Here is a 56907-nt window from a genome sequence, read left to right as displayed (position 1 = left end):
GATCCAGGAGAAGCAGCGCGAGCTGGCCCAGGAGCGCAAGGAAGCCTCCGACAAGCTCAAGGATCTCGCGGCAACCCGCACCGAACTGGGCAAGAAGAAGAAGGAAGTCCAGTCCAAGCTCGCCGGGGCGCAGAAGCTTCTCAACAGCCTGACGGCGCAGGAGCGCGCGGCCATGAAGGCCGAGGAGGAGCGCGCCACCCGCGCCAGCGAGCGCACCGCGCTGAACAGCTCCACCGGCACCGCCCCGTCCGGCTCCAGCAAGCCCGCCTCCGGCCGCGCCGCCGCCGCGTTCGCCGCCGCCCAGACCAAGATCGGCTCGCCCTATGTCTGGGGTGCCACCGGTCCCTCCTCCTTCGACTGCTCGGGGCTGACCTCCTGGGCCTACGGGCAGGCCGGCGTCAAGATATCCCGCCAGTCGCAGGCGCAGGCCAACGACGGCACCCGCATCTACAGTGCCAGCCAACTCCAGGTCGGCGACCTGGTCATCTTCTACGGCGACCAGCACCACGTCGGCCTCTACGCGGGTAACGGCCAGGTGCTGCACGCCCCGCGTACCGGCACGGTCGTGCGCTACGAGTCGATCGGCAACATGCCGTTCCAGTTCGGCGTCCGCATCTGACGTCCCGTTCAACTTCCCGCGCCACCGCGCCCGATCGGGCGAATTCCAGCGACTCCCGCTGACCCCGCGCCCCGCCCATGACCTGCGTCAGTGGCGGGGCGTCGGATTGTGTACCCACCGGATGGCCTTTGGTCTCTGAGTGATCACCCGGCTACTGTCTGCCGCGTTTCCCCGCCGTGTGGCGGGGTGAGTCAGCGGAAGGGAGTGCGACCGGTCGTGGGGTCCCATCGCCGTCTTGCAGCCTCCGGCCCGGGCCGGGGTCGTGGCGCCACAGCAGCCGTTCTGTCCGCGGCGGCGGTTGCCGCGGCCTTCGGTGTCGTACCGGCGGACGCCGTGCCGCGCGACAATGCCCGGGCCACGGTGGACCGGCTGTACCGGGAGGCCGAGCGGGCCACCGAGGCGTACAACAAGGCCGAGGAACGGTCCGGTTCGCTGCGGCGTCAGGTCGGCCACGCGCAGGATCGCATCGCCCGGCAGCAGGGCCGCGTCAACGCCCTGCGGGACGCGCTCGGTGCGCTCGCCGGGGCCCAGTACCGTTCCGGGGGCCTGGACCCCACGCTCGCGCTGCTGTTCTCCGACAGCCCCGACGCCTACCTCGACCGGGCGGCCGCGCTCGACCGGATCGGCGTCCACCAGGCCCTACGGCTCAGGGAACTTCAGTCGGCCCTGCGTGAACTGGCCCAGGAGCGCACGGAGACGGCCGGGAAGCTCGCGGAGCTGGAGAAGAGCCGCAAGGCGGTCGCCCAGCACAAGAAGGCGGTTGAGCGGAAGCTCGCCGCGGCACGGCGGTTGCTCAACTCGATGCCGGTGACGCAGCGTGTCGCCTACGAGCGGGCGTCCCGCTCCGCCGGTGACGTGCCCGACCTGCGGGGCAGTGCCGTCGCGCCCGGTGGCCGTGCCGCTGCCGCCGTCTCCGCGGTCCGTACCGCGCTCGGTCGCCCGTATGTGTGGGGCGCCAACGGGCCGGGTGGGTTCGACTGCTCGGGCCTCATGCAGTGGGCGTACGCGCATGCCGGTATCGGGCTGCCGCGCACCTCGCAGCAGCAGCGTTACGCCGGACGCCAGGTGCCGCTCTCCGAGGCCCTGCCCGGTGACCTGGTCGTCTACCGCAACGATGCCAGCCATGTGGCGATGTACGTGGGTGGCGGCATGGTCATCCACGCGCCGCACCCGGGGGCCGCGGTGCGGTACGACCCGGTCGGGATGATGCCGGTCTCGTCGGTCACCAGGCCCTGAACCGGGGCCCGGTAGGGTGCCGAGCCGCCGCGTACCATCGGGACGTGGCTGGTCGTGGGCGGGTGCCGGGGGTCGTGGCGGGCTGTGTGCTGCTGCTCGCCGGACTCGTCGGCTGCGGCGGCCCGCCGGAGCCGGATACCCAGAAGGCCGCCGTGCAGCGGGTGCTCGACCTGCGGGCGGCGGCGGTCCTGGACGGTGACCGTTCCGCGTTCCGGGCGACCGGGGCACCGGCCTCGGACACCACCGGCCGACTCGCCGACGGCACCGACGAGTTCGACAACATCCGGGATGTGCCGCTGGCTGCCTGGTCCTACCACCTCACCGCCCTGCGTCGCACCGGCGACCGTGCCACCGCCGATGCCGAACTGCGCTACCGCATCAGGGGTTACGACCGGGTGCCCGTCACCGCCGCCCGCGCGCTGCGGCTGACCCGCGCCGGCGAACGCTGGTACGTCAGCTCCGACGAGCCCGCCCCCGGGGCCAACGAACAGTTGTGGGAGCAGGGCGCCGTCCGGGTCGTCCGCGGGGATCACAGTCTCGTCCTCGGGGTCGGGCAGTCGCGGGACCTGCTGCGGTCCCTCGCGCGCCTCGCGGACCGGGCGGTGCCCTCCGTCAGCAAGGCGTGGGGCAGCGATTGGCCGGGGCATGTCGTGGTCGTCGTACCCCGGACGCTGGAGGGGATGGCCGGCCTGCTCGGCGCGTCGGCGGCCGGGTACCGGGGGATCGCGGCGGTCACCACCGGCGAGGTGGGAGGGACGAGGAAGACGCCCGCGGACCGGATCGTCGTGAACCCGGACTCGTACGGCGCCCTCGGCGGCCTGGGTAAACAGGTCGTCCTGACGCACGAGACCACGCATGTCGCCACCCGCGCCCACACGACGGCGGCCACTCCCCTGTGGCTCTCCGAGGGGTACGCCGACTGGGTCGGCTACCGCGGCAGCGGTCGTACGCCCGCACAAGTGGCCCCGGAACTAGACCGTTTCGTCGCGCTGGGACACGTTCCGGCCGCGCTTCCCAAGGACGGGGACTTCGCCTTCGCCGGGGACGCGGGGAAGCTGGCGCGGGCGTACGAGGGCGGCTGGATGGCCTGCCGGATGATCGCGGACCGCTGGGGCGAGGTCCGGCTGAACGACTTCTACCGGGCGGTGGGCGACCACTCCGAGCGCGCGGGGGCGGTCGAGGACGCGCTGAAGAAGGTCCTCGGGACGACTCCGGAGGATTTCACACGGCAGTGGCGGGGCTATCTGACGGCGCAACTCGGCCAGGGCCGCTAGGGCCGCGACGGGGCAAACGTTGCCTGTCGTGGCACTGGTTCGGATCATGTTCGGGCGCGCTGGCCTGACCCGAGCGAAAGCCTGACGCGCCGCCTGTTCAGCCCTCCAGTCGCGCGATCGCCTCCTTCAGCCAGGTCTTCTCCGCCTCGCCCGTCGCCCGCGCGACGCGCAGCATGCCCTGTCGGAACAGGTCGCCGGCCGCCTCGGCCGGTACGGGTTCGCCGTCGCGGTAGAAGAAGCTCGCCGGTGTCTGCAGGAAGTCGAGCCGACGGCGCAGGACCGCGGCCTGCTCCGCCCGGTCCGGGAGGTGGCGCAGGAACGCGAGGACCGTGTTGAAGCGCACCTGGTCGGTGATCTCCGCCTGCTTGGGGTGCCGCAGCCGTTCCAGGAGATCCGCGTGGCCCTCCTCGGTGAGCGACAGGATGCGGCGCGGGGTGGCACCCGATCCCGGCTCGGTGCGCTGATCGAGCCTGCCCGCCCCCACCAGACGGCTGATCGCGGGGTACAGCGCGCCGTCGCTGACCGGGCGGACGTGGCCGGTCAGGGCCTTGATCCGCTCCTTCAGCTCGTAGCCGTGCAGTGGTCCCTCCGCGAGGAAGCCCAGGATCGACAGTTCCAGCACTGGCAGGCCTCCTTGTTGCGGACGTCGTGCCCGCATGGTACCTCTTTCCGAGTTACCTCGAATCGAGGTAACTCGATTCGAGGTATGGAGCCCCGTCGTGAACGCCCATCGCCGGCAGCTGATCGCGCTCGCTCACCCCGTCTACCTCTCACTGCTCGCCTCGGTGGCGGCCGGAGTCATCAACACGGTCTGGGTCTCCCGGCTCGGCGGCCCGGCCGTGGCCGCGGTCGCCGTCGCCACCAACACCGAGAACGTGTTGCTGGGCGTCGCCCTGGTCTTCGCCTCCGGCACGACCGTCCTGGTCGCCCGGGCCCGCGGCGCCGGTGACGCGGACGGCGTTCGGGCGGCCGTGCGCGGCGGCTGGGCGCTGTGCGCGGTGATCACGCCCGCCGTCGCGGTCGGCGGCTTCCTGCTGCGGGAGCCCCTGGCCCGGCTTGTCCTGGGTGGGGCAGGGCCCGCGCTGCCCCTGGCCGTCGGCTACTTCGCGATCTCGCTGCCCGGCATCGCGGTCTTCTTCGCCCAGCAACTCGTCGACGGCATCCTCAAGGGCACCGGTGACACCCGTACCCCGATGCGCCTGGCGCTGTTGGCCAACGGGCTGATCCTGGTCTGCGACCCGCTGCTGGTCCATGCGTATGGCGTCCGGGGCGCCGCCGTCTCGACGGTGCTGTGCCGCTGCGTCGCCCTGGTGGCGGGACTGCTCGCCCTGCGCCGCGGCGTCCCGCCGCGTACCGAGCCGGGTGTCCGGCCGGCGGAGGGCACCGGAGCCGCTCTGCGCCGCACTCTGGCCACCGGCCTGCCGATGTCCGCCGACTTCACCGTGCGACAGGCCGGAGCGCTGGTCCTGGTCGCGATCGTGGCCCGGCTCGGGGTGACGGCCGTGGCCGCGTACGCCATCGCCTACAAGGTGATGTACATCGCGACCATGGCCTTCTACGCGGTGCGGCAGGCCGCGTCCATCCACACCGCGCACACCCTGGGCGCGGGCAGTGACGAGCGGCGGGCCATCGGGCGCCAGGCCGTGCTCGTGTCGGGCACGGTGGGGCTGGCCGCGGCGGTGCTGCTCGGCACCTTCGCGCCGTGGATCATGCATGCCTTCGGCGCCGGGCCCGCGGTCGCGCACGCCGGGGTGCTCTTCCTGCGCTGCATCGGCCCCTACCTGCTGCTGATGTCCTGCTTCATCGCGCTCGGCGGGGTGTTCGAGGGCAGCGGAGGCGCGCCCCTGCTGCTGCGCGTGACGCTGCTCGGCACGGCGGTGCAACTGCCGCTCGCGTACGCGCTGTCAGGGCTCGGACTGGCCGGGATCTGTCTGGCGTTCGCGCTCTCCATGGCGCTGCAGTGCGGCGCTCTGCTCCTGCTCGCGCCGTCAGGACGGCGTCAGACTCTCCTGAGTGCGGGTGGCCTGAGGCGGCACGGTCGGGGTCGGCTGCGAGACGGTTCCGCGCCACAGCCTTCGGGCGGCGGTCAGCGCGGCGGCCACCAGCAGGCCGTTGCGCACGAAGAGGAGGGTGACCCCGAGTCCGTCACTGGCGATGACGTTCGCGAAGTACACCGGGAACTCCAGAACGGTGGCGAGGCAGGCGGCCACGACCAGTCCGGCGGGCAGTGCCATCAGGCTGCCGCGGAAACAAAGGCAGACCGCCGCGAGCCCGACCAGCCAGACCATGTACTGCGGGCTGATCACCCGGCTGGTGACCGTGAACATCAGCACGGCCACGAAGGCCGCGTCCGCGACCGCCTGCGGCGTCATGTGTCGGACGTTCAACCGCCACAGCAGCAGCCAGCCGAAGGCGATCACGCTCAGGAACAGGGCCGCCGAGCTGACCCAGCCGACGTAGGGGCCGAGGAACTCCACCGAGCCGTAGTTGAGCATCACCCGGCCCTCCCAGCCGAAGTGGCGGGCCACATGGAAGACCAGCGAGCCCAGTGACTCGACCTCCGTGCCACGGTCGCGCTGAAAGGTCAGGAAGGAGAAGGCGCCGGGCATCGTCAGCGCGAAGAGCAGGGCGAGTCCGCCCACCGTCGCCGCGGCGGAGAGCCAGGCCCTCCGCCGCGCCACACCCGCCAGCAGCAGCGCCGGCCACACCTTCAGCAACGCGCCGAAGCCCACCAGCGCCCCCATCACGCGGGGATGACGTGCTCCGGCCAGCAGTGCCGCGACCGCCACCGCCGTCACCATCACGTCGTAGCGTGCGTACACGATCGGGCCGAGCAACGCCACGCCGACCGTCCACACCCAGGCGCCGCGCAGCGTCCTGCCGGGACGCAGCCCCGCGAACTGGAGCAGACAGAAGACCGCCAGATCGGCGAGGAAGGCGAGGCCGTAGAAGGCCTGCGCGTAGTCCTGGAAGGGCAGTAGCGCGGGGGAGAGGATCGCGAGTGCCGCGGCGGGCGGGTACTGCCAGGTGACATCGTCGAGCGGGAAGGATCCGGTGCGCAGGGTCTCGTACCAGCCGTGGTAGATCACGGAGACGTCGCTGGTGACGTCCGGGCCGGGAAAGACCCACACCTTGAAGACGAACAACAGCAGGGTCAGTCTGGTCACGCCCCAGGTGGCGAGCAGCCAGACCGGAAATCGCCGTGTGCTCGAAATGTCCACCTGAGCCCCTGTTCCAGCACGTCTCGTGTGTTCTGTCGTGAGGGGCCATGATCCCCTGTCGGACTGTGCGAGGGCTACGAAGCGCGGCCGTGGGAAGCCATGAGTACGGTGGCACACCGCGTTCGGTACTGTCGACGGCAATGCACAAGACCCTGATCGTGACCAACGACTTTCCGCCGCGCCCTGGCGGCATCCAGGCGTTCCTGCACAACATGGCGCTGCGCCTGGACCCGGAACGACTGGTCGTGTACGCCTCCACGTGGAGACGGAGCCGGGAGGGCCAGGAGGCGACGGCCGCCTTCGACGCCGAGCAGCCCTTCACCGTCGTACGGGACCGTACGACGATGCTGCTGCCGACGCCCGGTGTGACCCGGCGTGCCGTGGGGCTGCTGCGGGAGCACGGCTGTTCGTCGGTGTGGTTCGGGGCGGCGGCGCCGCTCGGCCTGATGGCGCCGGCGCTACGGCGGGCGGGCGCCGAACGACTGGTGGCGACCACCCACGGCCATGAGGCGGGATGGGCTCAACTGCCCGCTGCGCGCGGCCTGTTGCGCAGGATCGGCGAGTCGACCGACACGATCACCTATCTGGGCGAGTACACCCGCTCGCGCATCGCCTCCGCGCTGACGCCGCAGGCGGCCGGGCGGATGGTGCAGCTGCCGCCGGGTGTCGACGAGAAGACGTTCCACCCGGACTCGGGCGGTGACGAGGTCCGTGCCCGCCTGGGGCTCACCGACCGTCCCGTGGTGGTCTGCGTGTCCCGCCTGGTCCCGCGCAAGGGCCAGGACACGCTGATCCGCGCGATGCCCCGGGTCCTGGGCAAGGAGCCGGACGCCGTCCTGCTGATCGTCGGGGGCGGGCCGTACGAGAAGGAGCTGCGCAGGCTCGCGCGCGAGACCGGGGTCGCCGACGCGGTCCACTTCACGGGCGCCGTCCCCTGGGCGGAGTTGCCCGCGCACTACGGGGCGGGTGACGTCTTCGCGATGCCCTGCCGCACCCGCCGGGGCGGACTGGATGTCGAGGGCCTCGGCATCGTGTACCTGGAGGCGTCCGCGACGGGCCTCCCGGTGGTCGCCGGTGACTCGGGTGGCGCGCCCGACGCGGTGCTCGACGGAGAGACCGGCTGGGTGGTCCGGGGCGGCTCTTTCGAGGACGCCGCGGACCGTATCGTCACCCTGCTCGGCGACCCCGAGCTGCGCCGCCGGATGGGGGAGCGGGGTCGGCAGTGGGTCGAGGAGAGATGGCGCTGGGACTTGCTCGCGGAGAAGCTGAAGGACCTTCTCTGAAGCCACGGCTGCCAGGAGCGGCTCAGTGGGGGAGTTGCTGCAAGGTCCAGCCGTTGCCGTCCAGGTCGGTGAAAGCCGCGTAGGAGACGGTCGGCTTGCCCGGTGCGCCCATGTCCTGCACCTCGGCGACCTCGACTCCGTTTCCGACCAACTCGGCCCGCGCGGCGTGGATGTCGTCAACGACGAGGTGCAGGCCCTGGACCGAGCCCGGGGGAGTGCTGACGATGCCGACGCCGATGGAGATCGAGCAGGCGGACCCCGGCGGAGTCAGCTGGACGACGCGGAACGCCTCGTTCGGGCTGAAGTCGAGGTCGACCTTGAAACCGAGCCGGTCGGTATAGAAGGCCTTGGCGCGGTCGACGTCGGCGACCGGGAGCGGGATCAGTTCAAGGCGGTAGTCCACGGCGGCGGTTCCCTTCGCGAGGCTTGGTGGTCAGTCTTCACCGAGACATCGAGTGGCGCAGGCCGGAATCGACAGTGGGGGCGAACGCTTCTCGGAACACCGCGAAGTTCCCTTGATCGGCGGAACGGTCCGCGACCGCGATGGACGGCGCGCTCGACGCGTGCCCGTCCTCGGCCTTCCACTCCTGCTCCGGGAACGTCAACCAAGGCTGATGCGCCGTCACCCCAACAGCTGCAGGCTCACTTTATTCGAGTCCCTGGGGCCTGTCCGGAGTTTCCCGCATGCGCCGCGACGAGACAGGGGGCTGTCCCTGTCGGGGCGCGGGACTGTGGACGGGCGTGAGACCACAGGCGGCGCGCTGCTGCTCGGTGACGCGGATCCGCCGAGGACACCGCGTCACGACAGCAGGCTGAACGGCCCGCTACTTCCGGTAGAGGGCTTCGATCTCCGCCGCGAAGTCCTTCGCCACCACACTGCGCTTGAGCTTCAGGGAGGGCGTGATGTGGCCCGACTCCTCGGTGAACTGGGCGGGGAGGATGCGGAACTTCCGCACCGACTCCGCCTTCGACACCGCGGCGTTGCCGTCGTCGACCGCCTCCTGGACCGCCGCGAGCAGATCCGGGTCCTCGCACAGCGACGCCGCGGTGGAGCCCGCCGGCTTGCCGTGCTCGGCCACCCAGCGGCCCAGGAACTCCTCGTCGAGGGTGATCAGCGCGCCCACGAAGGGCCGCTTGTCGCCGACCACCATGCACTCCTGGACCAGCGCGTGCGCCCGGATGCGGTCCTCGATCACGGCCGGGGCGACGTTCTTGCCGCCCGCGGTGACGATGATCTCCTTCTTGCGGCCGGTGATCCTCAGGTAGCCGTCCTCGTCGAGGGTGCCGACATCGCCCGTGTGGAACCAGCCGTCGGCCAGCGCCTCCGCGGTCGCGGCCTCGTTGTTCCAGTACTCCTTGAACACGTGCTCGCCGTGCAGCAGGACCTCACCGTCGTCCGCGATGCGGATCACGGAACCCGGCAGCGGCTGGCCGACCGTACCGATCTTCTGCCGGTCCCAGGGGTTGAACGCGGTGGCCGCACAGGACTCGGTCAGACCGTAGCCCTCCAGGACCGTGAAGCCGATGCCGCGGAAGAAGTGGCCCAGGCGCTCGCCCAGCGGGGCGCCGCCGGAGATGGCGTACTCGCCACGGCCGCCCAGCACCGCGCGCAGCTTGCCGTAGACGAGCTTGTCGAACACCTTGTGCTTGATCTTCAGGCCGAGGGACGGGCCGGACGGGGTGTCCAGCGCGCGGCTGTACGCGATCGCCGTGTCCGCCGCCCTGTCGAAGATCTTGCCCTTGCCGTCCGCCTGCGCCTTGGCGCGCGCCGCGTTGTAGACCTTCTCGAAGACGCGCGGCACACCGAGGATCAACGTCGGCCGGAACGAGGCGAGTTCGTCCGTGAGGTGCTTGATGTCCGGGACGCAGCCCAGCCTGATCGGCGCCATCATCGGCGCGACCTGCACCAGCCGCCCGAAGACGTGCGCGAGCGGGAGGAAGAGGAGGACGGAGCACTCGCCCGTACGGAAGAGGGGGCGCAGCCGCTCCACGACGTTGCCGCACTCGGCGAAGAAGTTGCGGTGGGTGAGCACACAGCCCTTGGGGCGCCCGGTGGTCCCGCTGGTGTACACGATGGTGGCCGGATCGTCGGCCTTCGCGAGCGAGCTGCGCTCCTCGACCGTCTCGTCGCTGACGTCCTGGCCGGCGCCTTCCAGCTCCTCCACGCCCCCGGCCTCGATCTGCCAGACGTGCTTGAGGGCGGGCAGCCGGTCGCGCACCGACTCGACGGTCGCCGCGTGCGTGTCCAGCTCCACGATGCAGGCGGTCGCGCCCGAGTCGCCGAGGATCCACTGCACCTGCTCGGGCGAACTGGTCTCGTACACCGGGACGGTGATCGCGCCTGCGCTCCAGATCGCGAAGTCGAGCAGCGTCCACTCGTAACGGGTCCGGGACATCAGGCCCACGCGGTCGCCCGGCTGCACACCGGAGGCGATGAGTCCCTTGGCGGCGGCCCGCACCTCGGTGAGGAAGGCGGTGGCGGTGACGTCCTGCCAGGCGCCGCCCACCTTACGGGCGATGACGGCGACGTCGGGGTGCTGCGCGGCGTTTCTGCGGACGATGTCGGCCAGGTTTCCGTCCGTGGGAACCTCGTACAAGGCCGGAAGGCTGAACTCGCGCAAGACTGCTGCTCCTCATAGGGCGCCGACGCCGTGACTCTGTGTGCTGCGACGGTGCGGTCCAAGGTTCGTACTCGTGCTCAGGGTTTCTCCGGAAGCCATTGGCCCTGCGCATGACTGGACTGCCCGGACGTTACCCCTCGGTAGGCCCCTTACGACAGGGGGTCCCGGCGAGATGTTCCGCGTGTCACATGTGTGGGCGTTCCTTCGCGCACAGTAGTCCACCCCCTTCCTGACGAGCCAGTACGCGCACGTCAGGCCGTCCCTGTTCACGGTCGCCGCACACCCCTACGCTTGATCGTTATGGCATCCACACCGGGCGGTGACCCGCGCAGGCGCGTTCATGTGGTCAGCGATGTACACGGCAATGTGCGGGACCTGGTCAGAGCGGGCGACGGGGCGGACGCCCTGATCTGCCTGGGTGACCTCGTCCTCTTCCTCGACTACGCCGACCACTCGCGCGGGATCTTCCCGGACCTGTTCGGGCGCGAGAACACCGCCCGTCTGGTGGAGTTGCGCACCGCCCGCCGCTTCGAGGAGGCGCGGGCGTTCGGTGCCGGGCTGTGGGCCGGTGCGGGCATGGACCGCGCCGCGGTGATCGAGGAGGCGGTCCGCCGGCAGTACGCCGAGTTGTTCGGCGCGTTCCCCACACCGACGTACGCCACCTACGGCAATGTCGACATGCCGGGGCTGTGGCCCGAGTACGCCGGACCCGGGACGAGGGTCCTCGACGGCGAGCGGGTGGAGATCGGCGGCTGGACGTTCGGCTTCGTCGGCGGGGGCCTGCGCATGCCCGTGCTCCCCCAAGCTCTCAACTTTGTTCGAGCAGGGGGGACCCGCATCCCGTACGAGATCAGCGACGAGGAGTACGCGGCGAAGATCGAGGCAGTGGGGGAGGTGGACGTGCTGTGCACACACATCCCGCCCGAGGTGCCGGAGCTGGTGTACGACACGGTGGCGCGCCGCTTCGAACGCGGCAGCCGGGCTCTGCTCGACGCGATCCGCCGTACCAAGCCGAGGTACTCCCTGTTCGGTCACGTCCACCAGCCGCTGGTGCGGCGGATGCGGATCGGCGCGACGGAGTGCGTGAACGTGGGGCACTTCGCGGGCAGCGGGAGGCCATGGGCGCTGGAGTGGTGAGCGGCCGGGGACCCCGGGGCGCCGGAGTGCGGAGCCGCCACGACCTCGGACCGACAGGCCGGTGACCGAACCGCAGGTGGGGTGGTAGCTGCGCGGTGCGTGCGCGGTAGCCTTCACGCTGCACACACGTGCGCACGTGCGCACGTGCGCACTCCCCTCCCTCACCGGACCGCATCTGGAGGAGCCACGGCGATGGCGGAACACACCAGCTCGAGCATCACGATCGAGGCGGCTCCGGCCGATGTCATGCGGGTGATCGCCGACTTCGCGCGCTACCCCGACTGGACGGGCGAGGTGAAGGAGGCGGAGGTACTCGCGACGGACGCGCAGGGCCGCGCCGAGCAGGTGCACCTGGTCATGGACGCGGGAGCGATCAAGGACGACCAGACGTTGGCGTACACGTGGACGGGCGACAGCGAGGTCTCGTGGACGCTCGTCAAGTCCCAGATGCTCCGTTCCCTGGACGGCTCCTACCTCCTGAAGCCGGCGGGCTCGGGCGCGACCGAGGTGACCTACCGGCTGACGGTCGACGTCAAGATCCCCATGCTCGGCATGATCAAGCGCAAGGCGGAGAAGGTCATCATCGACCGGGCGCTGGCAGGGCTGAAGAAGAGGGTGGAGTCGGGGGAGGAGTAGGGCCACGGGGCCACGTCCTCGTCAGCCCCACGGCACGGCGCGGGTACCGTTCACCGTCATGCGCACCATCCTGATCACCGGCCCCGGCGGCTCCGGCCGTACCACCGTCGCCGCGGCCACCGCGCTGCAGGCCGCCCGCCACGGCACCCGCACCGTCGTGCTCAGCGGCGACCGCACGGACACCCTCGGTGCCGTACTCGGCGTGTCCACCGGGGCCTCCCCGGTCGAGGCGGCCCCCGGTCTCACGGCCTGGCGGCCGGACGCCGCCGCCCGCTTCCGCGAGGACCTCGTCGCCTTCCAGGAGCGTGCTGTCGGCGTGCTCGACCTCCTCGGTGCCGTCCCGCTGGACGCCGAGGAGGTCACCCCCCTCCCCGGTGCCGACGAACTCGCCCTCCTGCGCGCCCTGCGCGACGCCGCGCTGTCGGAGTCGTACGACCTTCTCGTCGTCGACCTGCCACCCGCCCCCCAGGCGCTCGCCCTCCTTGCCCTTCCCGAGGAGCTCCGCCGCTACCTGCGCCGTCTGCTCCCGCCGGAGCGGCAGGCCGCCCGTGCCCTGCGCCCCGTCCTCGGGCGGCTCGCCGGCGTCCCGATGCCCGCCGACCGGCTGTACGAGACCGCCGCCCGCTGGGACCTCGACCTGGCCGCCGTGGAAGCCGTCCTCGCCGACCGTGCCACGACCGCATGGCTGGTCGCCGAGCCGGGTCCGGCCGGCACCGACACCGTCCGGGCCGCCGTCACCGGGCTCGCCCTGCGGGCTCTGCGCACCGAGACCCTCATCGCCAACCGAGTCCTGCCCGACGATGCCCACGACACCTGGCTCGCGGCCGTCGCCGCCCAACAGCGCAAGGCACTGGCGGAGTGGCAGGGCGCCCACGACGTTCACCGCATCCCGCACCTCGGCGGCGACCCGCGCGGGGCCGACGACCTCGCCCGGCTCGCGGCGCCCGCTGTCAACCCGGCGCCCGCCCCGGTCGAGTGGCCTGTCACGGACCTCCCCCACTCTCGGCTCCGCTCGAGCGGGGGGACCCCATCCCCCGAGGACGGTGTGCTCGTGTGGAACATCCCGCTGCCCGGCGCGATACGCGAGGAACTGGACCTGGTCCGGCGCGGGGACGAACTCGTCGTGACCGCGGGAGCCTTCCGCCGGATCGTCCCGCTCCCGTCGGCCCTGCGGCGCTGCACGGTGGCCGGCGCGGCCCTGCGCGGCGGCGAGCTGAGCGTCCGTTTCGCGCCGGATCCGCAGCTGTGGCCGCGCGGGCTGTGACGTAGCCTCTCGTCCGGATCATGCCGGGTCGCGGGCCCTGGTGCCGCGCCACGCCGCGTAGTCGCCGGTTGGTGGGCTCCGTCCTGCCGCCCTCCTGCGCGATCCACCGCACCAGTAATCAGTCCCCCTGACCCGGCCTGATCCAGCGCGCGGCACCGGGGAACCGCCTGGCACACGGTGAAGCGCGTACCTCCGTTCGGGTAACGTCGGGGGTACGAACCGCAGTCAGGAGTCCGTCATGAGCGAAGAGCGCCCCTGGACCGACGCCGCTCAGCAGGAAGCCGCCGACGACGTGCGCGTGACCGACGCCGACGCCTGGTCGAAGGCGTGCGCCGAGGACCTCGACGCGGAGAAGGCCCGCCGCCGCGCCGAGTACGGCCCGCCGCCCGGATCGGCCGCCGAGGAGCTGCGCAGGCTCCTCGACACCGTCGCGGACAAGCTGTCCGGCCTGCAGAGCCCACTGCTCGGCGCCGCCGCCTCGGGCACCGCCCAGCAGATGGTCCACCAGGCTGTACAGCAGGCCAAGGCCGCCGTGGAACCGGTCATCGAGCGCAACCCGGATGTCTTCGGCCACCTCGCCGCGGCTGGTTCGGAGCTGCTCGCGGCCTACCGTTCCGCCATCGAGGCCCAGGAGAGGCGCTGGGCGAGCCGCGCGTCCAGCGACTGGAACCCCGACCGGAAGAACGGGGAGCAGGGCCCCGGGGAGCACATCGACCTGGACTAGACCAGAACGTGTGGATCGGGGCCAGAGGGCCGCACGAACGGCCCGGCACCGCAGGTCCCCTCGGGTACGGTGGGCCGTAGCGGGGCTCTCTCGACTCGACCCGAAACCAAGGGATTCGTGACTCCGCTCCCCCGCCTCTGGGAGGGGGCTTTCCAACCCGAGGGTTGCGGTCCAGCCCGAACCGACTCCCTTGCGGGACGAGCACAACCTACCCCCGGGATTCGATTCCCCCACCGGCTGGAGCCGGTGGTTCCCTCGAAAGAAGGACTGATGGGACTCACCATCGGCGTCGACATCGGCGGCACGAAGATCGCGGCCGGTGTGGTCGACGAGGAAGGCAACATCCTCTCGATCCACAAGGTGCCGACTCCGGGCACGCCCGAGGGCATCGTGGACGCCATCGCCGCTGCCGTCGAGGGTGCCCGTGCCGGGCACGAGATCGTCGGCGTGGGTATCGGGGCGGCCGGCTATGTCAACCGTCAGCGGTCGACGGTCTACTTCGCGCCGAACATCGACTGGCGCCAGGAGCCGCTGAAGGAGAAGGTCGAGGCCCGCGTGGGCCTCCCGGTGGTCGTCGAGAACGACGCCAACGCGGCCGCGTGGGGCGAGTACAAGTTCGGTGCAGGCAAGGGCCACCGCAACGTCATCTGCATCACGCTGGGCACCGGTCTCGGTGGCGGGATCATCATCGGGAACAAGCTCCGCCGCGGCCACTTCGGCGTGGCGGCCGAGTTCGGCCACATCCGGATGGTCCCGGACGGCCTGCTGTGCGGCTGCGGCTCGCAGGGCTGCTGGGAGCAGTACGCGTCGGGGCGGGCCCTGGTCCGCTACGCCAGGCAGCGCGCCCACGCCACCCCGGAGAACGCGGAGTTCCTGCTCTCGCTCGGCGACGGCACCCCCGAGGGCATCGAGGGCAAGCACATCTCCATGGCAGCCCGTCAGGGTGATCCGGTCGCCGTCGACTCCTACCGCGAACTGGCCCGCTGGGCCGGCGCCGGCCTCGCCGACCTGGCCTCGCTCTTCGACCCCTCCGCCTTCATCGTCGGCGGCGGCCTCTCGGACGAGGGTGAGTTGGTCCTCGACCCGATCCGCAAGTCGTACAAGCGCTGGCTCGTCGGCGGCGACTGGCGCCCGGTCGCGGATGTCATCGCCGCCCGACTGGGCAACAAGGCCGGTCTGGTCGGCGCGGCCGACCTGGCCAGGGAGCCCGACCCGATCATGTAGCGGACGACATGGCAGTGCCCTCGCCCCGGTGCGGCGGATTCCGGGGCGTCGATGTACACGGGGGCGGGGCGTGGGGTCGGCGCCAGAGCCGGTGTCACGCGTCGGAGCGTCGTATCTTGATCGGTATGGTGACGACCACGCTGCCCAACTCCCGTACCGAGGCCGACGGTTCGGCCGTCATCCGGGTCCTCAGCTACAACATCCGCTCGATGCGCGACGACACCGACGCGCTCGCCCGGGTGATCGGCGCCTGCGCGCCGGACCTGGTACTCGTCCAGGAGGCTCCCCGTTTCTTCCGTTGGCGGAAGAAGCTCGCCCGGCTCGCGGCGGCCTCCGGCCTGGTGAACCTTTCCGGTGGCGCCACGGCCGCGGGACCGGCCCTGCTGTGCTCGCTCCGCGCCACGGTCGAGCGCACCGAGGACGTGCTGCTGCCGCTCACCCCCGGGCTGCACCGGCGCGGCTTCGCGACCGCGGTCGTACGGTTCGGGGCCGCCCGGCTCGGCGTCGTCAGTTGTCATCTCTCGCTCCGGGACGACGAGCGGTTCGAGCAGGGCGGCATGCTCCTCGACCGGCTCGCCGGCATGGGAGTGGAGCATGCCGTCGTGGGCGGCGACCTCAACGAACGCCCGGACGGACCCACCTTCCGACGGCTGGCCGCGCACCTTCAGGACGCCTGGGCCGACGCCCCCTGGGGCGCCGAGTACACCTGGACGCCGTCCGACCCGTACCAGCGGATCGACGCGATCTTCGCCACCAAGGGCATCGAGGTCCTCGGCTGCGGGGTCCCGCTCGGCCATCCGGGAGTGACGGAGAACGACCTGAGGGCGGCCACGGACCACTTTCCGGTCCTGGCCGCCCTCAAAGTCCCGTCTGCGTAGGACTCAGACCACCGCGCCCCGCCCCGGATCGTCGTCGTCCTCGTCGCTGGTCTTCATGCGCGTCACCAGCGTCGCGAAGCCGCCCAGGAAGCCACCGACGCCGAGCAGGGTGAGCCACCAGGTCATCTCCCAGCCGAGCAACACCGCCACCAGGAGCAGCAGCGGACCGCCGATCACCGCGAGCCAGGCGAACTTCGCCGTCGTGTCGGCCGCGGGCAGCGGTGGCGGCTCCGGCGGTACGAAATGGCCCTCGTCGTCCTCGTCGAAATCGCTCTCGGAGGGCTCCGTAGGCGTGTAGTCCCGCGGGCCGACACCGGGTGCGAAGGAGACCGAGCTGCCCAGGGGCTTCGCCGGCTCGTCCTTCTTGCCGTTCGGCTCCGGCTCGAGGAGCGCCAGGTCCTCGACCGACTTGAACGGCTTCGCGCCGGGCGGGTCCGGCGGCTCCTCGCCGTACCCCGCTACGATCGCCGCCCAGACGGCTTCCTCGTCGACGGGAACGCCCTTCTCGTCCGGCTCGCGGTCCTCGCGGTCGGAGTCGTGCTCAGCCACTTGTGGCCGTCCCTTCCTTGCCGGCAACAGGCGCGAGCCGGCTGATGAACGCATAGCTCTCGTCGAAGATCCGGTCCGCGTCGTGGTCCAACGTCGCCACGTGGTAGCTCCGTTCCAGCAGGATCTCCGTGACGTCCATCGACGACACCCGGCTCAGGACACGGGCCGAGTCGGCCGGCGGCACCACGTGGTCCTGGGAGCTGTGCAGCAGCAGCAGCGGCTGGGTGACCTGCGGCAGGTCGCCGTCGACCAGCCGGAAGAACTGCCGCAGGGAGTGTGCCGCGTGCAAAGGGACCCGGCGGTACCCGACCTCCTGGCTGTCCTCCTTCGCGATGTCGCTGACGATCCCCTTCGTCGCACTGACGAAATGGCGTGCCACCGGGAGAGCGCGGGCCGCGAGGCCGTGCACCTTGTTGCCCGGGTTGACGACGACGAGGCCGCTCACCGCTTCCCCGTGCTTGGCGGCGAGCCGCAGAGCCAGCGAACCGCCCATGGAGAGACCGAAGACGAACACCTGCGTGCAGCGGTCGTGCAGGGCTCGCAGTTCGCGGTCCACCTCCGCGTACCAGTCCTGCCAGCCGGTGATCTGCATGTCCTCCCAGCGTGTTCCGTGCCCGGGCAGCAGCGGCAGCGAGACGGTCAGACCGCGCTCGGCGAGATACTCCGCCCAGGGGCGCAGAGACTGGGGGGAGCCGGTGAAGCCATGGCAGAGGAGGACGCCGACCTCCCCGCCCTCATGGCGGTACGGCTCGGCTCCAGGGAGGACCGGCACGTTCGGTCTCCTGTTCATGAAAGGGCTGGGCACGTGGATTGCAGACACTTCACCGTACGCGACGGCACCGACACCGACCAGGGTCGTCGGTCTCATTACCTATGGGCCGCGTTAAGGTCTGTTCGACAGATACAGGAGGCAGTCGGTTGTTGTACGGCGCGATGAAGGTAACCATCGGAGGGTCTCTGAAGCTTGCCTTCAGGCCCTGGGTGGAAGGCCTCGAGAACATTCCCGCCGAGGGCCCCGCGATATTGGCGAGCAATCACCTGTCCTTCTCGGACTCGCTCTTCCTGCCCGCGGTCCTCCCCCGCAAGGTGACCTTCATTGCGAAGGCCGAGTACTTCACGACGCCTGGTGTGAAGGGTCGGATGAAGGCCGCCTTCTTCAAGGGCGCAGGTCAGCTCCCCGTGGACCGTTCCGGAGCCCGCGGCGCCGGCGAGGCCGCCATCAAGAGCGGCATCGAGGTGGTGGAGCGCGGCGAGCTGTTCGGTATCTACCCGGAGGGCACCCGTTCGCCCGACGGCCGCCTCTACCGGGGCAAGCCCGGCGGTCTGGCGCGCGTCGCGCTCGCCACCGGCGCGCCCGTGATCCCGGTCGCCATGATCGACACGGAGAAGATCCAGCCGCCGGGGAAGGTCGTGCCCAAGCTGATGCGCCCGGGCATCCGTATCGGCAAGCCGCTGGACTTCACCCGTTACCAGGGCATGGAGCACGACCGGTTCGTGCTGCGCGCGCTGACCGACCAGGTCATGTACGAGATCATGAGGCTCTCCGGCCAGGAGTACGTCGACATCTACGCGACCGTCGCCAAGCGGCAGATCGCGGAGGCCGCGAAGGCGGAGAAGCAGGCGCAGAAGGACGCGGTGAAGGCGGCGGAGAAGGAATCCGCGGACTCGTAGCGACGCGGTCGGTGCGGCTCGGGGTGGGGGGACATGGCCAAGCGCGAGCGGGTCGTCAGGATGTCGGTCGAGCAGCCGCTGTGGCGTGCGCTCACCGCGTACCGCGTCCTGACGATGCTGTACGCGATCGGGCTCTTCTCGACCGCCTACGGGAAGTTCGCCCGGCCCTGGCTGGCCGTCGCGTACTACGTGGTGCTGTGCCTGTGGACCCTCGCCACTCTTCCCAAGGTGGCGGGCGCGGCGAACTGCACCAAGCCGTTCCTGGCCGTCGACCTCGCCGTCGCGCTCCTCGGCATCCTCATCACGCCGCTCGCCGACACGCATGAGCGGGTCCTTGCGGGCGGCCCCACCCTGCCGTCCGTATGGACCGCCGGTTCCGTCCTCGCGTTCGCGGTCAGGGGCGGCTGGCGCTGGGCGGCCTTCGCCTCCACGGCGGTCGCCGTGGCGAACCTGATCGAGCGGGGCAATCCGGCCCGCGACACCGTCCACAACGTGCTCCTCGTCTGGATCGCCTCCATCGCGATCGGCTATGTCGTCGAGGTCGCCCGCGCCTCCGAGCGCACCCTCGCCCGCGCCCTGGAGATCGAGGCCGCGACCCGGGAGCGGGAGCGGCTGGCCCGGGACATCCATGACGGCGTGCTCCAGGTGCTCGCCATGGTGCAGCGGCGCGCCTCCGCGCTCGGCGGCGAGGCCGCGGAACTGGGCCGGCTGGCCGGTGAGCAGGAGGTCGCGCTGCGCACCCTGGTCTCGGACGGCCTGGTGCCCCCCTCCCGGGTGTCGGAGGACGCGTCGCTCGGCGCGGTCGTCCGCACGGTCGAGGAGCCGGATCCAGCGGAGGGTCCGGTGGACCTGCGCTCCCTGCTCGCCCCGTACGCCAGTGCCCGGGTGACGCTCTCCGGGCCCGGCTCCCCGGTGCTGTTCGCCCCGGCCGCCGCGCGGGAACTGGCCGCCGCCGTCGGTGCCGCTCTGGACAATGTGCGCAGGCACGCGGGGGAAGGGGCCCGCGCCTGGCTCCTGGTCGAGGACGAGCCGGACGGGATCCTCGTGACCGTACGGGACGACGGGCCCGGTATCCCGGAGGGACGGCTCGCCGAGGCCGAGGGCGAGGGACGGCTGGGAGTGGCCCAGTCCATCCGCGGCAGGCTGCGCGACATCGGCGGCTCGGCCGAGTTCTTCTCGATCCCGGGCCAGGGCACGGAAGTGGAACTGAAGGTACCGAAGAACGTGAAGGACCCGAGGGCTTCACGGGGGAAGGCGGAGAAACGATGACCGGAGCGAAGCCGGCCATGGGCCCCGGCGGCCGCGAGGACGGCGAAGGGGCGGTGACGGAGGACGGCACCGCCGCTCGGCAGGCCCCGATCAAAGTCATGGTGGTCGACGACCACCCCATGTGGCGCGACGCCGTCGCCCGCGACCTGACCGAGTCCGGCTTCGAGGTGGTCGCCACCGCGAGCGACGGCGAGCAGGCGGTGCGCCGCGCCCGGGCCGCCGGGCCCGATGTGCTCGTCCTGGATCTGAACCTGCCGGCGAAGCCCGGCGTCCAGGTCTGCAAGGAACTCGCCGGCGGCGACCCGGCGCTGCGGGTCCTGGTGCTGTCGGCGAGCGGCGAGCACACGGATGTGCTGGAGGCGGTGAAGTCCGGCGCTACGGGCTATCTGCTGAAGTCGGCCTCCACGGAGGAACTGATCGACGCGGTGCGCCGTACGGCGGTCGGCGACCCGGTGTTCACTCCCGGCCTCGCGGGACTGGTGCTCGGCGAGTACCGCCGCCTCGCCTCCGAACCGGCCCCCGCCGCGGACGCCGACGAGCCCAGCGCGCCGCGGCTGACCGACCGCGAGACCGAGGTGCTGCGGCTGGTCGCCAAGGGCCTGAGCTACAAGCAGATCGCCGAGCGCCTGGTCATCTCGCACCGCACCGTGCAGAACCACGTCCAGAACACCCTGGGCAAACTCCACCTGCACAACCGGGTGGAACTGGTGCGCTACGCGATAGAGCGGGGGCTGGACGAAGGGTGAGCCGGGGCGGGCGCGCGTCGGGAGCGACCCGCGGGGCGGGCGTACGCCGGGGGTGAATCTCGAACCCGTGCACCCCTTCCCCACCTTCGAGTGAAGTCCGACTCGCCCCGCCTGGCCAACTACCCCACAATTCGCCGGAATTGACCTTCCCTGTCCTGCCGGAGTGACGTGGGTCACCATTAGCGTGACTCGCATCAGGCAACTCTGGCGAAGGGACATTTCCATGCGGGTCGGAGTACTGACCGGGGGCGGCGACTGCCCCGGGCTCAACGCCGTCATCCGGGGCATCGTCCGCAAGGGCACGCAGGAGTACGGCTACGACTTCGTCGGCTTCCGGGACGGCTGGCGCGGACCCCTCGAAGGCGACACCGTCCGGCTCGACATCCCCGCCGTGCGCGGCATCCTGCCGCGCGGTGGCACCATCCTCGGCTCCTCGCGCACCAATCCGCTGAAGCAGGAGAACGGTATCCGCCGCATCAGGGAGAACCTCGCCAAGCAGGAGATCGACGCGCTCGTCGCGATCGGCGGCGAGGACACGCTCGGGGTCGCGGCGCGACTGGCCGACGCGTACGGGGTGCATGTCGTCGGCGTGCCGAAGACCATCGACAACGACTTGTCCGCCACGGACTACACCTTCGGCTTCGACACCGCCGTCAACATCGCGACCGAGGCGATCGACCGACTGCACACCACGGCCGAGTCGCACATGCGGGTGCTGGTGGTCGAGGTGATGGGCCGCCACGCGGGCTGGATCGCGATCCACTCGGGGCTGGCCGGTGGGGCGAACGTCATCCTCATCCCCGAGCAGCGCTTCGACGTCGACCAGGTGTGCGCCTGGGTGACATCCCGGTTCAAGGCGTCGTACGCGCCGATCGTGGTCGTGGCCGAGGGAGCGATGCCGAAGGACGGCCAGATGGTCCTGAAGGACGAGTCGCTGGACTCCTTCGGGCACGTCCGTCTCTCGGGCGTCGGCGAATGGCTGGCCACACAGATCGAGAGGCGTACGGGCAAGGAGGCCCGTACGACCGTGCTGGGGCACGTCCAGCGCGGCGGTACACCCAGCGCCTTCGACCGCTGGCTCGCCACCCGCTTCGGCCTCCACGCCATCGAGGCGGTCCGTGACGGAGACTTCGGCACGATGGTCGCCCTGCGCGGCACGGACATCGTGCGCGTCCCGCTCTCTCAGGCCACTGCCAAGCTGAAGACGGTCGACCCGAAGCTGTACGACGAGGTCGGCGTCTTCTTCGGCTGACGCCGGTGCCCGCGGGCGCCGGGCCCGCCCCACGGCCTGCCCGGCGCCGCCTTCCGCCCTGCCGAAGAAGGCCCTACCCGGTCCGCCGCCGCCCCGAGAAAGCCCTCGCCCCCACGGCGGCCGACCGGTCCAGCAGCTCCCGTACGATCGCGGCGCCCCTCACCGACAGCACCGACTCCGGGTGGAACTGGACGCCCGCGAACCCGGGCCCGCGCAGCGCGTGCACCTCCCCGTTGCCGTCCCGGCTGACCTCGACCTCGTGCGCGGCCAGTTCGGCCGCCGCCTCGTCGTCGCAGCGCGCCACGAAGCTGTTGTAGAAGCCGACGGTCTCCCGTCGCCCGAACAGGTCGATTTCCGTCTGCGCGCCTTGGTACGGCACTTCCTTGCGGACGATCTCCAGGCCCAGCTCGGCCGCGATCAGCTCGTGGCCCAGGCAGACGCCCAGCACCCCGTGCCGCTGTCCCCGGACGACGTCCGCCGTCAGTTGCCGCAGGAACCGCATCTTGGGGTCGCCCACATCCGACGGATCACCCGGTCCCGGGCCGAGAACCACCGGACCCTCATGCGCGAGGACCGCCTCCCGCAGCCCGGGCTCGTCATACCGCCGCACGGTCACCTCGAGACCCGACGACGTGAGGACGTGCGCGAGCATCGCGGTGAACGTGTCCTCGCCGTCGACGACGAAGGCGTGTCCCGTGAGGTCCGAGGCCCGCTCCTGCATCCGCAGCCAGAACGGCGCGAGCCGGGCCCGGCGCCCGTCGAGCGCCGCCCGCACCCGGGGGTCGTCCGCCAGCCGTGGCCGTGCCCGCTCCGCACGCGGCCGCGCCGGACGCACCCCCAGCGCGGCCAGCACCCCGGCCGCCTTGGCGTGGGTCTCCGCGACCTCGCCCGCCGGGTTCGACCCCCGGACGAGAGTCGCACCGACCGGCACCCGCAGCCGCCCCTGCGCGCCGATGTCCGCGGTGCGGATGAGGATGGGGGAGTCGAGGGTCTGCGCGCCATTGGCATCCCGCCGGAGCAGCGCGAGCGCGCCCGCGTAGTAGCCGCGGCCCCCGCCCTCGTGCCGTTCGATCACCCGGCAGGCGTTCTGCACCGGCGAACCGGTCACCGTCGCCGCGAACATCGTCTCCTTGAGCACTTCGCGCACGTCGAGGGTGGACTTCCCACGCAGCTCGTACTCCGTGTGGGCGAGGTGGGCCATCTCCTTCACCCGCGGTCCGACGACTACCCCGCCCATGTCGCCGACCGCGCACATCATCTTGAGTTCCTCGTCGACGACCATCGACAACTCCTCGATCTCCTTGCCGTCGGCGAGGAAAGCGAGCAGATCCTCGGACGTAGGACCGCCGTCGGGATAGCGGTAGGTGCCGCTGATCGGGTTCATCACGACGGTTTCTCCCGACATCCGCACATGCACCTCGGGACTGGCCCCCACCAGGGTGCGGTCCCCCGTGTGCACGACGAAGGTCCAGTACGCGCCCCGCTCACCGACCAGCAGCCGCCGGAAGAGCGCGAGGGCGTCGGCCCGGCCGAACCCCGGGATCCGCCCCTCGTACGTCCGCCGGATCACGAAGTTCGCGCCCTCGCCCCGCCCGATCTCCTCCTCCAGCACCCGCCCGACGATCCGCGCGTACTCCTCGTCGGTGACGTCGAAGCCACCCGCCTCGACCCGGACGCCGTGCCGCGGAAGCTGTGTCAGGGCCTGCTCCAGAGGGACCTCCCAGGACTCCTGCGGCCTCAGTGCCACCAGCGGTGTGCCGTCGTCGCGGACGTCGAAGCCACGCTCGCGGATCTGCCGGTACGGGACGAGGGCGAGACACTCCTCCGGCAACTCGGCGAGACGCTCGTACGGGTCGACGGGACCGACCAGCACCTCGACGGTGTCGTGATCGCGCCCGGGTGTACGGCGGCGCAGCAGGGCGAACGGGCGGGGATCGTCGAGCAGGTCGAGCAGGTCCATGGGTGTGTTCCTTCTCAGCGGATCGTCTGCGGATCGTCTGCGGATCGTCTGCGGGAGAGGAACGGCCGGTCGCGGAAACACCGAAGGCCGCCCCTCGGGCGGCCTTCGCGAAGTCGTGGGTACGCGCAGTCAGTGGGCCGCCGGACGAGCGGTCCACCACCAGTTCTGGTTCGAGTGCGCGAACATGCGCCGCACCCTACCCCATGTCACGCCGTCGAACCCACGCATGCCCTGCCTATGATCACCGTCGGATTGGCATGTTCCGGACGGGATATGTGGCGGTGTTCACCTACTGGAAGGGTGCATGTGGCACTCATACGGAGATTCAGATCCCTGGCGGTCGTTACCACGACGGTCGCTGTGTTCGCCGGGCTTGCCGGGCTCACCGGGCAGCCCGCGACAGCGGCCGACGCCGTGGTGTCGAAGATGACGTTGGGCACCGACCAGTTCAAGATGACCGACACCGACTACGTGTCGGCGACGAACAACCTCTACAACAACGTCCTGACGAACCACGTCAACCTCACGGACGTCGTCACCACCAACTTCACGACCAACTCGTCCGGGGCCACCGACTCCTGGATGAACCTGCGCTCCATGCGCTCCTGTACCGGCGACGAGACGAAGGCGCTGCCGCCGGTCACCAAGAAGATCTCCTGGTGCTGGTCCTCGGCGCACGCCGACGACACCACTCCGCGCTGGTTCCCGCAGGGCATGAGCACCACCGGCACCGCCGACGGCGGCGACGGCGCCATCCAGGGCAAGCACGTCACGGCGGTCGCCTGGCACTACAAGACGTTCAAGACCGACTCGGCCGGCACCCTTGAGGCCAACGACGGCTGCAAGACGAACAACCTGCTCAAGCTCACCTTCATCGACCGGGACACCGGCAAGTACCGTCACGTCCTGCTCGCCGAGCCGACCAGCGGCGGCTCGAACTTCAAGTTCGTCACCGGCCACGGCGGCGGCATCGCCTGGTACGCGAACTACATCTACGTCACCGACACGGCCCACGGCATCCGGGTCTTCGACATCAACAGGATGGCGAAGGTCAACACCTACGGCTCCGGCCTCAACTCGTACGGCGTCAGCGGCGGCAAGTCCAGCGCCTGCGGTTACCCCTACGTGCTGCCCGAGGTCCACTACTACCAGCAGTCGGGCACGCCGGACTCGTGCGCCAGCAACGCGGGCGACGGGACGCCGGACACGCAGCACCTCTGCTACTCCTGGCTCTCCCTCGACAAGTCCGGCGGCTCCCCGTACAAGCTGGTCACCGGCGAGTGGTACGGCTCGGCGACGGGCGCCCGCGTGGTGCGCTACCAGCTCAACCCGACGAGCGCCTCCACCTACCCGGGGCTGCTGAACATGTCCGGTGGCAAGACCGTGATCCAGGACGCCTACGTGACCAGCGGCTATCTGGGCCTCCAGGGCGGCATGAGCTGGACGGACAGCTCGGGGCTGCTGAACTTCGACTTCAGCAAGGGCTGCGGCACCAAGCCCGCCGTGTTCTCGCACACCTGGGTGGGCGACACCCGGGCCGTGACCAGCTGCGCCTCCAACGGCAACTGGGCGGTCGGCTCGCCGCAGGCACTCAGCTACTGGCCGAAGCTCGACACCACCCAGGTGGACGAGCTGTGGGGACTGACGGAGGGCATCTGCGCCGGCACCTCGCTGCGGGCCTCCTACCCGTATGAGTTCCCGGCCATCTCGGAGGGCGGCAACGCCTGCGACGGCTACAACGGCTCGGCGAATCTGTCGCTGCGTTCGGTCTTCGCCGTCGGCTTCAACGACTCGGCCGTACAGAACCTGCACTGACGTACGGCGGTCGGTAGTACCCGCGCACGCTCCGGCGGGACCCGGATCCAGGCGCTGAACGGCGGTCCGGGCCCCGCCGGGGTTCCGTCCATCGAGCGCGGCGTCTCAATTGATGAACATGTGAAGGAACGTCCGATACGACCCCGTAATGTTGATGTCGTGACCGTGAACGCTAAGACCAGCGCGAGCGCTGGCAACACCTGGCGAGACCTGCCCGCGGCGCAGCAGCCCGAGTACCCCGACACCGAGGCTCTGCGCGCAGTGATCGCGGACCTCGAGTCGTATCCGCCGCTCGTCTTCGCGGGCGAGTGCGATCAGCTGCGCGCCCGGATGGGAGCCGTCGCCAAGGGCGAGGCGTTCCTGCTTCAGGGCGGCGACTGCGCGGAGGCCTTCGACGCAGTGTCCGCCGACCACATCCGTAACAAGCTCAAGACCCTGCTCCAGATGGGGGCCGTGCTCACGTACGCGGCCTCGGTACCGGTCGTGAAGGTCGGCCGGATCGCCGGCCAGTACTCCAAGCCGCGCTCCAAGCCGACCGAGACCCGTGACGGCGTGACCCTGCCGACCTACCGGGGCGACTCCGTCAACGGCTTCGACTTCACCGAGAAGGCCCGCGTCCCGGACCCCGAGCGCCTGAAGCGGATGTACAACGCCTCCGCCTCGACGCTCAACCTGGTGCGCGCCTTCACCACCGGCGGCTACGCCGACCTGCGTCAGGTGCACGCCTGGAACCAGGACTTCGTGCGGTCCTCGCCCTCCGGGCAGCGCTACGAGCAGCTGGCGCGGGAGATCGACAACGCGCTGAACTTCATGCACGCCTGCGGGACGGACCCGGAGGAGTTCAAGACCGTTGAGTTCTTCTCCTCGCACGAGGCCCTGCTGATGGCCTACGAGACCGCTCTGACCAGGGTCGACTCGCGCACGGGGCAGCTGTACGACGTCTCCGGGCACATGGTGTGGATCGGTGAGCGCACCCGTCAGCTGGACGGCGCGCACATCGAGTTCGCCTCGAAGATCCGCAACCCGATCGGCATCAAGCTCGGCCCGACGACGACGGCCGAGGAGGCGCTGCAGTACATCGACCGGCTCGACCCGGAGCGCGAGCCGGGACGGCTGACCTTCATCGTCCGCATGGGCGCGGACAAGATCCGCGACAGGCTCCCCGAGCTGGTGGAGAAGGTCACGGCATCGGGTGCGGTCGTCGCATGGGTCACCGACCCGATGCATGGCAACACGTTCGAGGCGGCCTCCGGGCACAAGACCCGCCGCTTCGACGATGTGCTGGACGAGGTCAAGGGCTTCTTCGAGGTCCACAAGTCGCTGGGCACGCATCCGGGCGGCATCCATGTGGAGCTGACCGGCGACGACGTCACCGAGTGCGTGGGTGGCGGCGACGAGATCTTCGTCGACGATCTGCACCAGCGCTACGAGACGGCCTGCGACCCGCGCCTGAACCGCAGCCAGTCCCTCGACCTCGCGTTCCTCGTCGCCGAGATGTACAGGGACCAGTAGCCGCCTGGGTGGCTGGTGCCGATGAAGTGGGGCGCGGATCACATGCGATCCGCGCCCCACTTCGCTTCTGCAAGGTCGGCACGATGGGTAAGGTTAGGTTTGCCTCACCGACCAGTCGGGATGGCGTGACCCATGAATCCCGTCGGGAGGTGAATCCGCGTGTACGTCTGCAGCTGTTTCGGCGTGACCGAGGCGCAGGTCAAGGAGCACGCGGAGGGTGGGGCGTGTACGCCACGGCAGATCGCCTCGGCGTGCAAGGCGGGTACGGACTGCGGGTCGTGCGTACGGCGGATCCAGGCGCTGCTGGGCAGGGGGACGTGCCCCCGTCGCGAAGCGGTCGACCAGGGCAGGCCGGCCCTCCTCTCCCGCCTGGACGGCCTGGAGGAGGCCGCCTGAGTGCCCCGGCGGCTCCGGTAAGGCCCTGGTGCCGCGGCGCTAGCTGTCCGGCTGCTCGATGACCTGTGCGAGGTAGAGCGCCTCCCCGAGTTTGTCGACCAGTTCGAGTTGGGTGTCCAGATAGTCGATGTGGTGCTCCTCGTCCTCGAGGATCGACTCGAAGATGTTCGCGGACGTGATGTCGCCCTTCTCCCGCATGAGCTTGATGCCGCGCTTGAGCCGGTCGATCGCCTCGACCTCGATCTGTCGGTCGGCCTCGAACATCTCCCTGACGGTCTGCCCCACCCGCACATGGAAGAGCCGCTGGTAGTTCGGCAGTCCCTCGAGGAAGAGGATGCGGTCGGTGAGCACCTCCGCATGCTTCATCTCGTCGAACGACTCGCGGCGCGTGTACTTGGCGAGTTTGTACCAGCCGAAGTTGTCCTGCATCTTCGCGTGCAGGAAGTACTGGTTGATCGCGGTCAGCTCGCCAGTGAGCTGCTCATTGAGGAATTCGATGACCTCGGGGTCGCCCTGCATTGCGCGGGCTCCTTCCAGGCGGGGGGCTGGCGGGTTGCGCCGCATGATTGCATCGGCACACAAGAGCGTCCAGTAAGTGCACACTTAGTACGAGTTGTCCGGAATTCTGTACGGGTTGGTCATGTGCACCCTCCCCGGTCTGTCAGGATGGAGTCATGGGGCATCCGGCGGAGCGTGCATCTGGAGAAGCGGTACGGGACGAGCTTCCGCCGGGGCAGCGACTGCAGCGGGGCTGGCCGGTCACGCACTATGGGCCCGTGCCCAAGTTCCGCCCCGAACGCTGGGAGTTCAGAGTCTTCGGCGCCACCGCGGACGGCGAGAAGCACTGCTGGAACCACGAGGAGTTCACGGCTCTGCCCTACGCGACCGTCATAGCTGATCTGCACTGCGTCACGAAGTACAGCATGCTCGGGGCCGAATGGGGCGGCATCCCGGCCCGGACGGTCCTGGAGCTGGCGCCACCTGCGCCCGCCGTCACCCATGTCATGGTCTGGGCGGAGTACGGATACAGCTCGAACCTGCGCCTTGCCGACTTCGCCTCGGACCGGGCGATCTTCGCCACTCACAAGGACGGCGAACTGCTCACCGCGGAACACGGCTTCCCGCTACGTCTGATCGTTCCGCATCTGTATGCCTGGAAGGGCCCCAAGTGGGTCCGCGGCATCGAGTACATGACCGCCGACCGGCGCGGCTTCTGGGAGGAGCGCGGGTACAACAACATCGGCGACCCGTGGAAGGAGCAGCGCTACTCGTACCAGGAGGAGCCCGGGGACGGCCCCGAGCTCTGACTCCTGGTGGACGTGGTCCATGTGCGCTTCGTGTCGCATGGCCGTCCCCCTGCGTCAGGCGGTTCCTTTCCTTTCATGGAACCGTATACCCCCAGGGGGTATTCCGTCAGTCCTGGCGCCGAAGGCTTTTCAGTCGCTCCACATCCGCTGCGTGCCCTTCCTTGCCGCCGGGCGTCTCGATGATCACCGGCACGCCCGCAGTGGCCGGATGGGTCATCAGCGCGCGGAACGGGTCCTCTCCTATGTGACCGGAACCGATGTTCGCGTGGCGGTCCTTGTGGGCGCCGACCACGTCCTTGGAGTCATTGGCGTGGATCAGCCTGAGCCGCCCCTCACCGACGGTGTCCACCAGCAGGTCCAGGGTCCGGTGCATCCCGTCCGGACCGGTCAGATCGTGCCCGGCGGCGAACACATGGCAGGTGTCGAGGCAGACGCCCAGCCTGGGGTGCGCGTCGAGGGCTTCGAAGTACGGTCCGAAGTCCCAGGTGCGGGAGCACAGCGAGGCACCCTGACCGGCGGTCGACTCCAGTAGGAGGTACGGGTCGTCGTCGTGCGTCAGTTCGTCCAGCAGGGGCAGCATGTGCTCGCGCACCTGCTTCAACGCCACGGCCCGGTCCCGGCCGCCGGTGGCACTCCCGGTGTGCACCACGACACCGAGCGCCCCGATCTCTCGGCCCCGGCGCAACGAGTGACGCAAGGACTCCACGGACTTCTCGACGGTCGCCTGGGTGTGCGAACCGAAGTTGATCAGATAGGGCGCGTGCACATACACCGGGATCGACCCGGCGGCACACGCGGCCCGGAACTCCTCGTCCTGCCGTGGATTGCCGACGGGCGTCGCCCAGCCGCGCGGATTGGCGACGAAGACCTGCACGGTCTCGGCCCCGAGGTCGCGGGCGTAGGCCAGCCCGACGGAGTGCAGACCGCCGGCGACGGGGACGTGACCGCCGATGGGATTGCGAAGGACGCCGGAGGCGGCGCGGGACTGCTGAGTGCTCACCCGTCAAGGGTGTCACGCGGCCTCGGGCGCCCTACCGGCCGGTCCGCGCCATGGGTGCCCGTCAGCGGATCTTGATGGTGATCGTCGACCCCTTCGGCGCCTTGTCGCCGCCCTTCACCGACTGGCTCTTGACCGTGTCGCCGAACAAGCCCAGAATGCCTCGGTCCTCCTCGACCTCGAAGCCGGCGCTCTTCAGGGCCTGCTTCGCGTCGTCGACGCTGTTGCCGACCACGTCCGGGACCTTGACCATCTCGGGGCCCTTGGAGATCGTCAGCGTCACCGTGTCGCCCTCGCCGAGCTCCGCGTCCGCGCCCGGCGACTGCCGGGCGACCTGTCCGGCGTCGAACTCCGACGTGACCCGCGTATCGGCGATCTCCACCTTCAGACCCGCCCCCCGCAACGTCGCCGTGGCGTCGTCGACGGACGTGCCTGTCACGTCGGGCACGTCCACCGGGGCGCCCCTGCTGACGGTGAGGGCGATCGCCGAACCGCTGTGCCGCATGGTGCCCGTCCCGGGATCCGTGCCGATCACCGAGCCCTTGCGTACGTCCTCGCTGAAGGCGCGCGTGACCATACCCGCGACCAGGCCGTCCTGCTTGAGCCGGTCCTGCGCCTTGGCCAGCGGGTAGCCCTTCAGATCGGGCACCTTCACGGTCTCGGGACCGTCCGAGATGGTCAGCGACACCGAGTCGTTGGAGCGGATCCGCGCGCCCGTCGTCGGGTCGCTGCTGATCACCGTGCCACGCTTGACCGTGTCGCTGTAGGCGTGCTTGACCTGCTTGACGTCGAGTCCGTCCTTCTTCAACCGCTCCCGCGCCTGTGCCTCGGTCTTGGCGAGCAGCGGCGGGACCTTGGTGAACTGGCCGGAGTTGATGTACCAGACGCCCGTGCCCACGCCGAACACCACCAGCACGGCCACCACGAGCGCGAGCAGACCCCGCCGGGGGAGCACGGAGCGCCGCGGCGGCTCCGACGGCGGGGTCTCCAGCCGGCTCGTCCGGTTGAGTATGGACTCCTCGTCCTCGTTGACGGGCGGGGCGAGGGGCAGCAGCCGCGGGATCACACTCGTGCGGTCCTCGGCGTTGTCGTGCTCCGAGGTGATGGCCTGCGGCGGTACGGCGTCCAGCTGCTCGGCGGTGAGCGCGCTGCGCGTCCTGAGTACCTGGCCGAGCAGCGCCACCGCGTCGCCCGGGCGCTGCTCCGGCCTGCGCGCGGTCGCCGAGACGACCAGCTCGTCGAGTTCTGGCGCCAGCCCCGGCACCAGTGCCGACGGCGTCGGCACGTCCTCGTGGAGGTGCTGGTAGAGCACCTGGGCGGGGGAGTCGCCGTCATGCGGCTTGGCACCGGTGAGCATCTCGTAGAGGACGACCCCGCACGCGTACACATCGACCCTGGGATCGGCCGTACCGTGCTCGATCTGCTCGGGAGCGAGATACGACACCGTGCCGAGTACGGCGCCCGTCGTGTCGTCGGTGACGGTGTCCACGGCACGGACCAGACCGAAGTCCGCCACCTTGACCCGGCCGTCGTCCCCTATCAGGACGTTCTCCGGCTTCATGTCGCGGTGCACGAACCCGGCGCGGTGCGCGGCGCCCAGCGCGGCCAGCACCGGCTCCAGGATGCCCAGGGCCGCGCGCGGCTGCAGCGCCCCGCGCTCCCGCAGCACATCGCGCAGGGTGCACCCGGCGACGTACTCCATGGCGAGGTAGACGTACGACCCGTCGGTGCCCTGGTCGAAGACCTGCACCACGTTCGGGTGGGCGAGCCGCGCGACCGACTTGGCCTCGCGGATGAAGCGCTCGACGAACGAGCCGTCGGCGGCCAGCGTCGGGTGCATCACCTTGAGCGCGAGGACACGGTCGAGGCGGGTGTCCACGGCCCGGTAGACCGTGGCCATCCCGCCGACCGCGATCCGCGCGTCGACGCGATAGCGGCCGTCGAGCACCTGCCCGACGAGCGGGTCCTTAAGGGTCGTATCCACGCAGGTGAGTCTACGAGGGCACACCGTCACTCTCGCCCGTTCCAGTGGCGACGGAGCAGGACTGGAGCCGACCTGTGACGCACCTCGCAGCCCCCTGGCCGCGAGCGGGCTCAGAACGCCGGCCGCTCCGGGTCCAGCCGTGCCCTGCCCTGCGCGGGGGACGACGCCTCCGCGAAGTGCCGGCGCGGAATGCGGCCCGCCCGCCGGGCCAGCCGGCCCGCCTCCACCGCGTGCCGCATGGCCCGAGCCATCAGTACGGGCTCCCGGGCCCGGGTCACCGCCGAGGCGAGCATCACACCCGCGCACCCCAGCTCCATGGCGAACGCCGCGTCCGACGCCGTACCCGCGCCCGCGTCCAGAATGACCGGCACACGCGCGTGCTCCACGATCAGCTCGAAGTTGTGCGGGTTGCGGATGCCGAGCCCGGAGCCGATCGGCGAGCCGAGCGGCATGATCGCGGCACAGCCGACGTCCTCCAGCCTGCGGGCGAGGACGGGGTCGTCGTTCGTGTACGGCAGCACGGTGAAACCGTCGTCGACCAGTGTCTCGGCCGCGTCCAGCAGCTCGATCGGGTCGGGCAGCAGGGTCCGCTCGTCGGCGATGACCTCCAGCTTGACGAGATCCGTGCCGAGCGCCTCACGGGCCAGCCGGGCGGTCAGCACCGCCTCGCCCGCGGTGAAGCAGCCCGCCGTGTTGGGCAGCACCCGGATGCCCAGCCTGTCGAGCACCGAGAGGACCGAGCCGTGCACCGAGGTGTCGACACGCCGCATTGCGACCGTTGTCAGCTCGGTACCGGAGGCCACCAGCGCCCGCTCCAGCACATCGAGACTGGGCGCACCGCCGGTCCCCATGATCAGCCGGGATGTGAGGGCGGTACCGCCGAGGACGAAGGGGTCGTCAGCCATGCGTCAGCCTCCTTGGACGGCGGTGAGGACCTCGACGCGATCCCCCTCGGACAGGGGCGTCGACGGCCATTGCGTGCGCGGGACGACGGTTTCGTTGAGGGCGGCGGCCACACCCGAGGGGGCTTCGGTGAGGGCCTGCACGAGCGCGTCGAGCGCGGTACCGGGAGCGACCTGCCGGGGCTCCCCGTTGACCGAGATGTTCATACGGGCTGCTCCGTGGGTGCTGCGGCGGTGAAGCGCCTGGGGGTGAAGGGGCGGGCCTCGGCGGGGAGCTCGCCGGTGGTCAGGGCGTGCGCCAGGACATCGCCGGTGATCGGGGTGAGCAGGACGCCGTTGCGGTGGTGCCCGGTGGCCAGCAGCAGACCCTCCAGCTCCGTCGGGCCGAGCAGCGGCGCGTTGTCGGGGGAGCCGGGCCGCAGTCCCGCACGGGTCTCGGTGAGCGGCAGCTCGGTGATCCCGGGGACCAGCTCGTGCGCGTCCCGCAGCAGCTCGTACACGCCGCCCGCGGTGACCGTGGTGTCCCAGCCCAGCTCCTCGCTGGTCGCGCCGACGACCAGCTCACCGCTCTCCCGCGGCACCAGGTAGACCTGACTGCCGCGGACCACGGCGCGCACGGTACGGCTCAGGAACGGCGCCTGCCGCTTCGGCACGGTCAGCCGCAGTACCTGGCCCTTCACAGGGCGCACGGGCGGCAGGACATCGTCCGGGACTCCCGCGAGCCGCCCGCTGAGACTGCCCGCGGCGAGGACGACCCGTCCCGCGGCGAGGTCGGCGCCGTCGGCGGTCCTGACCCCGGCAGCCCGCTCCCGCGCCACCGACAGCCGCTCTGCCCACACCCGGTGGAAGACCACTTCCGCACGCTCGCAGGCCGTCACCAGGGCCCCGGCGAGACGGCGCGGATCGATCTGGTGATCGCCGTCGGCCCTGAGTCCCCCGCTCACGCCCGGCGCGAGCATCGGCTCCAGGCGGCGGCACTCGCGCCCGTTCAGCCACTCCGACTCCAGGCCCGACCGCTGCCGCAGGGCGTGCAGCTCGCGCAGATGGGCGCGGTCGTCGGCGTCGAGCGCGACAGTGAGCGTGCCGCACCTGCGGTAGCCGAGGTCCTGGCCGGTGGCCTCGGTCAGCTCCGCGGCGAAGTCCGGATAGCGGCGCGCGGACGCCAGAGTGAGGCCGAGCAGGGTCTGCTCGCCGTGGGACAGCTCGCTGACGGCGGCGAGCATCCCGGCGGCCACCAGGGCTGCCCCGCCGCCCGGCTCGGGGTCCACGACGGCTGTGGCGAATCCGTGTTGCGCGGCGCGCCAGGCCGTCACCAGGCCTATGATCCCGCCCCCGACGACGAGGACGTCGGATGTACGTGGAGACGACATGGGCGTCCAGCCCCTCCCTTCGCCGGCATGACCCGGATCAGGTTCGTACGGTCGGAGGCCGTCCCAGCCTCCCTCTCAGCCCGGTGCGTCCGGGCTCCCGCGAGTGCTTGTACGGTGGCCACCCTAGACCCACCGACGGTCAGGCCTTCGCCCCCCCGTCACGTACGAGGCCCAGGCCACCGGGGGAGCCGCGGACGTGCGCAGGGGGCGAGTGTTGTGGAACAGGTCACTCAGCACGCCCCCTGACTGACGGGTTGTCAGTTGTCTAAGGTGATCAGGTGAGCGAGCAGACGCAGGCACGGGGCGGATCGGCACGGCGCGTCGTCGTCGTGGGCGCGGGCATGGCCGGGGTACAGACCGCGGTCGCCCTGCGGGAACAGGGGTTCACCGGCAGCGTGACGCTGATCGGCGCGGAGCCGCACCAGCCGTACGACAGGCCGCCGCTGTCCAAGGCCGTGCTGCTCGGCAAGGCCGAGGGCTCCGCCTTCGACGTCGACTTCGAGGCCCTGGACATCGAGCTCCGGCTGGGCTGCGAGGCGCTCGGCGTGCGTCCCGACGACCACGAACTGGACACCGCCGAGGGCCCTGTCCCGTACGACGTCCTGGTCCTCGCGACGGGGGCGGAGCCGATCCGGCTGCCGGGCGCGGAAGGCGTCCCCGGTGTGCATCTGCTGCGCACGTTGGACGACGCCGAGCGGCTGCGGCCGGTCCTCGCCGAGCAGCACGACATCGTGGTGGTGGGCGCGGGATGGATCGGCGCCGAGTTCGCCACCGCCGCACGCGAGGCAGGCTGCGCGGTGACCGTGGTGGAGGCCGCGGACCGGCCGCTCGCTGGGGCGCTGCCCGCGGAAGTGGCCGCGCCGATGGCGGCCTGGTACGCGGACAGCGGGACGGATCTGCGCACCCACGCACGCGTGGAACGCGTCGAGACGGGAGCCGTGGTGCTCGACGACGGCTCGCGGGTGCCCGCGGGCGCGGTGGTCGTGGGTATCGGAGCGCGTCCGGCCACGGCGTGGCTCGCCGGTTCCGGTGTCGCGCTCGGCGACCACGGCGAGGTCCTGGCGGACGAGTATCTGCGCACGTCGGTGCCGGACGTGTACGCGGTCGGGGACTGCACGTCCTTCCCGTCGGGGCGTTACGAGGAACGCCTGCTGGTCCACCACTGGGACAACGCCCTCCAGGGCCCGCGCACGGTGGCCGCGAACATCATCGGAGAAGTGCCGGCGGCGTACGACCCGGTGCCCTACTTCTGGTCGGAGCAGTTCGGCCGCTTCGTCCAGTACGTGGGCCACCACACCTCCGCGGACACCATGGTGTGGCGGGGTGCCCCGGAAGGAGCGTCCTGGACGGTGTGCTGGCTGCGCTCCGGCCGTCTGGTGGCCCTCCTGGCGGTGGGCAGGCCCAGGGACCTGGCCCAGGGCCGCCGCCTGATCGAAGCGGGCGCCACCATGGACCCGGAGCGACTGCCGGACCCCTCCCGCCCCCTGAAGGAGGCGACGGCGTAGCCGCTGCTCCACCGGCGACAGCCCCGCCCTGGGTGGGCGACACCCCCTACCGGGGCAACTGGCACCCCGCCGGAGGCGCTCAGCTTCCGACTGTCAGTCCGGGATGGCACCCTTGTCCCGTGACCGAGATTGACGCAAAGATCGATGCTCTCGTCCCCGCCTGGCTCAACCTCCCCGAGATCGCCGAAGCGCTCGACGTCGAGGTGACCCGCGTGCGGCAGTTGGTCAAGGAGGGCCAGCTCATCGCCGTACGCCGTGGCGAGAACCGGGCGCTGCACGTCCCCGCCGCCTTCATCGACGGGGACAAGGTCGTCAGGGGCCTGACCGGCACCCTGACGCTGCTGCGGGACGACGGCTTCACGGACGAAGAGATGCTGGAGTGGCTCTTCACCCCCGACCCGACCCTGCCCGGAACCCCCGCCCAGGCCCTCAGTGAGAATCGCGGCACGGAGGTGAAGCGTCGCGCGCAGGCGCTCGCCGTCTGATCAGATCCGATTACGACCGTCCGGCGTACGGGCCGCGGCCCGGGCTGTCCGCGCCCGCCGTGGCCCGTACGCCACCGACAACGGGGGACCACCGTGCCCAACACCCGCCGCACCGCCCTCCTGGCCGACGCACGCGTCTACCTGTGCACGGACGCCCGTAGGCGCCAGGGCGACCTCGCCGAGTTCCTCGACGCGGTCCTTGCCGGCGGGGTCGACATCGTGCAACTGCGCGACAAGGGCATGGAGGCCGCCGAGGAGCTGGACCACCTTCAGGTCCTCGCCGACGCCTGCGCACGCCACGGCAAGCTGCTGGCGGTGAACGACCGCGCGGACGTCGCCCACGCCGCAGCGTCCGACGTCCTGCACCTGGGCCAGGGCGACCTCCCGGTCCCCGCGGCCCGCGCCGTCCTCGGCGGTGACGTCCTGATAGGCCGCTCCACGCACTCCGAGGCGGAAGCCGAGGCGGCCGCTGTCCAGGAGGGTGTGGACTACTTCTGCACGGGCCCCTGCTGGCCAACCCCCACCAAACCCGGCCGCCCGGCCCCGGGCCTGGGCCTGGTCCGCCACACCGCCGCTCTGGGCACTGACCGCCCCTGGTTCGCCATCGGCGGTATCGACCTCGGCAACCTGGACGAGGTCCTTGAGGCCGGCGCCCGCCGCGTGGTCGTCGTACGCGCGATCACCGAGGCGGACGATCCCGGTGCGGCTGCGGCGGAGCTCGCCAAGCGGGTGCGCGCGGTGTGACAGGGCTCGTTACCGTGAGGTGCGCCCCCTGTGCGCTCGGTAGGCCACGGTGAGTTGTTGCCGCCCCGGTGTCCGATAGATGGACAACTGGAAGACAATTCGGACGAATCATCCCCGTCTGGTTGGGTGACCGGCACCCCCTGGCTAACCTGCGACTATGGCCCTCGGAACCGCATCCACCAGGACTGATCGAGCACGTACGGTGCGCGACATCCTCGCCTCCGGCAAGACGACGTACTCCTTCGAGTTCTCGGCGCCGAAGACCCCCAAGGGTGAGCGGAACCTGTGGAGCGCGCTCAGAAGGGTCGAGGCGGTCGCCCCTGACTTCGTCTCCGTGACCTACGGTGCGGGCGGCTCCACGAGGGCCGGCACGGTCAAGGAGACCGAGCAGATCGTCGCCGACACGACGCTCACGCCGGTCGCCCACCTCACCGCGGTCGACCACTCCGTCGCGGAGCTGCGCAACATCATCGGTCAGTACGCCGACGCCGGGATCCGCAATATGCTGGCCGTCCGCGGCGACCCGCCCGGCGACCCCATGGGCGAGTGGGTGCCGCACCCCAAGGGTCTGACCTACGCGGCCGAACTCGTCCGGCTCATCAAGGAGTCGGGCGACTTCTGCGTCGGTGTCGCCGCGTTCCCCGAGATGCACCCGCGCTCCAGCGACTGGGACATCGACGTCTCGCACTTCGTCGACAAGTGCCGGGCCGGTGCCGACTACGCCATCACGCAGATGTTCTTCCAGCCGGAGTCCTATCTGCGCCTGCGCGACAGGGTCGTCGCGGCGGGCTGCGGGACCCCGGTCATCCCCGAGGTGATGCCCGTGACCAGCGTGCGGATGCTGGAGCGGCTGCCGCAGCTCAGCAACGCCGCCATCCCGGCCGCTCTGAAAGAACGGATCCTCGCAGCGAAGGACGACGCGGCGGCGGTACGCTCCATTGGTATCGAGTTCGCAACGGAGTTCTGTGCGAGGCTGCTGGCCGAGGGAGTCCCCGGGCTGCACTTCATCACGCTCAACAGCTCCACGGCGACGCTCGAAATCTACGAAAACCTGGGTCTGCACCATCCACAGCGGGCCTGACCGCCGCAGCGGCGTACGACATACGGCGTAGCGGCCACTGGGAGAGGGGCGTACATGGGCTGGACGGCCCTCTACATTGCGTTCGGCATCGTCGCGCTGTGGTTGCTCGGCGAGGTGCTGTTGCAGTACAAGGCGCGCCTGCGCTGGCGGTTGCTCGCCTTCACCGGCTTCCTGGGCGTCGTGCTCGGTGTCCTGATCTCCTCCGTGGTGGTCATCGGGCTGGGCTTGGCCGCCTTCGCGGTCGGACAGACCTATGTGACCCTGTCGTTCCGGCGCGGTTTCGCGTCCGGCTGGGCGGTCGGCCACCGTGACCACGAGGGTGGTGGCGCAAGCAAGCGCCGTCGGCGCGAGGCAGCCCCCCAGGATCCGGCGCCTGAGGCGTCCGGCGAGCACCACCCACAGGATGCCCACGACGGCCACGACGACGTCTTCTCCGGTTCGCAGCCCGCGGAGACCGCGGCGGCGTCGAGTGCCGTCTACGACCCGCAGCCCCTGCCGGAGGACACCGGTTCCTACGGCGTCTACAACAACACGGCGTACGCCGCCGAGCCCCAGGACCAGCCGCAGAACTACGCGTACGACGGCTACTCCGGGTACGGGCAGCAGCAGTACGACTATGGCGACGGCCGGCAGCAGTACGACGGCTACTCCGACCCGTACGCCGGCACGCAGAGCTACGGCGGCTCGTACGACACCGCGCACGACGGCGGGCAGCAGTACGGGCAGCAGGCGTACGGCCAGGACCAGTACGCCACCGGCGGCTACGCGGAGACCCCGCCCGGCGGCGTCTGGGTTCCTCAACAGCGCACCCCCGGCGAGGCGTTCGGTGGTGAACTCCCGGCGGAGCAGCCGTACCCGTACCAGGGCAACGGCACGGCGCACGGAAACGGTTACGACGAGCAGTACCGCTACTGAGCGGCCGGATCCCTCACTGCGAGCCCCGGAAGCCCGGCCCCTCCACGATGAGTCCGGCCACCAGCGCGCCCGACATGCCGGCGTGCGGGAGGCCGCCGCCGGGGTGGGACCAGCCGCCGACCAGGTACAGGCCGGGCAGACGGCTGGAGTTGGCCGGGAACAGGCCGCGGCCGTCACCGCCGGCGAGTGCGGGATGCGGCACTGCTCCGCCGTCGGCGCCCGTCTCCTCTGCGGTGTGGTGCGGAGTGCGCACCTGACGCCATATGAGCCGGTCCCGCAGCCCGGGGACGGCGGTGTCGGCAGCGGTGACCATGAGGTCGGCGAAGCGCTCGGCCGCGTCACCGACGGTCCAGTCGACGTCCGTCGGTGCCGCTGCGGAGAGGACCACCGACTCGTGCTCGTCGTCCGGACGCAGGGCGGGGTCGTCCGGCCGCAGCACGCTCACCGTGGGCTTCGCCGGTTCCTTCGTGCGGGACGACACGAAATCCAGTTCGGCCGTGCGGTCGGGGGTGTGCACGATCGTGCGGTGCGCGGCACCCGCCTCACGTCGACCGCGCAGCGCCAGCAGCACGGTGAAGCGCCCCCGACGTGGCGTCAGCAGATCCGGCCGTACATCGCCGTCGTCCTGAAGTCGATGCTCTGTCAGGGTGCTCAGACGTACGGGATCCACGCCGGCCACCACGTGGTCGGCCTCCGCCACTGTCTTTCCCTCGGAGCCGGAAGCCCGGGAGCAGCCCCCGGCCAGCTCCACCCCCGCCGCCCGGCCGTCCTTCTCGACGATCCCGGTGACGTCCGCGCCGAACACGAACTCCACCTTCCGGGCCACGCACCGCTCGTACACGGCGCGCGCCAGCTCCCGCATCCCGCCGCGCACGTACCAGGTGCCGAAGGCGTGCTCCATGTACGGAAGCACGACCGCGCTCGCCGCAGTGGTGCGCGGATCCAGGCCGTACGCCAGGGCGTGGCTCTCCAGGAGGGACACGAGCCGGGGATCGCGCAGTTCCCAGGCACCGACTTCGGCGAGTGTGCCGGCCCGCCGGGTGCGCAGCAGCTTGCGGTGCGCCACCGCCGGGTACGGCTCACGCTCGGCCAGCACCTGCCAGTTGGGCCACAACGGCTCCTCCAGGAGCGGCCGGCGCGTACGGTCCCAGGCCTCGCGCGCCCGCACCAGGAAGTCGCCCCAGCGCTCGCCCGAGCCGCCGCCGAGTGCCGCCTCCAGCGCCGCCACGACGCCACCGCGTGACGCGTTCGGCAGCGAGACCTCCGTGCCGTCCGCGAAGACATGCCGCGCCGAGGGGTCCGTCTGGACCAGCTCGACGCAGTCCTCCAGCGGTTCCCTGCCCGTCTTGACGAACAGGTCGCGGTAGACCGCGGGCAGCGGCAGCAGACCCGGCCCCGTGTCGAAGGAGAAGCCGTCGCGTGTGAAGCGGCGCAGCGCACCGCCGTATGTCTCCGTACGCTCGTACACCACCACCCGGTGGCCCGCGACGGCCAGCCGGGCGGCGGCCGCCATCGCGCCCATCCCGGCGCCGATCACCGCAATCCGTGCCATGTCAGGGACTCTATCGGCCGCCGCTGACAATCCGGCCGCAGGCCTGTGACCAGTGCCTTCGCGCAGCCGCGGAACCGTCCTCGCCGCTCGTTCGGGGAGCACCGGACGGGTGCTCGTGAGTGATCGGACCCGGACGTTCCTGGGGTGGGTGCGCAGGACTGAGTATCCGTACCTAGTCGGTGAGATGAGTACCTGTGCGGATGGGTCCGACCTGCGTGAACGAGAGAGTGGAGACACGGGAAAGGGGCGCGGCTCCGGCACCGCCGACACGGGGCGGCGGAACGGTGTCCGCCCCTGCCGTTCCGTCCGTCGGCCTGGTTCGACGCAGCGAGGCACGGGGGAACCGGGGGAACGGCCGAACGGGGGATGACGGGGGCACGACGGAGTGCCGGACCGAGGCGGGCCGCGTGGCCGCGGAGGCCTCGGACCGGCGCTTTGGCGCCCCGAACCCGTTACCTGCCGCCGCTCACGCGTCCCTGGAGCAGCCGTGACAGCGCCGCGTGGACGTCGTCCAGGGAGCGTTCCGGCTGGAACGACTGCCAGTCCAGGGCCGCCACCAGGACCATGCCGACCAGTGCGGCCGCCGTCAGCGGGACGTCGATCTCGTCGCTGAGCTCGCCGTTCGCCACGCCTTCACGCAGCACGCCCTCGACGACCATGACGACCTGTTGCCGGACCACCATGAGCGTGGACTGCCAGGCCCGGTTGGTGCGCCACAGTTCGGCCACGTACAGCTGGGTGAAGGCCGGGTAGCGGGCGATGAAGCCGAGCCCCGCGCGGATCATCGCGTCCAGGGCGTCCACCTTGGTGCCGCCTGACAGGTCACTCCTCTCGGACGCCTCCTGGAGGGAGGCGGCGAGGAGCCCCACGCCGTGCCGCAGCAACTCCTCGAAGAGGACTGACTTGCTCGCGAAGTTGTAGTAGACGGTGCCCTTCGCGACGCCGGCCCGCTCGGCGATCTCGTCGACGGTGGTCGCGGAGAACCCCTGCTCCGCGATGAGGGTGACGGCCGCCTCGTAGAGCTTCTGCCGGGTCGCCTCGCGACGGCTCGTCGAGCCGCCCGGCGCGGCCGCACTGCTGCGTTCCATCAGTCTCCTAGCGAGGGGACCACCGGCCTCAGCCGGTGCGGGAGTCGTTTTCCTGGCCCGTGGCACTTTCTGCACGACCCGCGCGGGGCCCGTTCGGGCCCGACCGCAACCATCGTGTCGGAAGCCCCCTCCTTCAGGCGGGGGAGCGGAGCCACCGCCTTGATTGTCACAGGGAACGCCACATCGGAGGGCATGGATTCGGTACCGGTCGTCACAGGCTCAGCTCCGGATGCAGCCTGTCGAGGGTCCACACCTGCTTGCGGCGGGCCGACAGGGCGGTGAGCGCGAGGGCGCCCACGGTGAACGCCGTCAGCACGGCGCACGCCTGCCACACCGGTCCCAGACCGCCGCCGGTGATCAGCCTCCTGAGGGCTTCGACGACGTAACTCATCGGCAGGTAGGGGTGGATCGCGTTGAAGAAGCCCGGACTGGTCTGCACGGGGTACGTGCCACCCGCGGACGTCAGCTGCAGCATCAACAGGGCGAGCACCAGGATCCTGCCCGCCGCCCCGAAGCGCGCGTTCAGCCACTGGACCAGCGCCGCGAAACACGCCGTCACCAGGAACAGGAAGCCGATCGTCCCGGCCGTCCGCGCCATCCGCAGGCCGACCGCCCAGTGCAGCACCGCCATGAGGGCGGCCGTCTGCAGCACGCCCACGGCAGCCACCGGCAGCCAGCCCGTCAGTGCGATCCGCCAGGCCGGGGCGCCCGCCGCGAGCGCGCGCCGGTTCAGCGGCGGGATCAGCATGTACGCCACCATCGCACCCACCCACAGGGACAGCGGGATGAAGTACGGGGCGAAGCCGGTGCCGTAGTTGGGCGCCTTGTGCAGGTCGCTGGAGGCGAGTTGCACCGGGTCGGACATCACCTCGGTCCGCCGGTCGCGGTCCTTCTTGTCGTAGTCGGGGATCGCGCCCGCGCCGTCGTGCAGACCGTCCGCGAGCTTCCCGGAGCCGTCGACGAGCTTGTAGATGCCGCCGTTGAGGTCGGTCGCGCCGGTCTTCAGCTTGCCGATGCCCGTGTCCAGGTCCACCGCCCCCGTGCTCGCCTTGCCGAGGCCGGTGTGCAGCTTCCTGGCGCCCTTGGCGACCGAAGCGGCGCCCTTGTCGAGCGCGTTCACCTTGGTGACCGCGTCGTCGAGGTCCTCGGAGAGGTGCGGCGCGGCCTTGGCGAGTGCCCGTGCCTGCCGCTGAAGGGTCTTCAGGTCCTTCTGCAGGGCGGTCGTGTCGTCGTGGTAGTCCTGCACCACGGTGTTCACGTCCTTGGAGAGGCGTGCCGCGTCCGCGGCGGCGTCCTTCGCCTTCTCGAGGTCGTCGCACGCGGGGTCGGGTACGGCCCCTTCGGCGCAGCGTTTCGCGTAGACCGCGGCCAGGGTCTCGGACGCCTTGCCGGTGCCGCTCTCGGCAAGGGGCGCCGCGTTGACGAACGTGTCGAGGTGGTCGCTGATCACGCCCACCGAATCGGCTACCAGGGTCGCGGTGTCGGCGATCTGCCTGCTGTTCTGCTTCAGGAAGGGCCGTACCTGGTCGGCCGTGCCGCCGACCCGGTCGGCCAGTGCCCGGGTACCGTCCGCGACTTGCTGCGCACCGTCCTGGAGGTCGCCCGCGCCCTTGTCGAGCTTCTTCAGGCCGGCCGACAGGTTCCCGCTGTTCTTCTGGGCCTTCGTCAGACCGTCGGCGAGGTTCTTCGAGCCCTTCTCCGCCTTGTTGATACCACCCGCGAGCCGGTCGGCCCCCTTGGCGGCCTTCACGGTCGCCCCGTGGATGTCCGAGAACGAGATGAAGATCCGGTCGAGGAACGATCGCGACGCCTTGGTGGAGGCCGCCGTGCGCACCTCGCTGAACACCGTGCGGGAGATCTGCCCGACGATGTAGTTGTTCGCGTCGTTCGTGCGGACCTGAAGGGCGCCGGTCTCGGGGGAGTCCCCGGAGCTGGAGGCGATGTGCTCGCTGAAGTCGGACGGCAGGGTCAGCGACAGGTAGTACGTGCCGTCCTCGACGCCCTTGCGGGCCTCGGCGGTGCTCACCTCGTGCCACTCGAAGGTGTCGCTGTCGCGCAGACCCTTGACGATGTCGTCGCCCACGGTGATCCGCCGACCGGCGGCCGTCGCTCCCTTGTCGTCGTTGACCAGCGCCACGGGAATGCGGTCGAGCCGCCCGTAGGGGTCCCAGAACGACCACAGATACAGGGCGCCGTACAGCAACGGCAGCAGCAGGAGCGCGACCAGCGCCGCACGCGGCAGTTTCCCCCTGCTGAACCGCCTGAACTCAAGCGCGGCCAGCTTCGGCGTGCGCATCCGCCGTCTCCTTGTCCTCGTCCGTACGGTCGTCCGGGGCGTCGTCTGTGCCGTCCTCCGACGGCTTGCCGAGGGCGGGTTCCTCGCGTTCGTCCCGCTCGTCGCGCACGGCGTCCTGCGCGCCTGCGGCCCTGCCCCCTGTGCCGGGTGCCGTGGACACCACGACCGCGCCCTCGGGGGCCTCGCCGCACACCGCGAGGACCGTGGTCCCGGCCTCGGTGAGCGACCTCAACAGGGCCCAGGCCTCGTCCCGTTCGGAGACGGAGAGCTTGAGGTCGGTGTCGTCGACGGCCAGCAGGCGCGGACGGCCGATCAGGGCCAGGGCCACGGACAGTCGCAGCGCTTCCAGGCGCTCCAGGTCGCGTACGGCGGTACGGGATCCCTTGGGCAGCGCCTCCTGGTCGAGTCCCGCGGCGGTCAGAGCGGTGTCGATCCGCAGCCGAGTCGCGGCCGCCCTCCCCGAAGTCCTCGGCTTGCCTCGAGCAGGGGGTGTCTCCATCGCACGCGGTCGAAGCAGTGCGCGCAGCGGGTCCCGGAACCGGCTTTCCAGCAGGGCCCGTTCGCGCAGGTGCTCCCCGACGGTGAGCGCCGGCTCGAGATCGGTGACGCCGGGTACGTGTGCGAGCGCGCTGATCCTTCGCACCGCCGACATGGCCTTGGGCAACCGGTGCCCGTCGACCGTGGCGCGCCCCTCGCTCGGCTTCATCCGCCCGGTGAGGGCGAGCAGCAGACAGGTACGGCCGGAGCCCGAGGGGCCCTCGACGGCGATCAACGAGCCTGGCTCCGCCTCGAAACCGACGCCCCGGAACGCCCAGCCGCGCGGCCCCTTCAGGCCGAAGTCCGCGGCCTGGATCGCGACCCCGGCCGCTGTCGGTGGCAGGTCCATGTCCCCCTCGCTTCTCTGGCAGGGCGCCCGCTCCCCGGCCCCGCCCAGGTTTTTCGTAGTGACAAGTTTTTGTACTGACTGGTCAGTGCAAACTATCCTTGAAGCTCTGAGCGAAGCAAAAGCCCAGGTCAGAACGGACTGTCAGTGCCATACCTCACGATGGGCACATACGGCCACAGTGCCGTCACATAGACGACAGGAGGTTCGTCATGGCCAGCCATCACGCAGCCGCCGCGCCCCGACGCCGCAGCACCGGCCCTGCCCCCTCACTGCCCGCCCCGGCGAGCGACGTGCACCCCGTGCTGCGCCGGTCCGCCGCCCCGCCCGCGGCGCTCGACCTGCTTGCCCAGGCCCGCGCCGGACTTGACGAGGCCGCCGCCCTCGAAACACCCAACGAGCGGTATGCGACGGCCCACCTGGCGGCCCTGCGTACGGCTGCCGCCGTACTCGCCGCGCGCGGGCGCCCGGAGCTCACGCCGCGGCGCCGCGCCAGGATCAGGAGCGCCTGGGAGGTGCTCCCCGAGATAGCGCCCGAGCTCACCGAGTGGAGTGCGCTGTTCGCCTCCGGAGCTCCCCGCCGGGCCCGCGCCGAGGCCGGCATCCAGGGCGCGGCCGGCACTCGCGACGCGGACGACCTGATCCGGGATGTGGCGATGTTCCTGCGCCTGGTCGAGCGGATGCTGGTGCTGCAGCCGGTTCTGCCGCAGTCGAGGCGGGAAGAGGGGAGGGCATTGCCGGACGCTGGGTGAGCGGGGGATCTGCCGGGCGTCGTCCGGCACGGGTCGGGCCGGGCCTCGAGGTGGTGGGGTCGGGGCTCTGAGCAGGGCGCCGGAGGCAATAGGGTGGAGTCGCCTGAAGCCTTTCGCCCTGGTATCGGGGCCGAAAGGCCGTCCGATTGCTCCGCCGAACACCAGGCGGTGCCGCGCCGAGGAGTCAACTGCCGTGTCGGACCCGATGCGCCCGCCCGTCTCCCACCACCACCCTCACCCGACGTCGCTGCACTCCGACCCCTCTCGTCCCCGCGCCTCCCTCCGTACCGCCGTGGTCTGGGAGGTCCTCAAGGACGCCCTCGACCGCCGCGTCAAGGCCACGGGGCGGGACGTGCTGGACGTCCTCGACACCGGCGGCGGAAGCGGCAACTTCGCGGTGCCCGCCGCCCGCCTCGGCCACCGTGTCACCGTCGTGGACCCCAGCCCGAACGCACTGTTCGCGCTGGAGCGCCGGGCCGCCGAGGCCGGTGTCGCCGACCGGGTGCGAGGCGTCCAGGGCGACGCCCACGGCCTCTTCGACGTGGTCGAGCGAGCCGGCTACGACGTGGTGCTGTGCCACGGTGTCCTGGAGTACGTGGACGACCCGGCCGAGGGCGTCCGCAACGTGGTCGCCGCGCTGCGCCCCGACGGCGTCCTCAGCCTGCTGGCCGCCGGCCTCGGCGGCGCCGTGCTCGCACGGGCCCTGGCCGGGCACTTCACGGAGGCCAAGCAGGCGCTGGAGGACCCGGACGGCCGCTGGGGCGAGGGTGACCCCGTGCCGCACCGCTTCACCGCAGAGCAACTCACCGCACTCGTCGAGGACGCCGGGCTGCGGATCGGCGCGGTACACGGGGTCCGGGTCTTCGCCGACCTCGTGCCCGGCGTGCTGGTGGACACCGAGCCGGATGCCTTTGAGGCGCTGCTCAAGCTGGAGGCCGCCGCGGCCGAGGTCCCCGCGTTCCACTCCGTGGCCACGCAGCTCCACGTCCTCGGCGAGACGCAGGGGACGGCCGGGGCCTGAGCCGCCTCCCGTGACGCGGCGCTGATCAGCGGCTTGGCGGCAGATGGTGTACGCCACAGGCACCCCGAACGGGCGCTGCGAGCCGTATGATCGAGGGACACCGACCGGCATGACGGGTCGGCCGCCGGGGAATGGAAGCCTCAGCGAGCCGGGACGGCCATGGCGGGTTCCGGTTGGCCAATTGGCGTAGAGGGGCGGGTTTCAAGGGGGCGATTCCCTGCCTATCCTGAAGGGGACCCCCGGTCGCCCCGGCGACTGCACGATGAGGAGGACTCCGTGCCGCTCTCGGAGCACGAGCAGCGAATGCTCGAGCAGATGGAGCGAGCGCTGTACGCCGAAGATCCCAAGTTCGCGACAGCGCTTGAGGGAAGCGGGCTGCGTACGTATACCCGGCGACGGGTCTACCAGGCGGTCGTGGGCTTCCTGGTTGGTATCGCGCTCCTCATGGCCGGAATGGTCGCGCAGCAGATCTGGATCAGCGTGGTCGGATTCCTGGTCATGCTGGGCTGCGCCGTGCTCGCCGTGACTGGTTGGCGCAAGGCCCCCAAGCCGGGTGAGCAGGGGGCGCCAGGCGCCCGCAAGCAGGGCCGGCAGCGGCACTCCATGATGGACCGCATCGAACAACGCTGGCAGCGACGCCGGGACGAGCAGGGCCACTAGCTCCAGGCACAAGCCGAAGACCTGAGCGCAGGGGCGACCACCCGTGAGGTGGTCGCCCCTGGCGTTCGTTCACACCCGCACGGGCCGTCGTGCGTGACCGACCGTGCAGAGTTCCCAAGCGATTTTGGCAGCAGGGTGGGCACTGCGTGTCCGGTGTCCGCGCGGCGGAAACCGCGCCGCCCGCCCCGATCACGGGACGGGCGGTGTCGTGCGTCAGCCGCTCTGCTGTCCGGACGGACGTCGTACCAGGGCGGCCCAGCGCGCCGCCCAACGGGCCCTGCCGTTCGTCCAGCGGTCGGCGCCGGCCCAGACCGCCCGTACGGCCGACCGCGGCGCCAGGACCGCCCGCACCCGGGCCCGTCGGCCGGCCACGGCCCGCAGCCCGGCCCGCACCGTGCGTACGTCCGCGGCCAGCCCGGCCTGGATGCGCGCCTGCGGTGCGAAGAGCACCTGCTCCACCGCGCCGGCCACCCGGTGCACGGCCTTGGCCGCCGCCCCGTCCAGCCGTCCGAGCCGCGCGATCCGCTCGGCGGCCTTCCGCGGGGTCAGCGCGTCGTCCGGCACGATGCCGTAGTCCCATGCCGTGTCCGTCAGCTCGCGCCACACGTCGAGGGTGTGCCCTATGGCGACCTCTCCTGGCTGTGCGGCCGTCCCGGCGTCCCTCTGGTACGGCCCGCCGGCGGCCTGATCGGCGCGGCGTGCGCGGCCCGGCGGAGGGGCGGAGGACGCGTGCCGGGCGGAGGCGAGCCGCACCGACCGGCGCCTGAGCCGCCACAGCATGGGCGTCAGCGGCGCCGCCAGCAGCACCAGCCCCAGCAGCGTCCACGCCAGTACCTGGTACCAGCGCAGACCGCCGTCGGACGAGCCGTTCGAAGTCGGCGGCAGGGCGGCCTCGCACGCCTGCGCCCGCTTCATCTGGGCCGAACAGCTCTCGCTCGCCGACGGAGCGGCGGAGGGCGCGGTGGAGGATGACCGTGGCGGCAGTGTCTCGACCGGGTCCTGCCCGTGCGGCGTTTCCGACTGCGTGTAATCCGGCCTTGAGCCGCGGTTCGGGGTCGGCTCGAAGCGGGTCCAGCCCACGCCCTCGAAGTACAGCTCCGGCCAGGCGTGCGCGTCCTGCAGCCCCACCGACATGGAACCGTCCGCCTGTGGAGAGCCCGGGGTGAAGCCGACCGCCACCCGTGCCGGTATCCCCAGCGTCCGTGCCATCGCGGCCATGGAGAAGGAGAAGTGCTCGCAGAAGCCCTGCTTGTCCTTGAGGAACCGGGCGATGGCCCCCGACCCGGTGCCGACCTGCACCTGGGTGCTGTAGACGAACCCGCCGTCGACGGCGAAGTAGTCCTCGAGCTTGACCGCTTCCTCGTAGTGGTTCCTAGACCCGGCTGTGATCTTGCGGGCGGTCTCGGCGACCACCGCCGGCAGGGACGGCGGCACCTTCGTGAACGCGCGCTTCAGCGATGCGGGCGGCTCGGGCGCCGTGGCCAGCTGCTCCGCGGCGGGCTGCACGATCAGACTCTTGACCTCGTACTGGGCGCCGCGCGTGTTCTGTCCGTGGTCGCCCACCAGCATGCGGCCCACCGGCTCGTACCGCCAGCTGCCCTTGATCTTCACTTGGGTCGCGGGGTACGGCATCGGCAACCAGTCCTGCGCGTACCAGTCCGCCGCGGAGATCCTTGTGTCGACCTCGGTCCGCCGTACGTCGCCCGCGAGGCCGGTGGGTGTGGGGAGCGTGTCCGGCACGGCGGTGATGTGCCGCTGGGCAGGCTTCCAGGTCGTGCCGTCGAAGTCGTCCAGGGCGATGATCCGCAGATACATGTCCTGGGTGTCTCGGGTGTTGGTGCGGTAGGCCATGACCTGGCGGTCCTGGTCCACGTTGAGGCTGTCGCGCAGGGACACCAGGGGATTGACCGCGGAGATGGTGCCGCTGTCGCCCACTCCCGAGCCGACGCCGGGCCCGGTGCCGTTCAGCAGGTTGTTCTCGAGCGAGGGCAGGGCCAGCGGCGCCACCAGGGCGATGCCCAGCGCGACCGCGCCGATCCGCCGTCCGGTGCGGACAGGGGCGACGGCGCCGCGGGAGTCGGCACCCTGCGGACGGGGAGCGCCGCTGAAGACCCGCCCCCACTGGGAGAGCCGGTCGCGGCCCTCGGCCAGCAGCAGCATCAGATAGCCGCCCGCGGCGACGAGGAACCACAGCCAGTCGGCGCCGCCGTCGGAGAGACCCGCGGCCACCGAGTACAGCGCGAGCAGGGGGAGTCCGGCCGGGGCCGCCGCGCGGAACGTCACCGCCAGCGCGTCCACCAGGAGGCCGATCACCAGGACCCCACCGACCGTCATCAGCCGGATACCCGGGGTCAGTGGCGCCGGGGTCGCATACCGTCCGACGTCGTCCGCGCCCGACTGCAGCAGCACCCCGAAGTGCTTGATCGCGCCGGGCCCGGGGATGAACCCGGCGACGGCCTGCTCGCGGGCGAAGATCAGCGTCAGCAGCATCAGGCTGACGACCGCCTGGCAGGCGATGGTCAGCGCACGGGCCAGCGGGACCCGCCGGGCCAACGCGCCCACACCGGTCTGCACCGTCACCAGGAAGGCCACCTGGAAGAGCCAGGTGGCCGGGGACACCAGCGGCAGCAGGGCGCACGACGCCATCACCGTCGCCGCCGCGGCGCACAGCGCCAGCCGGGCCCGCCCGCTCATGACTGTCCCTCCGCACCGCTCATGGCACCCACGCCGGTGCGTTGACGGCCTGCCTCGCGCCACAAGTCCGTCAGCGAGGCGCCTCGGGGCACGAGCAGTACGGTCCAGCCCGCCTCGCGCAGCATCCGCAGCCGCTCCCCGCTCCGGTCGAGCGGGTCCGGCACATCGGTCGTTTCGCGCTTCCAGGTGTCGCTGTCCAGCAGGAAGGCGATCGCGCCGCCGCTGCGCCTGCTCATCTTCGCGGCCAACGCGGCCTGCTCGTCATCGAGATCGCCCAAGAAGGCCACCAGTAGTCCCTCGTTGCCGCCGCGCAGTACGTCGTACGCACGCGACAGGCCCGCACCGTCCGAGTGGTCGATCACGGCGAGCGTGTCCATCATCAGTCCGGCCGCGTCCGTGGACTCCTGGCTCGCGCCCGCGAACCCCTCCGCGCCCTCGCCAGGCACGGAGCTGCCCGTGTCGGTCAACAGCCTTACCGAGAAGCCTCGTTCGAGCATGTGCACCAGCGTGGACGCCGCGCCCGCCACCGCCCACTCGAAGGCGGAGTCCGGGCCCGCGCCCTGGAAGGCGATGCCCCGGGTGTCGAGCAGCACCGTGCACCGGGCGCGCTGCGGCTGCTCCTCACGGCGCACCATCAGCTCGCCGTAGCGCGCGGTGGAGCGCCAGTGCACCCGGCGCAGGTCGTCACCGTGGCGGTAGCCGCGCGGGATCACGTCGTCCTCGCCCGCCAGCGCCAGCGAGCGCTGGCGCCCGTCGCCGTATCCCTTCGCCTCACCCGCGAGCCGCACCGGCGGAAGGGGCTCCACCCGGGGGATGACCGTCAGGGTGTCGTACGCGGAGAAGGACCGGGTCAGCTCGCACATTCCGAACGGATCGGTCAGACGCAGCTGGAGCGGGCCCAGCGGATAGCGGCCGCGCAGGTCCGAGCGCACGCGGTACGACACCTCGCGTCGGCCGCCTGCCTCTACCCGGTCCAGGACGAATCGGGGGCGCGGCCCGAGGACGTAGGGCACCCGGTCCTGGAGCATCAGCAGCCCGGTGGACAGCCGTGAGACGTTGTCCATCCGTAGATGGACACGGGCCTCGGAGCCGGCGGGCACACGGGAGGGGGACAGACGGCGGCTGCCCGTCACCCGGTAGCGGGTGCGGTACAGCACGGTCGCGCACACCAGGGGCAGCGCCGCCAGCAGGAGCCCGACCCGGAGCAGATCGCTCTGGCCGAGGACGAAGGCGCAGATCGCGGCCGCGATGCCGGCGGCCAGAAAGGAACGCCCGCGGGTGGTCAGCCCGGCGAGCGTGGCCCGCAGACCCCCCTTGTCCTCCCCAGTGGTGTGGGCCGTCCCCCCATGCGTCATCACAGCCTCCGGGGCGGCTGCTGGCCGTAGCCCCGGCCCATCGCGAGGCCGGCCTGCTGCTCGGGCACCGCGGGCACCGGGGTGCGCTGCAGGATCTCCTGGACGACCTGCTCCGCCGTACGGCGGTTGAGCTGGGCCTGAGCGGTGGGCAGCAGGCGGTGGGCCAGGACGGCCACAGCGAGGGCCTGCACATCGTCCGGCAGTGCGTACTCCCGGCCGCAGAGGGCGGCGGAGGCCTTCGCAGCGCGCAGCAGGTGCAGGGTGGCACGCGGCGAGGCGCCGAGTCTGAGGTCGGGGTGCGTGCGTGTGGCGGCGACCAGGTCCACCGCGTAGCGCCGGACCGTCTCCGCGACGTGGACGCCGCGGACGGCCTCGACCAGCTTCACGATCTCGTGCGCGTGTGCCACCGGCTGGAGGTCGTCCAGCGGGTTGACTCCTCCGTGGACGTCGAGCATCTGCAGTTCCGCCTCAGGGCTGGGGTAGCCGATGGAGACGCGGGCCATGAAGCGGTCGCGCTGGGCCTCGGGCAGCGGGTAGGTGCCCTCCATCTCGACCGGGTTCTGGGTGGCCACCACCATGAAGGGGCTGGGCAGTTCGTGCGCCTGGCCGTCGATGGTGACCTGCCTTTCCTCCATCGACTCCAGGAGCGCGGACTGGGTCTTGGGCGAGGCACGGTTGATCTCGTCGCCGATCACGATCTGGGCGAAGATCGCGCCCGGCTTGAACTCGAAGTCCCGACGCTGCTGATCCCAGATGGATACGCCCGTGATGTCCGAGGGCAGCAGGTCGGGCGTGAACTGGATGCGCCGCACCGAGCAGTCGATGGAGCGCGCCAGCGCCTTGGCGAGCATCGTCTTGCCGACGCCGGGAACGTCCTCGATCAGAAGATGGCCCTCGGCGAGCAGTACGGTCAGCGAAAGCCGTACGACCTCGGGCTTGCCCTCGATCACTCCTTCCACGGAACTGCGGACGCGCTCCACAGTGGTGGTCAGATCAGTGAGGCTCGCACGATCGTCATAGGTCGTCACCCGGCCCTCCTCGGCCCGTTCCTTCTACGGGCCGATGCTCTGCGATGCGGACCGGCCCACCCCGAAACACGGACACCACGCGGGGAAGTCCCGCGTGATGCCACATCCGCATTCTTGTTGCGTTGCTGGTCCGTGTCACTCGCCTGTGGATAACTGGCCGCGATATGTCGGCCATACGGCGTTTCGCCATGCTGACACCAGGACGTTCGTCCGAACGAATGTTCGCCGTCCAATGAGGCGAGACGGGGGACGCGACACCGGAACGCGCCGTTACGCGGGATCGATCTCCCGCAGCAGACCCGTCTTCACGTCGAAGACGAAGCCGCGCACGTCATCGGTGTGCAGCAGGAACGGGGAGGTGCGCACGCGCTGCATCGACTGCCGCACGTCCTGGTCCACGTCCCGGAACGCCTCGACCGCCCAGGCGGGTCGCTGGCCCACCTCCATCTCCAGTTCGTGCCGGAATTCCTCGGTCAGGGACTCCAGGCCGCATCCGGTGTGATGGATGAGGACGACGCTGCGGGTGCCGAGCGCACGCTGGCTGATGGTCAGGGAGCGGATCACGTCGTCGGTGACGACGCCGCCCGCGTTGCGGATGGTGTGGCAGTCACCCAGCTCCAGGCCGAGTGCGGCGTGCAGGTCCAGGCGGGCGTCCATGCAGGCCACGATGGCGACACGGAGGACGGGACGGGCGTCCATGCCGGGATCGGTGAACGCGGCCGCGTATCGCTCGTTGGCCTTCGCGAGGCGGTCGGTGACGGTGCCGACCATGGCGCCTTCCCCGGCGGGTACGGATGCAGAAGTCGTCATACCCATGACGTTACTGGTCTCACGCGGTCCGTACCTGCTGTGGGACAGGACAAAGAACGCCACCGTGGGTTGTTGTGACGTAACCCACAGGAGCGGAGAAGTCCCGCCGGGCGGGTGAATCCTCTTGGATCACGTTGCCGTGGTCGCCGGGCCGCGCGACGCGCAGGCCGGTTGATTGACCGCAAGACAGGGTGGACTAAAGTGACGCGAAGCGGGAGGCGAGACGCTCTCCCTGCGGACTGTTCACCCCGAAGATCCCGGCAGTGTGCCGGTTTCTCCCCGCGTGCGCGGCGCGTACGTACGGCTCGGCCTCCTCCCGCTCCTGGTCGGCTGACGCTTCCGGCGCCGGCGGACCTCCCCTTCGCGAGCGGGTGGGGACCCGGCGGTGCGTACCGTCGCGCAGGATCTGAGAGGCCCCCTTGAGTCAGAGTCGACACGTGCCGGTCATGCTCCAGCAGTGCCTGGACATGCTGGCCCCGGCCCTCGCCGAGCCGGGGGCCGTCGTGGTCGACTGCACCCTGGGACTCGGCGGTCACAGCGAAGCCCTGCTGACGCGGTTCCCCGAGGCCCGTCTCGTGGCGCTCGACCGCGACAAGGAGGCGCTGCGCCTGTCCGGGGAGCGGCTCGCCCCCTTCGGAGAACGCGCCTCTCTGGTGCACGCCGTCTACGACGAACTCCCCGACGTGCTCGACCGGCTGGGCGTTCCGCATGTCCAGGGCGTGCTGTTCGACCTCGGTGTCTCCTCGATGCAACTCGACGAGGCGGAGCGTGGTTTCGCCTATGCGCAGGACGCCCCGCTCGACATGCGTATGGACCAGACGGCCGGCGTCAGTGCCGCCGAGGTCCTCAACACCTACCCGGCGGGCGAACTCGTGCGGATCCTGCGCGCGTACGGCGAGGAGAAGCAGGCCAAGCGGATCGTGTCCGCGATCGTGCGCGAGCGCGAGAAGGAGCCGTTCACGAACAGCGCGCGGCTCGTGGAGCTGATCCGGAACGCTCTGCCGCAGGCGGCCAAGCGGACCGGCGGCAACCCGGCCAAGCGCACGTTCCAGGCACTGCGGATCGAGGTCAACGGCGAACTCGCCGTCCTGGAGAGGGCGATCCCCGCGGCCGTGAAAGCACTCGCGGTCGGCGGCCGGATCGCCGTCCTGTCCTACCACTCGCTCGAAGACCGCCTGGTCAAGCAGGTGTTCGCGGCCGGTGCCGCCTCCACCGCACCGCCCGGACTGCCCGTCGTGCCCGAGCGCTACCAACCCCGGCTCAAGCTCCTCACGCGTGGTGCCGAACTTCCCACCGAGGAGGAGGTCGCCGAGAACCGCCGAGCGGCTCCGGCCCGCCTGCGGGGCGCCGAGCGCATCCGCGAAGATGTCGACTGAGTCGGACGGAAGGGGCGGGCGAGTGAGCAGAGGAATCCGGGCGCGCGGGGGTGCGCCGGCCGTCGAGGGACCTCCGCCCCGGCTCAGGACCCCCACCCCGACCCGCCCGAAGCAGTCCTTTGCCCCCGGTGGCCCGTCTCCCGCGTCCTGGTACCGGAGCAAGCGGCATGAAGCGTCGGCGCGGGGGGAGGGCGTGTGAGGAGAAAACCCCAACTCAGGGGGCGGGCCGCCCGGCTCTCGCGGCTCGTCCCGGCGGGCGGTGGCGGCCCCGCCCGTACCCCCTTCGTCCTGCTCGTCGTCCTGCTGCTCGGCGGCGGCCTCATCGGGCTCCTGATGCTGAACTCCGCGCTCAGCGAAGGCGCGTTCAAACTCGCCGACCTGCAGAGGGAGACCAAGAGCCTCACCGACGAGGAGCAGGCCCTCCAACGGGACGTGGACGCCTACTCGGCCCCGGACGCCCTCCAGCGCCGTGCCCACGCGCTCGGCATGGTCCCCGGCGGCGACCCGGCTTTCCTCAACCCCGACGGCACTGTCAAGGGAGTCCCGGGAGCCGCCGCCGCGCAGTCCTCGGCGAGCCCCGCGGCGCTGCGCGCGCCCGAGGCGCTCAACCCGTACCCGAGCCCGACGCCGTCGCAGGGAACGCCCTCGGCGACCGGCTCCACGACCCCGCCGTCCACCCCGTCCGCAGCACCCTCCCCGACCCCCGGCAGGTGACGGAAGTGTCCGACAGGGAACCGCCACGCCGCCGCGTGCCCGGCCCGGCCCGTCCTGTGCGCCCCGAGGCCAGGCGCCGGCCGAGCCCCGGTGCCCGCCCCGCACGCCGCCCGGTCCCGGCCCGCGGTGCCGCCCGGAGCACCATCCGTCTCGGCAGCCCCCGCCCCCGGCTGCGGATGATCGGACTCGCCCTGACCCTGGTGCTGGTCGCCTTCGCGGTACGGCTGCTCCAGGTGCAGGCCGTGGACGCGAGCACGTACGCCGCCAAGGCCGACCAGAACCGGTACGTCGGCCGTACCCTGGCCGCGGTACGCGGCAAGATCACGGACCGTAACGGCGTCGAGCTGGCGACCAGCGTCGACGCGTACGACATCACGGCCGACCCCACGATGTTCACGCCGAAGGCCGCCAAGCAGCCGGACGCCCCGGAGCAGGCCGCCGCGCTCCTCGCGCCGATTCTCGGACAGGACACCGCCGCCCTCACCCGGAAGCTCAAAACCCCGAACACCCGCTATGTCATGCTGGCGCAGCGCCGTACCCCCCAGGTCTGGAACCAGATCAAGGACCTGAAGAACACGCTCGCCGCCAAGACCGAGGCCGGTGCCGTCAGCGTCCTCGCCGGCGTCCTCGCCGTCCCCACCAGCAAGCGCGTCTACCCGAACGGCGACCTCGCCGCCGGGATACTGGGCTGGGTCAACTCCGAGGGCCAGGGCGGCGGCGGCATCGAGCAGCAGCTGAACAAGGAGCTGGCCGGCAAGGACGGCAAGATTCGCTACGCCCAGTCCGGTGGCCGTCTGGTGCCGACCGCGGGCTCCGCCGAGACGCCCGCCGTGGCCGGTTCCGACATCGAGCTGACCATCGACCGCGACATCCAGTGGGCCGCTCAGAACGCCATCACGCAGCAGGTGCAGAAGTCCGAGGCGGACCGCGGCTACGTGGTGGTGCAGGACTCACGCACCGGCCAGATCCTCGCCCTGGCGAACGCGCCCGGCTTCGACCCCAACGACCTCTCCAAGGCCAGTCCGGCGGCCCTGGGTAACGCGGCCCTCCAGGACGCGTACGAGCCGGGCTCCACCGCCAAGGTCATGTCGATGGCCGCCGTGCTGCAGGAGAACGTCGCCACCCCGATGACCCATGTCACCGTGCCCAACCGGCTGCACCGTGGCGACCGGCTCTTCCAGGACGACATGGACCACAAGACCTGGTACCTGACGCTCAACGGCGTCCTCGCCAGGTCCAGCAACATCGGCACCATCCTGGCGGCCGGACAGCTCGGCAAGACACAGGAGGAAGCCAACCGGTCCCTCTACTCGTACATGCGCAAGTTCGGCATCGGCGGCCCCACCGGACTCGGGTTCCCCGGCGAGACGAAGGGCATCCTCGCGCCGCCCGACAAGTGGTCCACGTCGCAGCAGTACACGATTCCTTTCGGCCAGGGCGTGTCGATCAGCGCGGTGCAGGCCGCCTCCGTCTACTCGACCATCGCCAACGGCGGCGTCCGTGTCGAACCCACCCTGGTGCGAGCCACGAAGGGCCCTGACGGACGCTTCGCGGCGGCGCCGAAGCCCGGGAAGACCAGGGTCGTCAGTGGGAAGACGGCGACGACGCTGTCCCAGATGCTGGAGTCCGTGGTGGACGACGAGCAGGGCACCGGCGTCAAGGCACGGATCCCCGGCTACCGGGTGGCGGGCAAGACGGGAACGGCGAACCGAGTGGATCCGGCCACCGGCAGGTACCGCGGTTACACCTCTTCCTTCGCCGGTTTCGCCCCCGCGGACAAGCCCCGCGTCACCGTCTACTGCGCGATCCAGAACGCCACCAAGGGCAACTACTTCGGCGGCCAGATCTGTGGCCCCATCTTCAAGCAGGTGATGGAGTTCGCCCTGAAGACCCTTCAGGTCCCGCCGACCGGGGCCCGGCCCGCGAACCTCCCCGTCGAGTTCACGCCATGATCAGCACTACTGGAACGACCGACCAGGAACCAGCTCGTGACAACGATCACCCCCGACCCCGGGAATCACGCCTCCTCCGTGCCCTCACTTCGCTCCGGCGGGGGTGTGCCCGGTACGCTCACCGCCGTGCCATACGCTGATCAGTCCCA

52 protein-coding genes, 1 pseudogene and 1 riboswitch (2 of these 54 cut by a window edge) are annotated in these 56907 nt (G+C 70.9%); of the genes and pseudogenes, 31 read left to right on the top strand and 22 right to left on the bottom strand.

Translation table 11 applies throughout. From position 1 onward, the window contains the following. The 3 genes from ACWDEX_RS03490 to ACWDEX_RS03480 form a co-directional block, all read left to right on the top strand. On the top strand, window positions 1-619 hold the 3' portion of the coding sequence (locus ACWDEX_RS03490) for an NlpC/P60 family protein (protein WP_450461475.1). The gene continues 440 nt to the left of window position 1, outside the view; the window shows 619 of its 1059 coding nt (coding positions 441-1059); its start codon lies off the left edge, out of view; its stop codon occupies window positions 617-619. Between the two features lie 216 nt (window positions 620-835). Next, window positions 836-1855, top strand: a complete 1020-nt coding sequence (locus ACWDEX_RS03485; RefSeq protein ID WP_450461474.1) for an NlpC/P60 family protein — start codon at window positions 836-838, stop codon at window positions 1853-1855. Between the two features lie 44 nt (window positions 1856-1899). Beyond that, complete coding sequence (locus ACWDEX_RS03480) at window positions 1900-3129, top strand: hypothetical protein (RefSeq protein ID WP_450461472.1); 1230 nt, start codon at window positions 1900-1902, stop codon at window positions 3127-3129. Window positions 3130-3226: 97 nt separating this feature from the next. Here ACWDEX_RS03480 and ACWDEX_RS03475 read toward each other — a convergent pair whose 3' ends face one another. Next, window positions 3227-3751 carry a helix-turn-helix transcriptional regulator gene (locus tag ACWDEX_RS03475; RefSeq protein ID WP_450461471.1) on the bottom strand — a complete coding sequence of 175 codons (525 nt, stop codon included), beginning with the start codon at window positions 3749-3751 and terminating at the stop codon, window positions 3227-3229. Window positions 3752-3848: 97 nt separating this feature from the next. On the opposite strand from ACWDEX_RS03475, the pseudogene ACWDEX_RS03470 reads away from it, so the two are divergent. After that, a pseudogene (locus ACWDEX_RS03470) lies at window positions 3849-5111 on the top strand (MATE family efflux transporter); the annotation flags it as partial. A gap of 6 nt (window positions 5112-5117) precedes the next feature. On the opposite strand, the gene ACWDEX_RS03465 reads toward ACWDEX_RS03470, so the two are convergent. Beyond that, complete coding sequence (locus ACWDEX_RS03465) at window positions 5118-6350, bottom strand: glycosyltransferase 87 family protein (protein ID WP_450461470.1); 1233 nt, start codon at window positions 6348-6350, stop codon at window positions 5118-5120. A 140-nt stretch (window positions 6351-6490) separates the two neighbouring features. Here ACWDEX_RS03465 and ACWDEX_RS03460 point away from each other — a divergent pair, with 140 nt between their 5' ends. After that, complete coding sequence (locus ACWDEX_RS03460) at window positions 6491-7633, top strand: glycosyltransferase family 4 protein (protein WP_450461469.1); 1143 nt, start codon at window positions 6491-6493, stop codon at window positions 7631-7633. Window positions 7634-7655: 22 nt separating this feature from the next. Here the strand turns inward: ACWDEX_RS03460 and ACWDEX_RS03455 are convergent, their stop codons facing one another. Both ACWDEX_RS03455 and ACWDEX_RS03450 read right to left on the bottom strand, forming a co-directional pair. Next, complete coding sequence (locus ACWDEX_RS03455; RefSeq protein WP_450461468.1) at window positions 7656-8036, bottom strand: VOC family protein; 381 nt, start codon at window positions 8034-8036, stop codon at window positions 7656-7658. Between the two features lie 421 nt (window positions 8037-8457). Further along, complete coding sequence (locus ACWDEX_RS03450; protein ID WP_450461467.1) at window positions 8458-10254, bottom strand: AMP-dependent synthetase/ligase; 1797 nt, start codon at window positions 10252-10254, stop codon at window positions 8458-8460. A gap of 300 nt (window positions 10255-10554) precedes the next feature. On the opposite strand from ACWDEX_RS03450, the gene ACWDEX_RS03445 reads away from it, so the two are divergent. From ACWDEX_RS03445 to ACWDEX_RS03420, 6 genes are all read left to right on the top strand, one after another. After that, entirely contained in the window at window positions 10555-11391 is an 837-nt protein-coding gene (locus tag ACWDEX_RS03445; protein WP_450461466.1) for a metallophosphoesterase family protein, read from the top strand. Between the two features lie 192 nt (window positions 11392-11583). Then, the gene (locus ACWDEX_RS03440) at window positions 11584-12027 is read left to right on the top strand and encodes an SRPBCC family protein (RefSeq protein WP_450461465.1); all 444 of its coding nucleotides are present in this window, start codon (window positions 11584-11586) and stop codon (window positions 12025-12027) included. Window positions 12028-12085: 58 nt separating this feature from the next. Continuing rightward, a complete protein-coding gene (locus ACWDEX_RS03435) occupies window positions 12086-13291 on the top strand; it encodes an ArsA family ATPase (protein ID WP_450461464.1) in 1206 nt (401 codons plus the stop codon). A gap of 238 nt (window positions 13292-13529) precedes the next feature. Beyond that, window positions 13530-14015 (top strand): DUF5304 domain-containing protein, encoded by a 486-nt coding sequence (locus ACWDEX_RS03430; protein ID WP_450461463.1) that lies wholly within the window; start codon window positions 13530-13532, stop codon window positions 14013-14015. 270 nt (window positions 14016-14285) lie between these two features. After that, window positions 14286-15239 (top strand): ROK family glucokinase, encoded by a 954-nt coding sequence (locus tag ACWDEX_RS03425; protein WP_450461462.1) that lies wholly within the window; start codon window positions 14286-14288, stop codon window positions 15237-15239. Window positions 15240-15364: 125 nt separating this feature from the next. Further along, window positions 15365-16117 (top strand): endonuclease/exonuclease/phosphatase family protein, encoded by a 753-nt coding sequence (locus ACWDEX_RS03420; RefSeq protein ID WP_450461461.1) that lies wholly within the window; start codon window positions 15365-15367, stop codon window positions 16115-16117. Between the two features lie 3 nt (window positions 16118-16120). On the opposite strand, the gene ACWDEX_RS03415 is transcribed toward ACWDEX_RS03420, so the two are convergent. Then, window positions 16121-16666 (bottom strand): hypothetical protein, encoded by a 546-nt coding sequence (locus ACWDEX_RS03415; RefSeq protein WP_450461460.1) that lies wholly within the window; start codon window positions 16664-16666, stop codon window positions 16121-16123. Further along, window positions 16659-17438: an alpha/beta hydrolase gene (locus ACWDEX_RS03410; RefSeq protein WP_450461459.1), complete on the bottom strand. Its 780-nt coding sequence runs from the start codon at window positions 17436-17438 to the stop codon at window positions 16659-16661. Before ACWDEX_RS03410 ends, ACWDEX_RS03415 begins: the two co-directional genes overlap by 8 nt. A 149-nt stretch (window positions 17439-17587) precedes the next feature. Between ACWDEX_RS03410 and ACWDEX_RS03405 the strand changes: the two genes are divergently transcribed. The 4 genes from ACWDEX_RS03405 to ACWDEX_RS03390 all read left to right on the top strand — a co-directional run bounded on the left by ACWDEX_RS03405 (window position 17588) and on the right by ACWDEX_RS03390 (window position 21604). Then, complete coding sequence (locus ACWDEX_RS03405) at window positions 17588-18337, top strand: lysophospholipid acyltransferase family protein (RefSeq protein WP_450461458.1); 750 nt, start codon at window positions 17588-17590, stop codon at window positions 18335-18337. Window positions 18338-18370: 33 nt separating this feature from the next. Next, window positions 18371-19606 carry a MacS family sensor histidine kinase gene (macS, locus tag ACWDEX_RS03400; protein WP_450461457.1) on the top strand — a complete coding sequence of 412 codons (1236 nt, stop codon included), beginning with the start codon at window positions 18371-18373 and terminating at the stop codon, window positions 19604-19606. A gap of 98 nt (window positions 19607-19704) precedes the next feature. Continuing rightward, complete coding sequence (locus tag ACWDEX_RS03395) at window positions 19705-20352, top strand: response regulator (protein WP_450461648.1); 648 nt, start codon at window positions 19705-19707, stop codon at window positions 20350-20352. Between the two features lie 223 nt (window positions 20353-20575). Further along, window positions 20576-21604, top strand: coding sequence for a 6-phosphofructokinase (locus ACWDEX_RS03390; protein ID WP_450461456.1), 1029 nt, complete (start codon window positions 20576-20578; stop codon window positions 21602-21604). 73 nt (window positions 21605-21677) lie between these two features. On the opposite strand, the gene ACWDEX_RS03385 is transcribed toward ACWDEX_RS03390, so the two are convergent. Next, entirely contained in the window at window positions 21678-23564 is a 1887-nt protein-coding gene (locus tag ACWDEX_RS03385; RefSeq protein WP_450461455.1) for an anthranilate synthase family protein, read from the bottom strand. Between the two features lie 129 nt (window positions 23565-23693). After that, a complete protein-coding gene (locus ACWDEX_RS03380; protein WP_079050971.1) occupies window positions 23694-23750 on the bottom strand; it encodes a trp operon leader peptide in 57 nt (18 codons plus the stop codon). Window positions 23751-23924: 174 nt separating this feature from the next. Here ACWDEX_RS03380 and ACWDEX_RS03375 point away from each other — a divergent pair, with 174 nt between their 5' ends. The 3 genes from ACWDEX_RS03375 (at window position 23925) to ACWDEX_RS03365 (ending at window position 27287) form a co-directional block, all read left to right on the top strand. Further along, entirely contained in the window at window positions 23925-25379 is a 1455-nt protein-coding gene (locus tag ACWDEX_RS03375) for a hypothetical protein (RefSeq protein ID WP_450461454.1), read from the top strand. 159 nt (window positions 25380-25538) lie between these two features. Next, a complete protein-coding gene (locus tag ACWDEX_RS03370; protein ID WP_450461453.1) occupies window positions 25539-26891 on the top strand; it encodes a class II 3-deoxy-7-phosphoheptulonate synthase in 1353 nt (450 codons plus the stop codon). Between the two features lie 159 nt (window positions 26892-27050). Continuing rightward, window positions 27051-27287 (top strand): (2Fe-2S)-binding protein, encoded by a 237-nt coding sequence (locus ACWDEX_RS03365; RefSeq protein ID WP_450461452.1) that lies wholly within the window; start codon window positions 27051-27053, stop codon window positions 27285-27287. A 39-nt stretch (window positions 27288-27326) separates the two neighbouring features. Here the strand turns inward: ACWDEX_RS03365 and bfr are convergent, their stop codons facing one another. After that, a complete protein-coding gene (bfr, locus tag ACWDEX_RS03360) occupies window positions 27327-27806 on the bottom strand; it encodes a bacterioferritin (RefSeq protein WP_450461451.1) in 480 nt (159 codons plus the stop codon). 155 nt (window positions 27807-27961) lie between these two features. Here bfr and ACWDEX_RS03355 point away from each other — a divergent pair, with 155 nt between their 5' ends. Next, window positions 27962-28594, top strand: a complete 633-nt coding sequence (locus ACWDEX_RS03355) for a sulfite oxidase-like oxidoreductase (RefSeq protein ID WP_450461450.1) — start codon at window positions 27962-27964, stop codon at window positions 28592-28594. A 106-nt stretch (window positions 28595-28700) separates the two neighbouring features. Here ACWDEX_RS03355 and ACWDEX_RS03350 read toward each other — a convergent pair whose 3' ends face one another. From ACWDEX_RS03350 to thiO, 5 genes are all read right to left on the bottom strand, one after another. Beyond that, complete coding sequence (locus ACWDEX_RS03350) at window positions 28701-29594, bottom strand: deoxyribonuclease IV (RefSeq protein ID WP_450461449.1); 894 nt, start codon at window positions 29592-29594, stop codon at window positions 28701-28703. Between the two features lie 61 nt (window positions 29595-29655). Next, window positions 29656-31575 (bottom strand): Stk1 family PASTA domain-containing Ser/Thr kinase, encoded by a 1920-nt coding sequence (gene pknB / locus ACWDEX_RS03345; protein WP_450461448.1) that lies wholly within the window; start codon window positions 31573-31575, stop codon window positions 29656-29658. Between the two features lie 110 nt (window positions 31576-31685). Next, on the bottom strand, window positions 31686-32480 hold the full coding sequence (locus tag ACWDEX_RS03340; protein WP_450461447.1) for a thiazole synthase: 795 nt from the start codon (window positions 32478-32480) through the stop codon (window positions 31686-31688). Between the two features lie 3 nt (window positions 32481-32483). After that, entirely contained in the window at window positions 32484-32684 is a 201-nt protein-coding gene (gene thiS, locus ACWDEX_RS03335; RefSeq protein ID WP_450461445.1) for a sulfur carrier protein ThiS, read from the bottom strand. Next, window positions 32681-33847 carry a glycine oxidase ThiO gene (gene thiO / locus ACWDEX_RS03330; RefSeq protein WP_450461444.1) on the bottom strand — a complete coding sequence of 389 codons (1167 nt, stop codon included), beginning with the start codon at window positions 33845-33847 and terminating at the stop codon, window positions 32681-32683. The genes thiS and thiO overlap by 4 nt, the downstream gene beginning before the upstream one ends. After that, window positions 33845-33958: riboswitch (TPP riboswitch) on the bottom strand. It overlaps the preceding gene by 3 nt. A gap of 167 nt (window positions 33959-34125) precedes the next feature. Between thiO and ACWDEX_RS03325 the strand changes: the two genes are divergently transcribed. The 5 genes from ACWDEX_RS03325 (at window position 34126) to ACWDEX_RS03305 (ending at window position 38577) form a co-directional block, all read left to right on the top strand. Next, window positions 34126-35352: an NAD(P)/FAD-dependent oxidoreductase gene (locus ACWDEX_RS03325; RefSeq protein WP_450461443.1), complete on the top strand. Its 1227-nt coding sequence runs from the start codon at window positions 34126-34128 to the stop codon at window positions 35350-35352. A gap of 119 nt (window positions 35353-35471) precedes the next feature. Next, a complete protein-coding gene (locus ACWDEX_RS03320) occupies window positions 35472-35837 on the top strand; it encodes an Rv2175c family DNA-binding protein (RefSeq protein WP_450461442.1) in 366 nt (121 codons plus the stop codon). Between the two features lie 93 nt (window positions 35838-35930). Continuing rightward, the gene (thiE, locus tag ACWDEX_RS03315; protein ID WP_450461441.1) at window positions 35931-36581 is read left to right on the top strand and encodes a thiamine phosphate synthase; all 651 of its coding nucleotides are present in this window, start codon (window positions 35931-35933) and stop codon (window positions 36579-36581) included. A 157-nt stretch (window positions 36582-36738) separates the two neighbouring features. Beyond that, window positions 36739-37662, top strand: a complete 924-nt coding sequence (gene metF / locus ACWDEX_RS03310; protein WP_450461440.1) for a methylenetetrahydrofolate reductase [NAD(P)H] — start codon at window positions 36739-36741, stop codon at window positions 37660-37662. 54 nt (window positions 37663-37716) lie between these two features. Then, window positions 37717-38577, top strand: coding sequence for an SCO2102 family sporulation regulator (locus tag ACWDEX_RS03305; RefSeq protein WP_450461439.1), 861 nt, complete (start codon window positions 37717-37719; stop codon window positions 38575-38577). 13 nt (window positions 38578-38590) lie between these two features. Here ACWDEX_RS03305 and ACWDEX_RS03300 read toward each other — a convergent pair whose 3' ends face one another. From ACWDEX_RS03300 to ACWDEX_RS03285, 4 genes are all read right to left on the bottom strand, one after another. After that, window positions 38591-40129, bottom strand: a complete 1539-nt coding sequence (locus tag ACWDEX_RS03300; protein WP_450461438.1) for a phytoene desaturase family protein — start codon at window positions 40127-40129, stop codon at window positions 38591-38593. 452 nt (window positions 40130-40581) lie between these two features. Further along, complete coding sequence (locus tag ACWDEX_RS03295; protein ID WP_450461437.1) at window positions 40582-41217, bottom strand: TetR/AcrR family transcriptional regulator; 636 nt, start codon at window positions 41215-41217, stop codon at window positions 40582-40584. Between the two features lie 211 nt (window positions 41218-41428). Continuing rightward, on the bottom strand, window positions 41429-43513 hold the full coding sequence (locus tag ACWDEX_RS03290) for a YhgE/Pip family protein (protein ID WP_450461436.1): 2085 nt from the start codon (window positions 43511-43513) through the stop codon (window positions 41429-41431). After that, window positions 43485-44399 carry an ATP-binding cassette domain-containing protein gene (locus ACWDEX_RS03285; RefSeq protein ID WP_450461435.1) on the bottom strand — a complete coding sequence of 305 codons (915 nt, stop codon included), beginning with the start codon at window positions 44397-44399 and terminating at the stop codon, window positions 43485-43487. Before ACWDEX_RS03285 ends, ACWDEX_RS03290 begins: the two co-directional genes overlap by 29 nt. 209 nt (window positions 44400-44608) lie before the next feature. Between ACWDEX_RS03285 and ACWDEX_RS03280 the strand changes: the two genes are divergently transcribed. From ACWDEX_RS03280 to ACWDEX_RS03270, 3 genes are all read left to right on the top strand, one after another. Next, window positions 44609-45148: an SAV_6107 family HEPN domain-containing protein gene (locus tag ACWDEX_RS03280; protein WP_450461434.1), complete on the top strand. Its 540-nt coding sequence runs from the start codon at window positions 44609-44611 to the stop codon at window positions 45146-45148. A gap of 193 nt (window positions 45149-45341) precedes the next feature. After that, on the top strand, window positions 45342-46169 hold the full coding sequence (locus tag ACWDEX_RS03275; protein WP_450461433.1) for a methyltransferase: 828 nt from the start codon (window positions 45342-45344) through the stop codon (window positions 46167-46169). 276 nt (window positions 46170-46445) lie between these two features. Beyond that, a complete protein-coding gene (locus tag ACWDEX_RS03270) occupies window positions 46446-46829 on the top strand; it encodes a DUF3040 domain-containing protein (RefSeq protein WP_450461431.1) in 384 nt (127 codons plus the stop codon). A gap of 213 nt (window positions 46830-47042) precedes the next feature. Here ACWDEX_RS03270 and ACWDEX_RS03265 read toward each other — a convergent pair whose 3' ends face one another. The 4 genes from ACWDEX_RS03265 to ACWDEX_RS03250 form a co-directional block, all read right to left on the bottom strand. Then, the gene (locus tag ACWDEX_RS03265; protein WP_450461430.1) at window positions 47043-49523 is read right to left on the bottom strand and encodes a transglutaminaseTgpA domain-containing protein; all 2481 of its coding nucleotides are present in this window, start codon (window positions 49521-49523) and stop codon (window positions 47043-47045) included. Continuing rightward, window positions 49520-50878: a DUF58 domain-containing protein gene (locus tag ACWDEX_RS03260; RefSeq protein WP_450461429.1), complete on the bottom strand. Its 1359-nt coding sequence runs from the start codon at window positions 50876-50878 to the stop codon at window positions 49520-49522. Before ACWDEX_RS03260 ends, ACWDEX_RS03265 begins: the two co-directional genes overlap by 4 nt. Next, window positions 50878-51906, bottom strand: a complete 1029-nt coding sequence (locus ACWDEX_RS03255; RefSeq protein ID WP_450461428.1) for an AAA family ATPase — start codon at window positions 51904-51906, stop codon at window positions 50878-50880. The genes ACWDEX_RS03260 and ACWDEX_RS03255 overlap by 1 nt, the downstream gene beginning before the upstream one ends. A 270-nt stretch (window positions 51907-52176) precedes the next feature. Then, entirely contained in the window at window positions 52177-52716 is a 540-nt protein-coding gene (locus ACWDEX_RS03250) for a beta-class carbonic anhydrase (protein ID WP_450461427.1), read from the bottom strand. Window positions 52717-53135: 419 nt separating this feature from the next. Between ACWDEX_RS03250 and rsmH the strand changes: the two genes are divergently transcribed. The 4 genes from rsmH to ACWDEX_RS03230 form a co-directional block, all read left to right on the top strand. Beyond that, a complete protein-coding gene (gene rsmH / locus ACWDEX_RS03245; protein ID WP_450461426.1) occupies window positions 53136-54092 on the top strand; it encodes a 16S rRNA (cytosine(1402)-N(4))-methyltransferase RsmH in 957 nt (318 codons plus the stop codon). Between the two features lie 195 nt (window positions 54093-54287). Then, the gene (locus ACWDEX_RS03240; RefSeq protein ID WP_450461425.1) at window positions 54288-54806 is read left to right on the top strand and encodes a hypothetical protein; all 519 of its coding nucleotides are present in this window, start codon (window positions 54288-54290) and stop codon (window positions 54804-54806) included. Between the two features lie 5 nt (window positions 54807-54811). Continuing rightward, a complete protein-coding gene (locus tag ACWDEX_RS03235) occupies window positions 54812-56758 on the top strand; it encodes a peptidoglycan D,D-transpeptidase FtsI family protein (protein WP_450461424.1) in 1947 nt (648 codons plus the stop codon). Between the two features lie 36 nt (window positions 56759-56794). After that, window positions 56795-56907, top strand: the 5' end (the start) of a protein-coding gene (locus ACWDEX_RS03230; protein ID WP_450461423.1) for a UDP-N-acetylmuramoyl-L-alanyl-D-glutamate--2,6-diaminopimelate ligase. It continues 1570 nt past the right edge of the window; 113 of the gene's 1683 nt are visible here — the first part of the coding sequence; its start codon is at window positions 56795-56797; its stop codon lies off the right edge, out of view.

It is taken from the genome of Streptomyces sp. NPDC001020, from assembly GCF_053599115.1.
The sequence above is the reverse complement of the archived record's forward strand: the minus strand, read 5'-3'. Positions and strand labels throughout refer to the sequence as shown.

What these genes read in the sequence shown, in the direction of transcription:
- ACWDEX_RS03340 (WP_450461447.1), bottom strand. Translation starts at nt 32,480, where the DNA reads ATGGCTGACGACCCCTTCGTCCTCGGCGGTACCGCCCTCACATCCCGG.
- metF (WP_450461440.1), top strand. Translation starts at nt 36,739, where the DNA reads ATGGCCCTCGGAACCGCATCCACCAGGACTGATCGAGCACGTACGGTG.
- ACWDEX_RS03285 (WP_450461435.1), bottom strand. Translation starts at nt 44,399, where the DNA reads ATGGACCTGCCACCGACAGCGGCCGGGGTCGCGATCCAGGCCGCGGAC.
- ACWDEX_RS03430 (WP_450461463.1), top strand. Translation starts at nt 13,530, where the DNA reads ATGAGCGAAGAGCGCCCCTGGACCGACGCCGCTCAGCAGGAAGCCGCC.
- thiO (WP_450461444.1), bottom strand. Translation starts at nt 33,847, where the DNA reads ATGTCGTCTCCACGTACATCCGACGTCCTCGTCGTCGGGGGCGGGATC.
- bfr (WP_450461451.1), bottom strand. Translation starts at nt 27,806, where the DNA reads ATGCAGGGCGACCCCGAGGTCATCGAATTCCTCAATGAGCAGCTCACT.
- ACWDEX_RS03295 (WP_450461437.1), bottom strand. Translation starts at nt 41,217, where the DNA reads ATGGAACGCAGCAGTGCGGCCGCGCCGGGCGGCTCGACGAGCCGTCGC.
- ACWDEX_RS03440 (WP_450461465.1), top strand. Translation starts at nt 11,584, where the DNA reads ATGGCGGAACACACCAGCTCGAGCATCACGATCGAGGCGGCTCCGGCC.
- thiS (WP_450461445.1), bottom strand. Translation starts at nt 32,684, where the DNA reads ATGAACATCTCGGTCAACGGGGAGCCCCGGCAGGTCGCTCCCGGTACC.
- ACWDEX_RS03420 (WP_450461461.1), top strand. Translation starts at nt 15,365, where the DNA reads ATGGTGACGACCACGCTGCCCAACTCCCGTACCGAGGCCGACGGTTCG.
- ACWDEX_RS03390 (WP_450461456.1), top strand. Translation starts at nt 20,576, where the DNA reads ATGCGGGTCGGAGTACTGACCGGGGGCGGCGACTGCCCCGGGCTCAAC.
- ACWDEX_RS03435 (WP_450461464.1), top strand. Translation starts at nt 12,086, where the DNA reads ATGCGCACCATCCTGATCACCGGCCCCGGCGGCTCCGGCCGTACCACC.
- macS (WP_450461457.1), top strand. Translation starts at nt 18,371, where the DNA reads ATGGCCAAGCGCGAGCGGGTCGTCAGGATGTCGGTCGAGCAGCCGCTG.
- ACWDEX_RS03445 (WP_450461466.1), top strand. Translation starts at nt 10,555, where the DNA reads ATGGCATCCACACCGGGCGGTGACCCGCGCAGGCGCGTTCATGTGGTC.
- ACWDEX_RS03385 (WP_450461455.1), bottom strand. Translation starts at nt 23,564, where the DNA reads ATGGACCTGCTCGACCTGCTCGACGATCCCCGCCCGTTCGCCCTGCTG.
- ACWDEX_RS03395 (WP_450461648.1), top strand. Translation starts at nt 19,705, where the DNA reads ATGGTGGTCGACGACCACCCCATGTGGCGCGACGCCGTCGCCCGCGAC.
- ACWDEX_RS03265 (WP_450461430.1), bottom strand. Translation starts at nt 49,523, where the DNA reads ATGAGCGGGCGGGCCCGGCTGGCGCTGTGCGCCGCGGCGGCGACGGTG.
- ACWDEX_RS03260 (WP_450461429.1), bottom strand. Translation starts at nt 50,878, where the DNA reads ATGACGCATGGGGGGACGGCCCACACCACTGGGGAGGACAAGGGGGGT.
- ACWDEX_RS03305 (WP_450461439.1), top strand. Translation starts at nt 37,717, where the DNA reads ATGGGCTGGACGGCCCTCTACATTGCGTTCGGCATCGTCGCGCTGTGG.
- ACWDEX_RS03280 (WP_450461434.1), top strand. Translation starts at nt 44,609, where the DNA reads ATGGCCAGCCATCACGCAGCCGCCGCGCCCCGACGCCGCAGCACCGGC.
- ACWDEX_RS03355 (WP_450461450.1), top strand. Translation starts at nt 27,962, where the DNA reads ATGGGGCATCCGGCGGAGCGTGCATCTGGAGAAGCGGTACGGGACGAG.
- ACWDEX_RS03290 (WP_450461436.1), bottom strand. Translation starts at nt 43,513, where the DNA reads ATGCGCACGCCGAAGCTGGCCGCGCTTGAGTTCAGGCGGTTCAGCAGG.
- ACWDEX_RS03425 (WP_450461462.1), top strand. Translation starts at nt 14,286, where the DNA reads ATGGGACTCACCATCGGCGTCGACATCGGCGGCACGAAGATCGCGGCC.
- ACWDEX_RS03250 (WP_450461427.1), bottom strand. Translation starts at nt 52,716, where the DNA reads ATGACGACTTCTGCATCCGTACCCGCCGGGGAAGGCGCCATGGTCGGC.
- ACWDEX_RS03460 (WP_450461469.1), top strand. Translation starts at nt 6,491, where the DNA reads ATGCACAAGACCCTGATCGTGACCAACGACTTTCCGCCGCGCCCTGGC.
- ACWDEX_RS03300 (WP_450461438.1), bottom strand. Translation starts at nt 40,129, where the DNA reads ATGGCACGGATTGCGGTGATCGGCGCCGGGATGGGCGCGATGGCGGCC.